The organism is Stenotrophomonas sp. Y6 (genome assembly GCF_022436665.1).
In the GTDB taxonomy this organism is placed as follows: Bacteria; Pseudomonadota; Gammaproteobacteria; order Xanthomonadales; family Xanthomonadaceae; genus Stenotrophomonas; species Stenotrophomonas acidaminiphila_A.
Map to the genome: position 1 here is coordinate 1 of NZ_JAKUKB010000002.1, position 55,519 is coordinate 55,519.

Annotated in this window: 51 protein-coding genes, 12 tRNA genes and 1 other RNA gene (1 of these 64 cut by a window edge); 20 read left to right on the plus strand and 44 right to left on the minus strand. The window is 70.1% G+C overall.

Annotation, left to right across the window (positions count from 1 at the left end; translation table 11 throughout):
• Positions 1–97: 97 nt before the first annotated feature.
• Both rpmF and MKP15_RS02715 read right to left on the minus strand, forming a co-directional pair.
• Positions 98–292, minus strand: a complete 195-nt coding sequence (gene rpmF / locus MKP15_RS02710; protein WP_054663666.1) for a 50S ribosomal protein L32 — start codon at positions 290–292, stop codon at positions 98–100.
• A gap of 106 nt (positions 293–398) precedes the next feature.
• Positions 399–908: a YceD family protein gene (locus tag MKP15_RS02715; protein ID WP_240211720.1), complete on the minus strand. Its 510-nt coding sequence runs from the start codon at positions 906–908 to the stop codon at positions 399–401.
• Between the two features lie 113 nt (positions 909–1,021).
• Between MKP15_RS02715 and MKP15_RS02720 the strand changes: the two genes are divergently transcribed.
• Positions 1,022–1,594, plus strand: coding sequence for a Maf family nucleotide pyrophosphatase (locus MKP15_RS02720; RefSeq protein WP_240211721.1), 573 nt, complete (start codon positions 1,022–1,024; stop codon positions 1,592–1,594).
• Between the two features lie 7 nt (positions 1,595–1,601).
• On the opposite strand, the gene MKP15_RS02725 is transcribed toward MKP15_RS02720, so the two are convergent.
• The 3 genes from MKP15_RS02725 to MKP15_RS02735 form a co-directional block, all read right to left on the minus strand.
• Positions 1,602–3,458: a hypothetical protein gene (locus tag MKP15_RS02725; RefSeq protein ID WP_240211722.1), complete on the minus strand. Its 1,857-nt coding sequence runs from the start codon at positions 3,456–3,458 to the stop codon at positions 1,602–1,604.
• Entirely contained in the window at positions 3,455–4,399 is a 945-nt protein-coding gene (locus MKP15_RS02730; protein WP_240211723.1) for a glycosyltransferase family 2 protein, read from the minus strand. Before MKP15_RS02730 ends, MKP15_RS02725 begins: the two co-directional genes overlap by 4 nt.
• 66 nt (positions 4,400–4,465) lie before the next feature.
• Positions 4,466–6,313 (minus strand): glycosyltransferase family 39 protein, encoded by a 1,848-nt coding sequence (locus MKP15_RS02735; protein ID WP_240211724.1) that lies wholly within the window; start codon positions 6,311–6,313, stop codon positions 4,466–4,468.
• Positions 6,314–6,377: 64 nt separating this feature from the next.
• Between MKP15_RS02735 and MKP15_RS02740 the strand changes: the two genes are divergently transcribed.
• The 4 genes from MKP15_RS02740 to MKP15_RS02755 all read left to right on the plus strand — a co-directional run bounded on the left by MKP15_RS02740 (position 6,378) and on the right by MKP15_RS02755 (position 10,830).
• Positions 6,378–7,304: an AAA family ATPase gene (locus MKP15_RS02740; RefSeq protein ID WP_240211725.1), complete on the plus strand. Its 927-nt coding sequence runs from the start codon at positions 6,378–6,380 to the stop codon at positions 7,302–7,304.
• 1 nt (position 7,305) lies between these two features.
• Positions 7,306–8,262, plus strand: coding sequence for a DUF58 domain-containing protein (locus tag MKP15_RS02745; RefSeq protein ID WP_240211726.1), 957 nt, complete (start codon positions 7,306–7,308; stop codon positions 8,260–8,262).
• Positions 8,263–8,329: 67 nt separating this feature from the next.
• The gene (locus MKP15_RS02750; RefSeq protein WP_240211727.1) at positions 8,330–10,306 is read left to right on the plus strand and encodes a DUF3488 and transglutaminase-like domain-containing protein; all 1,977 of its coding nucleotides are present in this window, start codon (positions 8,330–8,332) and stop codon (positions 10,304–10,306) included.
• Positions 10,303–10,830 (plus strand): Slp family lipoprotein, encoded by a 528-nt coding sequence (locus tag MKP15_RS02755; protein WP_240211728.1) that lies wholly within the window; start codon positions 10,303–10,305, stop codon positions 10,828–10,830. Before MKP15_RS02750 ends, MKP15_RS02755 begins: the two co-directional genes overlap by 4 nt.
• 66 nt (positions 10,831–10,896) lie before the next feature.
• Here the strand turns inward: MKP15_RS02755 and MKP15_RS02760 are convergent, their stop codons facing one another.
• The 5 genes from MKP15_RS02760 to dnaX all read right to left on the minus strand — a co-directional run bounded on the left by MKP15_RS02760 (position 10,897) and on the right by dnaX (position 15,569).
• Positions 10,897–12,195, minus strand: coding sequence for a hypothetical protein (locus MKP15_RS02760; RefSeq protein ID WP_240211729.1), 1,299 nt, complete (start codon positions 12,193–12,195; stop codon positions 10,897–10,899).
• Positions 12,196–12,227: 32 nt separating this feature from the next.
• Positions 12,228–12,578, minus strand: coding sequence for a histidine triad nucleotide-binding protein (locus MKP15_RS02765; protein WP_104938202.1), 351 nt, complete (start codon positions 12,576–12,578; stop codon positions 12,228–12,230).
• 51 nt (positions 12,579–12,629) lie between these two features.
• Entirely contained in the window at positions 12,630–13,229 is a 600-nt protein-coding gene (gene recR / locus MKP15_RS02770) for a recombination mediator RecR (RefSeq protein WP_104938201.1), read from the minus strand.
• A 93-nt stretch (positions 13,230–13,322) separates the two neighbouring features.
• Positions 13,323–13,643 (minus strand): YbaB/EbfC family nucleoid-associated protein, encoded by a 321-nt coding sequence (locus tag MKP15_RS02775; RefSeq protein ID WP_104938200.1) that lies wholly within the window; start codon positions 13,641–13,643, stop codon positions 13,323–13,325.
• Between the two features lie 6 nt (positions 13,644–13,649).
• Positions 13,650–15,569, minus strand: coding sequence for a DNA polymerase III subunit gamma/tau (gene dnaX, locus MKP15_RS02780; RefSeq protein ID WP_240211730.1), 1,920 nt, complete (start codon positions 15,567–15,569; stop codon positions 13,650–13,652).
• A 316-nt stretch (positions 15,570–15,885) separates the two neighbouring features.
• Between dnaX and MKP15_RS02785 the strand changes: the two genes are divergently transcribed.
• Together MKP15_RS02785 and ffs are read left to right on the plus strand one after the other, a co-directional pair.
• Positions 15,886–15,978 (plus strand) — tRNA-Ser (locus MKP15_RS02785).
• A 74-nt stretch (positions 15,979–16,052) separates the two neighbouring features.
• Positions 16,053–16,149, plus strand: an RNA gene (gene ffs / locus MKP15_RS02790) — signal recognition particle sRNA small type.
• Between the two features lie 127 nt (positions 16,150–16,276).
• On the opposite strand, the gene MKP15_RS02795 is transcribed toward ffs, so the two are convergent.
• Positions 16,277–17,041: an MBL fold metallo-hydrolase gene (locus MKP15_RS02795; protein ID WP_240211731.1), complete on the minus strand. Its 765-nt coding sequence runs from the start codon at positions 17,039–17,041 to the stop codon at positions 16,277–16,279.
• Positions 17,041–17,790 carry a 3-deoxy-D-manno-octulosonic acid kinase gene (locus MKP15_RS02800; protein ID WP_240211732.1) on the minus strand — a complete coding sequence of 250 codons (750 nt, stop codon included), beginning with the start codon at positions 17,788–17,790 and terminating at the stop codon, positions 17,041–17,043. The genes MKP15_RS02795 and MKP15_RS02800 overlap by 1 nt, the downstream gene beginning before the upstream one ends.
• A 22-nt stretch (positions 17,791–17,812) precedes the next feature.
• Between MKP15_RS02800 and MKP15_RS02805 the strand changes: the two genes are divergently transcribed.
• Positions 17,813–18,859: a glycosyltransferase family 9 protein gene (locus MKP15_RS02805; protein ID WP_240211733.1), complete on the plus strand. Its 1,047-nt coding sequence runs from the start codon at positions 17,813–17,815 to the stop codon at positions 18,857–18,859.
• 21 nt (positions 18,860–18,880) lie between these two features.
• Here the strand turns inward: MKP15_RS02805 and MKP15_RS02810 are convergent, their stop codons facing one another.
• A complete protein-coding gene (locus tag MKP15_RS02810) occupies positions 18,881–19,279 on the minus strand; it encodes a DUF6165 family protein (RefSeq protein WP_161614832.1) in 399 nt (132 codons plus the stop codon).
• A 111-nt stretch (positions 19,280–19,390) separates the two neighbouring features.
• A tRNA-Ser gene (locus MKP15_RS02815) sits at positions 19,391–19,481 on the minus strand.
• 212 nt (positions 19,482–19,693) lie between these two features.
• Between MKP15_RS02815 and MKP15_RS02820 the strand changes: the two genes are divergently transcribed.
• On the plus strand, positions 19,694–20,398 hold the full coding sequence (locus MKP15_RS02820; protein WP_104938195.1) for a protein phosphatase 2C domain-containing protein: 705 nt from the start codon (positions 19,694–19,696) through the stop codon (positions 20,396–20,398).
• 37 nt (positions 20,399–20,435) lie between these two features.
• Here MKP15_RS02820 and dnaQ read toward each other — a convergent pair whose 3' ends face one another.
• From dnaQ to MKP15_RS02835, 3 genes are read right to left on the minus strand one after another with little or no spacing between them, the layout of a single operon-like run.
• Complete coding sequence (gene dnaQ / locus MKP15_RS02825) at positions 20,436–21,161, minus strand: DNA polymerase III subunit epsilon (protein WP_240211734.1); 726 nt, start codon at positions 21,159–21,161, stop codon at positions 20,436–20,438.
• An 8-nt stretch (positions 21,162–21,169) separates the two neighbouring features.
• Positions 21,170–21,622 (minus strand): ribonuclease HI, encoded by a 453-nt coding sequence (gene rnhA, locus MKP15_RS02830; RefSeq protein WP_104938193.1) that lies wholly within the window; start codon positions 21,620–21,622, stop codon positions 21,170–21,172.
• Between the two features lie 21 nt (positions 21,623–21,643).
• Complete coding sequence (locus MKP15_RS02835; RefSeq protein ID WP_240211735.1) at positions 21,644–22,228, minus strand: class I SAM-dependent methyltransferase; 585 nt, start codon at positions 22,226–22,228, stop codon at positions 21,644–21,646.
• Between the two features lie 80 nt (positions 22,229–22,308).
• Here MKP15_RS02835 and gloB point away from each other — a divergent pair, with 80 nt between their 5' ends.
• Positions 22,309–23,073, plus strand: coding sequence for a hydroxyacylglutathione hydrolase (gene gloB, locus MKP15_RS02840; RefSeq protein ID WP_240211736.1), 765 nt, complete (start codon positions 22,309–22,311; stop codon positions 23,071–23,073).
• A complete protein-coding gene (locus tag MKP15_RS02845) occupies positions 23,070–24,281 on the plus strand; it encodes a lytic transglycosylase domain-containing protein (RefSeq protein ID WP_240211737.1) in 1,212 nt (403 codons plus the stop codon). Before gloB ends, MKP15_RS02845 begins: the two co-directional genes overlap by 4 nt.
• Positions 24,282–24,391: 110 nt before the next feature.
• Here MKP15_RS02845 and MKP15_RS02850 read toward each other — a convergent pair whose 3' ends face one another.
• The 16 genes from MKP15_RS02850 to MKP15_RS02925 form a co-directional block, all read right to left on the minus strand.
• Positions 24,392–26,362: a peptidyl-prolyl cis-trans isomerase gene (locus MKP15_RS02850; RefSeq protein WP_240211738.1), complete on the minus strand. Its 1,971-nt coding sequence runs from the start codon at positions 26,360–26,362 to the stop codon at positions 24,392–24,394.
• Positions 26,363–26,549: 187 nt separating this feature from the next.
• A tRNA-Asp gene (locus MKP15_RS02855) sits at positions 26,550–26,626 on the minus strand.
• A gap of 68 nt (positions 26,627–26,694) precedes the next feature.
• Positions 26,695–26,771 (minus strand) — tRNA-Asp (locus MKP15_RS02860).
• Positions 26,772–26,854: 83 nt separating this feature from the next.
• Positions 26,855–26,931, minus strand: a tRNA-Asp gene (locus tag MKP15_RS02865).
• A gap of 31 nt (positions 26,932–26,962) precedes the next feature.
• Positions 26,963–27,037 (minus strand) — tRNA-Val (locus MKP15_RS02870).
• Positions 27,038–27,049: 12 nt separating this feature from the next.
• The gene (locus MKP15_RS02875) at positions 27,050–27,322 is read right to left on the minus strand and encodes an HU family DNA-binding protein (protein WP_054663508.1); all 273 of its coding nucleotides are present in this window, start codon (positions 27,320–27,322) and stop codon (positions 27,050–27,052) included.
• Between the two features lie 205 nt (positions 27,323–27,527).
• Positions 27,528–29,984 carry an endopeptidase La gene (gene lon / locus MKP15_RS02880; protein ID WP_240211739.1) on the minus strand — a complete coding sequence of 819 codons (2,457 nt, stop codon included), beginning with the start codon at positions 29,982–29,984 and terminating at the stop codon, positions 27,528–27,530.
• A 145-nt stretch (positions 29,985–30,129) separates the two neighbouring features.
• On the minus strand, positions 30,130–31,410 hold the full coding sequence (gene clpX, locus MKP15_RS02885) for an ATP-dependent Clp protease ATP-binding subunit ClpX (protein WP_104938188.1): 1,281 nt from the start codon (positions 31,408–31,410) through the stop codon (positions 30,130–30,132).
• Between the two features lie 127 nt (positions 31,411–31,537).
• On the minus strand, positions 31,538–32,164 hold the full coding sequence (gene clpP / locus MKP15_RS02890; protein WP_054663499.1) for an ATP-dependent Clp endopeptidase proteolytic subunit ClpP: 627 nt from the start codon (positions 32,162–32,164) through the stop codon (positions 31,538–31,540).
• Between the two features lie 72 nt (positions 32,165–32,236).
• Entirely contained in the window at positions 32,237–33,532 is a 1,296-nt protein-coding gene (gene tig, locus MKP15_RS02895) for a trigger factor (RefSeq protein WP_240211740.1), read from the minus strand.
• A 168-nt stretch (positions 33,533–33,700) separates the two neighbouring features.
• Positions 33,701–33,785 (minus strand) — tRNA-Leu (locus MKP15_RS02900).
• Between the two features lie 184 nt (positions 33,786–33,969).
• A tRNA-Lys gene (locus MKP15_RS02905) sits at positions 33,970–34,045 on the minus strand.
• A gap of 111 nt (positions 34,046–34,156) precedes the next feature.
• Positions 34,157–34,232 (minus strand) — tRNA-Lys (locus MKP15_RS02910).
• Between the two features lie 81 nt (positions 34,233–34,313).
• Positions 34,314–34,390: transfer RNA gene (locus MKP15_RS02915), tRNA-His, on the minus strand.
• Between the two features lie 33 nt (positions 34,391–34,423).
• Positions 34,424–34,500 (minus strand) — tRNA-Arg (locus MKP15_RS02920).
• Between the two features lie 44 nt (positions 34,501–34,544).
• Positions 34,545–34,621 (minus strand) — tRNA-Pro (locus MKP15_RS02925).
• Positions 34,622–34,755: 134 nt separating this feature from the next.
• Here MKP15_RS02925 and MKP15_RS02930 point away from each other — a divergent pair.
• Positions 34,756–35,517, plus strand: coding sequence for a Bax inhibitor-1/YccA family protein (locus MKP15_RS02930; protein WP_240211741.1), 762 nt, complete (start codon positions 34,756–34,758; stop codon positions 35,515–35,517).
• Between the two features lie 149 nt (positions 35,518–35,666).
• Here MKP15_RS02930 and MKP15_RS02935 read toward each other — a convergent pair whose 3' ends face one another.
• From MKP15_RS02935 to grxC, 3 genes are all read right to left on the minus strand, one after another.
• Complete coding sequence (locus MKP15_RS02935; protein ID WP_161614824.1) at positions 35,667–36,671, minus strand: isocitrate dehydrogenase; 1,005 nt, start codon at positions 36,669–36,671, stop codon at positions 35,667–35,669.
• A gap of 130 nt (positions 36,672–36,801) precedes the next feature.
• Positions 36,802–37,191, minus strand: coding sequence for a carboxymuconolactone decarboxylase family protein (locus tag MKP15_RS02940; protein WP_104938183.1), 390 nt, complete (start codon positions 37,189–37,191; stop codon positions 36,802–36,804).
• Positions 37,188–37,463 (minus strand): glutaredoxin 3, encoded by a 276-nt coding sequence (gene grxC, locus MKP15_RS02945; RefSeq protein WP_104938182.1) that lies wholly within the window; start codon positions 37,461–37,463, stop codon positions 37,188–37,190. The genes MKP15_RS02940 and grxC overlap by 4 nt, the downstream gene beginning before the upstream one ends.
• Positions 37,464–37,614: 151 nt before the next feature.
• Between grxC and MKP15_RS02950 the strand changes: the two genes are divergently transcribed.
• The 8 genes from MKP15_RS02950 (at position 37,615) to lpxH (ending at position 47,905) form a co-directional block, all read left to right on the plus strand.
• Positions 37,615–39,264 (plus strand): M48 family metalloprotease, encoded by a 1,650-nt coding sequence (locus MKP15_RS02950; protein ID WP_104938181.1) that lies wholly within the window; start codon positions 37,615–37,617, stop codon positions 39,262–39,264.
• 87 nt (positions 39,265–39,351) lie between these two features.
• Positions 39,352–40,041 (plus strand): phosphate regulon transcriptional regulator PhoB, encoded by a 690-nt coding sequence (phoB, locus tag MKP15_RS02955; RefSeq protein ID WP_054663482.1) that lies wholly within the window; start codon positions 39,352–39,354, stop codon positions 40,039–40,041.
• An 84-nt stretch (positions 40,042–40,125) separates the two neighbouring features.
• Positions 40,126–41,466 (plus strand): phosphate regulon sensor histidine kinase PhoR, encoded by a 1,341-nt coding sequence (gene phoR, locus MKP15_RS02960; RefSeq protein ID WP_240211742.1) that lies wholly within the window; start codon positions 40,126–40,128, stop codon positions 41,464–41,466.
• Positions 41,463–43,550: a polyphosphate kinase 1 gene (ppk1, locus tag MKP15_RS02965; protein ID WP_104938179.1), complete on the plus strand. Its 2,088-nt coding sequence runs from the start codon at positions 41,463–41,465 to the stop codon at positions 43,548–43,550. Before phoR ends, ppk1 begins: the two co-directional genes overlap by 4 nt.
• A 157-nt stretch (positions 43,551–43,707) precedes the next feature.
• Positions 43,708–45,234, plus strand: a complete 1,527-nt coding sequence (gene ppx, locus MKP15_RS02970) for an exopolyphosphatase (protein ID WP_104938178.1) — start codon at positions 43,708–43,710, stop codon at positions 45,232–45,234.
• Positions 45,235–45,406: 172 nt separating this feature from the next.
• A complete protein-coding gene (locus tag MKP15_RS02975; RefSeq protein ID WP_240211743.1) occupies positions 45,407–46,543 on the plus strand; it encodes a glycosyltransferase family 1 protein in 1,137 nt (378 codons plus the stop codon).
• Complete coding sequence (locus MKP15_RS02980; RefSeq protein ID WP_240211744.1) at positions 46,524–47,063, plus strand: phosphatase PAP2 family protein; 540 nt, start codon at positions 46,524–46,526, stop codon at positions 47,061–47,063. Before MKP15_RS02975 ends, MKP15_RS02980 begins: the two co-directional genes overlap by 20 nt.
• Positions 47,064–47,161: 98 nt before the next feature.
• Positions 47,162–47,905 (plus strand): UDP-2,3-diacylglucosamine diphosphatase, encoded by a 744-nt coding sequence (gene lpxH, locus MKP15_RS02985; protein ID WP_240211745.1) that lies wholly within the window; start codon positions 47,162–47,164, stop codon positions 47,903–47,905.
• A gap of 104 nt (positions 47,906–48,009) precedes the next feature.
• Here the strand turns inward: lpxH and MKP15_RS02990 are convergent, their stop codons facing one another.
• From MKP15_RS02990 to MKP15_RS03025, 8 genes are all read right to left on the minus strand, one after another.
• Entirely contained in the window at positions 48,010–48,456 is a 447-nt protein-coding gene (locus MKP15_RS02990; protein ID WP_240211746.1) for a hypothetical protein, read from the minus strand.
• A 100-nt stretch (positions 48,457–48,556) separates the two neighbouring features.
• Entirely contained in the window at positions 48,557–49,360 is an 804-nt protein-coding gene (locus MKP15_RS02995; RefSeq protein ID WP_240211747.1) for a ferritin-like domain-containing protein, read from the minus strand.
• Between the two features lie 42 nt (positions 49,361–49,402).
• Positions 49,403–50,869 carry an amidophosphoribosyltransferase gene (gene purF / locus MKP15_RS03000; RefSeq protein ID WP_240211748.1) on the minus strand — a complete coding sequence of 489 codons (1,467 nt, stop codon included), beginning with the start codon at positions 50,867–50,869 and terminating at the stop codon, positions 49,403–49,405.
• A 31-nt stretch (positions 50,870–50,900) separates the two neighbouring features.
• A complete protein-coding gene (locus tag MKP15_RS03005; RefSeq protein WP_240211749.1) occupies positions 50,901–51,632 on the minus strand; it encodes a CvpA family protein in 732 nt (243 codons plus the stop codon).
• A gap of 36 nt (positions 51,633–51,668) precedes the next feature.
• On the minus strand, positions 51,669–52,691 hold the full coding sequence (locus MKP15_RS03010) for an SPOR domain-containing protein (RefSeq protein ID WP_240211750.1): 1,023 nt from the start codon (positions 52,689–52,691) through the stop codon (positions 51,669–51,671).
• A 128-nt stretch (positions 52,692–52,819) separates the two neighbouring features.
• The gene (folC, locus tag MKP15_RS03015; protein ID WP_240211751.1) at positions 52,820–54,106 is read right to left on the minus strand and encodes a bifunctional tetrahydrofolate synthase/dihydrofolate synthase; all 1,287 of its coding nucleotides are present in this window, start codon (positions 54,104–54,106) and stop codon (positions 52,820–52,822) included.
• A 95-nt stretch (positions 54,107–54,201) separates the two neighbouring features.
• On the minus strand, positions 54,202–54,975 hold the full coding sequence (locus MKP15_RS03020; protein ID WP_240211752.1) for a TonB family protein: 774 nt from the start codon (positions 54,973–54,975) through the stop codon (positions 54,202–54,204).
• On the minus strand, positions 54,975–55,519 hold the 3' portion of the coding sequence (locus MKP15_RS03025; protein WP_240211753.1) for a histidine phosphatase family protein. It continues 100 nt past the right edge of the window; only the last 545 of its 645 coding nucleotides appear in the window; its start codon lies beyond the right edge, outside the window — the gene reads right to left on this strand; its stop codon occupies positions 54,975–54,977. The genes MKP15_RS03020 and MKP15_RS03025 overlap by 1 nt, the downstream gene beginning before the upstream one ends.

A 55,519-nucleotide genomic window follows, 5' to 3' on the forward strand; every position in this document is an offset into this window, starting at 1 on the left:
ACTGCTGGGGGGGGGGGGGGGGGGGGGGGGGGGGGGGGGGCCCCCCCGCGGGGGGGGGGGGGGCCCCCCCCCCGGGGGGCCCCCCCCCCGACGCGGATCAATCTTCTTCGACGACCGAGGTCTTGGTCGTGATCACCTTCTTGCCACGGTAGAAACCGTCAGCGGTGATGTGGTGACGCAGGTGCACTTCGCCGGTGGTCGGGTCGGTGGACAGCTGCTTGGCGCTCAGCGAGTCGTGCGAACGGCGCTGGCCGCGGCGGGACGGGGTAACACGGGATTTCTGCACAGCCATGGGATTGCTCCAAACTCGGTTCGTTCGTTTCGTCGTTGCAGTGCGCGTGATGCGAGCATCCGGCACTGGTTTTGCTTTCGCCGCAGCCGCCGACGACAACCGGCTGCTATTGTTTCTTCAGCGCCGCCAACGCCGCGAACGGATTGGCCTTGCCCAGTTCCTCGGTGGTCGCGGAGAAGTCGCGCTCGACCGCTTCGCTTCCCGGCGCCACCGGCACCACCGGCACCGCCATCACCAGCTCGTCTTCCACCAGGTCCAGCGGCCGCAGGTTGCCGTCTTCCGGCACCAGCAGCGCTTCGTAATCCGGCGGAAGCGCCTGTTCCTCGTCCTCGTCGCGTACCAGGCCCAGCCGCTGTACCAGGTGCACCGGCAACAGGAAACGCTGCATGCTGCGCTGGCACACCAGCGGCAGCGCGGCATCGATGGTCAGCTCGACATAGGCGACCCGCAGGATCTCGTCGCGACCGAATTCCAGCGCATACCTGCACTCTCCCTCGGCATCGGCGACCAGCCCCTGCAGGCGTGCCAGTGCGGACAACGACACCCGGCCTTCGAAGCGCCTGCGCGCTGCGACCATCCGCCAAGCATCCAGCAATTCGGGCACGTTCGCGGACATAAGCTGCAGAATGTTAAGGACAGGCCTGCCGGCTGTCAAATCCATCGTGCCGGCATTGCCACCACGGCGGCCGCGCCGCAGACTCGGCGCCGCTTTCACCCCGGTATTGTCGCATGCCTGCCCTGATCCTCGCCTCCACTTCCCGCTACCGGGCCGACCTGCTGTCGCGGCTGCGGGTCCCGTTCAGCTGCGTGGCGCCGGCGGTGGACGAGACGCCGCTGCCGGCCGAACCGCCGCGGCAACTGGCCACCCGGCTCGCGCGGGCGAAAGCCGCCGCGGTGGCCGCCGCGCACCCCGGCGCGTGGGTCATCGGCTCGGACCAGGTCGCGGAACTGGACGGTGCGCCGCTCGGCAAGCCGGGCACCGGCGAAGCCGCCCGCGCGCAGCTGGCCGCGATGTCCGGCCGCCAGGTGCTGTTCCATACCGCGGTCTGCGTGAGTGATGGCGAGCGCCACCTGCAGGCGGTCGACCTGACCCGGGTCGGCTTCCGCCCCCTGCACGCGGACGAGATCGAACGCTATGTCGACGCGGAGCTGCCGCTGGACTGCGCCGGCAGCTTCAAGTGCGAGGGGCTGGGCATCACCCTGTTCGAGGCCATCCATTCGCAGGACCCGACCGCACTGGTCGGCCTGCCGCTGATCGGCCTGTCCAGGCTGCTGCGCGAAGCCGGCCTGGCGCTGCCCTGAACCCGTTTCAGCGCACCAGCCCGACCCGGCACCACTGGTACGGGTAACGGCCCTGGCCGATGCGGCTGTCCAGGGTCACGCACGATCCTTCATCCAGCAGCAGCCCGTAGCCGGCCAGTTGCTGGCGTGCCTGGCTACGTGCCTGTACCGAGGCATCCACCGGTTCCTGGCTGGCGCCGCGACGCGGCCCGAGGCGGCACTGCCCCGGGTCGGGCACCTCCACCTCCGCGCGCAATCCCCGCGCCTTGCCGGCCAGCCAGCGCAGGCGGTCGCAGCCACGCCCCGCGGTCAGGCCGAAAACCTGCGCCCAGCGGTTCAGGCGTGCCCAGCGCGCCCCATCCTGGCGCTGCGCGGCAGGCAGCATCGCGAAGCGCTGTTCCCGCGCCTCCACCATGGCGGCCAGTCGTGCGCGGTAGGCGGCAGACTCGGGGAAATTGGTCGCCACTCCCACATAGCGCGCCTGGCCGGGCAACCACGGCACGCGCCAGGCCTGCGGATCGCCGCCCACCAGCAGCACCACGCTGCGCTCCGGCGCCGGCATCGGCGGCGCCTCCACGCTGAAGCCCTGACGCGCCCAACGTTCGTGCCCCCACGTGTTCCAGCCCAGCAGCGAGGCCACCGCCACCACGCCGATGGCCCAGCCGCCCACCTGGGCCGCGCGTCCACCCGGCAGCAGGCGCTGGCACAGGAACCACAGCACCAGCGGCGCCAGCAGTTCCAGCACGACCAGGTAGCGGTGGATGCTGAACAGGCCCTGCCAGAGCACGTAGCCGATGCCGAAGAACACCAGCACGCCCCGCATCGCCGGTGCGAACGCCGGTGGCGCCAGGGCCCCGCGCGCGAAGCGGCGCAACAGCAGCGCCAGGGTCGCCAGGTACAGCAACGGCCAGACCAGCTGCAGCAGCCGGATCTCGCTCACCCGCAGCGGATCGACCGCGAACTGCAGCGGCCAGGTCAGGTGTTCCCAGGCGCCGCGCGGCAGCCAGCGCACATCGGCCACCGATATCGGCGCGGCCAGCGGCCCCTGGAACAGCGCGTTGAACTGCGGGAACAGCGGGTTGCCGAATGCCTGCCAGACCCGCAGGTACCACCCGCCGGCCAGTGCCGCGGCCACCACCAACGCAGCCAGGGTCAGCACGCCCGCGCCGGTCAGCCGGCGCGACCATGGGCCGCCCGCGCACACCGCCGCCACCCCCAGCGCCACGGCGTAGATGGCGTTGGTCAGCTTGAGCGCCACGGCGATGCCGAGCACCGCGCCCGCCACCGTCCAGGCCAGCAGCTCGGCGCGGCGCGCGCCGTCGGCCTGGCGTCGTTGCGCCAGCAGCACCATGTACAGCGCCGCGGTCACGAACAGCGCGGTGGTGTTGTCGGCCATGCTGCCGCCGAACTCGGACAGGAAGCCGCTGGTACACAGCCCCGCCACTGCCAGCAGCGGCGCCAGCCGGGCCCGTCGCGGCTGCCCGCGCAGCGCGAGCCAGGCGATACCGGCAACCGGCAGGAACACCAGGCCATGCAGCGCCCCCAGCGCGAACCCCGCCAGCGGTGCCGGCAACCGCGCCATCAGCAGGTAATGGAACACATCCAGCAACGGGCTGAAGTAGCTCTGCATCTGCGCGGGCGCCAGGTCCTGCAGCAGCCGGCCATGCAGCAACGCATAACCGTTGTAGAGGTGATAGTTGCGCAGGTCCCAGTTGGCGTCCTGCCCCAGCAGCAGCGAGACGATGCCGCCGGCCAGCATGATCGCCGCGGTGGCGCGGACCACGTTGCCGGGCGTATCGAAGGCGAACCAGCGTTCCAGCACGACGGCGAGGCGGCGCAGCGGCGCGCGGATCCGTCGCGCGCCAGACACGCGGACGGCGCTCATTGCCCGTCCCCGCCGGCCCGCGCCGGCGCCGGTACGGCCAGGTAGGCCATGTGCTTGGCTTCGATGCGGCCACGGGTCACCGTGTCCAGGATCAGCCCGCAGGCCAGCAGCAGGAAACCCATCAGCGCCAGCGCCGCGCACAGGACAGCGGTCGGGAAGCGCGGCACCAGCCCGGTCTCTAGGTACGTCACCAGCAGCGGCACCGCCAGTACCACCGAGAGCACCATGCTGGCGATGCCGCCGATGGAGAAGAACAACAGCGGCCGCTCGCTCTTGAACAGCTTGGCGATGGTGCGCAGGATCCGCCAGCCGTCGCGCCAGGTACTGAGCTTGCTCTCCGAGCCCTCCGGGCGCACGCCGTAGGCGGTATCCACCTCGGCCACCGGCATCCGCAACTGCAGCGCATGCACGGCCAGTTCCGTTTCGATCTCGAAGCCACGCGCATGGGCCGCGAACGAGCGCACGTAGCGCCGCGAGAACACCCGGTAACCGGACAGCATGTCGTCGAAACTGTTGCCGAACAGGATGCCCGCGCAGCGGGTCAGCAGCACGTTGCCGATGCGATGGCCCGGGCGATACGCCGCTTTTTCCTGGTCACGGCGCGCGCCCACCACCATGTCCAGGCCGTCGTCGAGCAGCCGCCGCACCAGCCGTGGCGCGGCCGCCGCTTCGTAGGTGTCGTCGCCATCGACGAGCACGTAGACATCGGCATCGATGTCCGCGAATCCACGCCGCACCACGTTGCCCTTGCCCTGCAGCGGCACCTCGATCACCCGCGCACCCGCCGCCCGCGCCACCCCGGCGGTGCCGTCGCGGGAATTGTTGTCCAGCACGATGATGTCCGCCCCGGGCAGGTGGCGGGCGAAATCGCCGACCACTCTGGCGACGGTGGCTGCCTCGTTGTAACAGGGCACGAGGACGGCGATGCGGGTTCTATCCATGACTATCGGTACCAGCGACAAGGAACAGGCAAACGGGGGGGCAGCGGAAGCGGCCGCGAGAACAGGTCAGCGCGCGACCTGGAAGGGCTGCTCCCACCAGTCCTCGACGCTGCCGTCGGTGCCGTGCAGGCGCAGGCCGAGCCAGTGGCGGCCGGGCGGCAGCGCGCGGACATCCAGGCGCGCGCGGAAACCGACGCGGGGATGATGGGGATCGGTGGAGATCTTCCAGAAGCCGGTCACGTCGTTCTCCAGCCCGTAATCGGCCCGCGCCGCGACCTCGCCGTCGACCAGTATCTCCACCGCCGCCAGGCCCACGCCGTCCTTGAAGGCCCAGCCGGCCACCTCCAGCGCGTCGCGCGCCTGCGCCCCGGGCAGCGGCGCATCGACCCAGGCCATCGCCGGGGTGACGCAGGGGCCGGACGGCTTCGTCGCGGGCAGCCGGAACAGCAGGAAGCGCTGGTAGCCATGATCGGTGGACACCACCCGCGGCGGCGGCAGCGGCCCCACCAGGGCGCACACCTGGTGGTAGCGCGCCAGCAGGTCACGGTAGCGCTGGTCACCGGGCGCCAGCACCAGCAGCCGCGGGCCGCTGCGGCGTTCTTCCCCGATCACCCCCCACAGCGCCAGCTGCGCGGTACGCCCGTGCTTGTCGTTGAGCGGATGCGGCAACACATGGATGGACGCGTCATCGCGGAGGAATCCCAGCTCGGCACCGACCTTGAAGCTGCCGGCCAGCACCCGGGTGCCTTCCGGCATGGCCGCCAGCTCCTCGCGCACCGCGTCGGCCAGCGGCTGCCAGCCGGCGAAATTGCGTGGGTAGAACTTGTTGCCGGCAAGCTGCGCGCGCAGTGCCGGCGAGGCCGCGGTCAGGTAGTAGCCGAACGCACAGGCCGCGCCCAGCAGCACCAGCGCCCAGGCGAGCCGGCGCCAGCCGCGGCGCCAGCGGCCCAGGACCAGCGGCACCACCACCAGCAGGGCGAAATAACCCGGCAGCGGCCAGTGGAAGCTGATGCGCTCGACGTCGGTGAAGAATCCCAGCAGGAAGATCGCGAGCGTGGAAACGCCGCCGACCAGCGCGAAATAGCGCCATTGCACGCGGTGCTGGTGGCCGGCGGGCTGCGGGCGGAGGCCGGAGACGCACGCCTGCCACAGTGCGATGCACAGCAGCGGCGTCACCAGCAGCGGCTGGATGACCAGGAACCACAGCCCACTGGCCTGGAAGGCCCACGGGTGGCGCTCGACCAGCTGGAACTTCAGGCCGGCATCCTGGTTGTCCATGTTCCAGGACAGCAGCGGCAGCCAGGCGACGATGCCGACCGTCAGCGCCATCCACACCCGCGCGTCGCGCAGCGTGCGCCGGCCCTCCGGCAACAGCAGCAGCGCGATGAAGCCGACCGCGATCACCCCGATGAAGCGATAGTGGCTCAACGCGCCCAGCACCAGGCCAGCGGCCAGCATCAGCGCACCGCCGGCATCGACGCTGCGCAGCAGGCGGGCACCGGCCGCCAGGCACAGCAGGGCCGCGAACGCCATGGGCACGTCCGGCACCGCGAGGATGCCGAGCGTCGCCGAAAGCGGCATCAACAGCGTCAGCGACCCGGCCTGCCAGCCCACCCGCGCACCGAACCAGCGCGTCGATACCCGCACCACCATCCACGGCAGCAGCGCCCCCATCAGCAGGAATGGCAGGCGGATGCCGAACGCATGGTGGCCGGCCAGTTCGCCGCCGAGCCGGGTCATCCAGGCCGTCAGCCCCGGCAGGTCCGAGTAGGCGGCCGCCAGATGCCGCCCCTCCTGCCAGTAGAACGCCTCGTCGACGAACAATGGCAGGCGCGCCGCCACGATCGCCTTCAGCACCGTGACCGTCACCCAAAGTACGACGAACGCATTGCGCGCACGCTGACCCACCTGCATTGGCGCTTAAACTCCCTTCGACCCCTGATCCGAGACGACCATGGCTCCGTTGCCGTCACCAAGAATGCTAACCGATGTCGCCTTCCAGGCCCTGCAGCAGGCGCAGCAGCAGGTCAACGCGCTGGTGCTGGGCAAGACCACCGAGGTCAGGCTGGCGTTCGTCGCGCTGCTGTCCGGCGGCCACCTGCTGATCGAGGACCTGCCCGGACTGGGCAAGACCACCCTCGCCCACGCCATGGCATCGACCCTGGGCCTGCAGTTCCAGCGCGTGCAGTTCACCTCCGACCTGCTGCCCGCCGACGTGCTGGGAGTGTCCATCTACGAGGCGGAGAGCCGCGGCTTCCGGTTCCATCCGGGGCCGGTGTTCAGCAACGTGCTGCTGGCCGACGAGATCAACCGCGCGCCGCCGCGCACGCAGAGCGCGCTGCTGGAGGCGATGGCCGAGCAGCAGGTGACCATCGACGGCACCACGCATGCGCTGCCCGATCCGTTCTTCGTGATCGCCACGCAGAACCCGGTGGACATGTCCGGCACGTTCCCGCTGCCGGACTCGCAGCTGGACCGCTTCCTGCTGCGGCTCACCCTCGGCTATCCCGATGCCGGGGCCGAGCGTGCCCTGCTGGCCGGCGCCAGCCGCCGCGACATGATCGCGCAGACGCTGCCCAGCCTTGCCGAACAGGACATCCGCGACCTGCGCCTGGCGGTCGAGCAGGTACATGCCAGCGATGCGCTGGTCGACTACGTGCAGCGCCTGCTGGCGCGCAGCCGGCAGCAGCCCGGGGTTCGTGTGGGACTGTCGCCGCGCGCCGGCATCGCCCTGCTGCGCGCGTCCAGGGCGCATGCGCTGCTGGCCGGCCGCGACCATGTGCTGCCCGATGACGTGCAGGCGCTGTTCGTCGCCGTGGCCGGGCACCGGCTGGTCGCCGAGGCGGAGGCGTCCTCCGGCACCGCGCTGGCCAGCACCATCCTGCACGGCGTGCAGGTCGACTGAGATGCAGGCCTGGTTGCACGCCCGCCTGCAGGCCCTGCAGCGGCTCGCGCGCCCGCGCCGGCCCGAGTCGCTGCCGGTCACGCTCGACCGCCACCGCATCTACGTGCTGCCGACCGGCTTCGGGCTGTTCCTGGCCGCGCTGCTGGCGGTGATGCTGCTGGGCGCGCTGAACTACAACAACAATCCGGCGCTGCTGCTGGCACTGCTGCTTGCGGCCACCGCGCTGGCCAGCGCGCTGCAGGCGCACCTGCAGTTGGCCGGGCTGCGCGTGGACGCGGTCTCGGCCGAGCCGGTGGCGGCCGGGCAGCCGCTGCGGCTGCGGCTGGCACTGGCCCGCGACGACCGCCGCCCGCGCCGCGGACTGCGGGCATCCAGCGGCGCGGCCTTCGCCTTCGCGGACCTTGCCGGCAGCGATCGCACGGAAGTCGACCTGTGGTTGCCCACCGCGCGCCGCGGCTGGCTGCAGTTGCAGCGGATCCAGCTCGCCACTACCCAGCCGCTGGGGCTGGTCCGTGCCTGGAGCTGGATCTGGCCGGCGCCACCAGTGCTGGTCTACCCCGCCCCGGAACACCCCGCGCCGCCGCTGCCCGACAGCGGCGACGCCTCCACCCGCACCCGCCCGCATCCGCTCGGCGACGAATTGCAGCAGCTGCGGCCTTATCGCCAGGGTGATGCGCGCCGTGCGATCGCCTGGAAACATTCCGCCCGCCGCGACACCCTGCTGGTGCGCGAGTACGAACGCCCGGCCGGCACCGAACTGCTGCTGGACTGGCAAGCGCTCGGCCCGCTGCCGTACGAACGCCGCATCGCGCGCCTGGCGCGCTGGGTGGACGATGCCGAACGCGAAGGCCGCCGCTACCGCCTGCTGTTGCCTGGCCAGCCCCCGCTGGGGCCGGCCACCGGCGACGCCCACCGCCACCAGTGCCTGCGTGCGCTGGCACTGATGCCCGACGCATGAACAAGCCGACGGACCGCCGCTTTCCACGACAACATGGCGCGCACGCCGGCGCGCGCGCAGGTGTGCCATGACCGGGCGCGCCCGTTTGCCCCCCTTGAACCCGACCGCGCGCAACGCGGCACTGCTGACCACCGCGCTGGCCCTGCTGCCGCTGTTGCTGCAGTTGCCGGGCGTGCTGGCCGCGGTGTTCGCCGGCACCGCGCTGCTGGTGGCGCTGCTGGCCTGGCGCCGCCCGCTGCCGCTGCCGCTGCGCCTGTTGCTGGTCGCCACCATGCTGCTCGCGATCTACTGGCAGATGGGCGCATCGCCGGGGCGCGACACCGGTTGCGCGCTGCTGGCGGCGATGCTGGCGATCAAGTCCAGCGAACTGCGCAGCCTGCGTGACGCACGCAGCCTGCTGGGCTTCGCGCTGTTCGCGCCGTTTGCCGCCTTCCTGCTCGACCAGGGCCCGACCACCCTGCTGCTGTCGCTGGCGGCGGTCGCCAGCGCCCTGCTCGGGCTGCAACACCTGGCCGACGCCGAGACCGGGGCGGCGGCACAGCCGACCATGCTGCAGTTGCGGACCGTCGGCCGGCTGCTGGCGGTCGCGCTGCCGCTGGCACTGGCCGGGTTCTGGCTGTTGCCGCGGCTGCCGACACCGCTGTGGGGCATCCCCGAACGGGCGGTGGCGCGCCCGGGGCTGTCGGACACCATGGCGCCCGGGCAATGGCTGGACCTGATGGCCGACGACAGCCCCGCACTGCGCGCGCAGTTCATTGGCGCCGCGCCCCCGCCCGAACAGCGGTACTGGCGGGGCCCGGTGCTCACCCGCTTCGACGGGCGCACCTGGACGCGGCTGGAAAGCCAGCGGCGGCGCCCGCCACCACCGGTTGCCGGCGCCGCCCCGCAGTGGGACTACCAGATCGAGTACGAAGCCACCGAACGGCGCGAACTGGTGGCGCTGGACCTGCCGCTGGCCGCACCCGAGGAAACCTGGCTGGACGCCGACTACACCCTGGTGAGCACCCGGCCGCTGGCCACGCTGACCCGCTGGCACCTGCGTTCGGCGGCGCCGGTGCGCTTCCAGCAGGCGCTGCCTCCGGAGCTGCGCGCGCAGGCGCTGCAACTGCCGCGCGGCTTCAATCCACGCACGCTGGCGCTGGCCCGGCAGTGGCGCCTGGAGGCCGGCAATGACGACGTCGCCATCGTCCGCCGCGCGATGCAGTGGATCCGCCGCGACTTCAGCTACACCCTGAGCACGCCGCTGCCCGGCCGCCACGGCGCCGACGAGTTCCTGTTCGACTGGAAGGCGGGCTTCTGCGAGCACTTCAGTTCCGCCTTCGTGGTGCTGATGCGTGGCGCCGGCATCCCCGCGCGGGTCGTCACCGGCTACGCCGGCGGCACCCGCAACCGCTACGGCGACTACTGGCTGGTACGCAGGATGGACGCGCACGCCTGGGCCGAGGTGTGGCTGCCACAGCGCGGCTGGACCCGCGTCGACCCGACCGCGGCAGTCGCCCCGGCGCGTATCCGCGACACCCTGGAGGACCGCCTGGCGCGCGGCGACTCCGCCGGCGGCGGACTGGACATGGGAACGCGCTGGCTGCAGCTCGCGCAGGCCGGCGATTGGCTGCGCCGCAGCTGGAACGGCCTGGTGCTGTCCTTCGACGCGCGCCGCCAGCAGCGGCTGCTCAGCCCGTTCGGCATCGAGCGGCTGGAACCGGCGCAGCTGGTCGGGCTGCTCGCCGCCTTCGCGCTTGTCGCCGTCGCCGCCATGGCCTGGCTGCTGGCGCGCGGCGAACGCGAGCGCGATCCGCTGCTGCGCGCCTGGCGCCGGCTGGACCGCCGCTACACCCGCCTCGGCCTGGGCCGGCAGGCGCACGAAACCGCCGGCGCCTGGGCCGCGCGCGTGGACGCCGTGCGGCCCGGCAGCGGGCTGGTACTGCTCAGCCAGCGTTTCAGCGATGCGCGCTACGCTGGCGCCTCGTCGGACCTGGCTTCATTATTGCGTGACCTGCACAGGCACCGCCCCCAACCCGGATTACCGACCGGAGCACGAACATGAAGACCCGCATCCTCATTGCCATCGCCGCCAGCCTGACCCTGGCCGCCTGTGCCACCGCGCCCAAGCCGCTGCAGGGACAGTTCAGCACGGTGTCCCCGCGTGACAGCGTCGCGCAGAAGCAGACCGGCACGCCGGTGCGCTGGGGTGGCCGCATCATCGAGACCATTCCCGGTCAGGGCGAAACCTGTTTCCAGATGATCGCCCGCCCGCTCAACGGCAATGGCCGCCCGAGCACCACCTCCGCCGACGCCAGCGATGGCCGCTTCCTCGCCTGCCGCGCCGGCTTCTACGACCCGGCGGTGTTCGAGCCCGGCCGCGACGTGACCTTCATCGGCCGTATCGACGGCTACCAGACCACCAAGATCGGCGAATACGACTACCCGCTGCCGAAGATCGCCGCCGACGTGGTGTATCTGTGGCCGGTGCAGCGCGAAGTCGAAGTAGTGCCGGCCTACCCGTACGGTCCGTGGGGACCGACCTGGGGCCCCGGCTGGGGCTGGGGTTGGCGCGGCGGCTGGTGGTAAGCCCGGCGTCCGCAGCACACTGCAAACGCCGCCTTCGGGCGGCGTTTCCCGTTGTAGCCGCAGGGCTCACTCCAGCCTGCGGAGCGTCCAGTCGCCGTGACGCGCGCCGGGCTGCAGCGCCCAGCCCGGCGCCAGCGTCAGCACCCAGCCCTCGCCTTCCCAGCCAGCCGCCGTCTGCCGCACCCCGGCGTGGGCCACCGACAGCCGCTTCCAGTCGGTGGACAACAGCCCATCGCCGCGCACCTCCAGCACGCCCCAGGCGGCCGCGGCGCGGATCACGCCATACACCGCGCCCTGCGGTGGCAACGGCGTCACCCGGTTCGGATCGAAACTGAAACTGGCACCGTTGACCGGCACGGCCAGCACCGGGCCGTCGACCAGGCGCGCGCGCAGGGCAGCCACCACGCCGGCCTGGTGCTGCGCGCGGGCCTGCTCGGCGGCCGCCACCTCGGCCAGGCCATGGCGCGCGCCCGCGCGCTGGAAGGCGGCATCGCCGGCATCGGCCTGCATGCCCAGCGCGGCCGCGAGCAGCCCTGGCAGGCCGTCCTGCCGGTTCCAGCGACTGCGCCAGCCCGGCGCGGCACCGTCCAGCAGGACACCGTAGGCCGGCCCGGTGTAGTAGGCGAAGGAGCGGGCATAGGCCGTCACCGCGTCGCCACGGCGCAGATGCGCGGCGAGCCGGGCCTGCAGCGCGTCGTCCTGCGCGAGGATGCGCCCGGTGTACTCGGCGATGCCCTCGTGGCGCTCCATCGCATCCTCGGCGGCAGCCGCCTGCGGGAACCGCGCGTGGCGCCAGGCGCGGAAGGTCATCGCGTCGGCAATGGTCTGCCGCCGCTGCTCCGCGCTGGTTGCCTCCAGCGCCGCCGCCAGCGCACGCAGCTCAAGCCGCAGCGCCGTGCGTCCCTGCTCGGTCTCCAGCTGGTCCTGGTCGGCGTGGGTCGCGGCCAGCCCGATTCCGGCCTGGATGCGGTGCCAGGCCTCGTGCATGAGCAGGATCGAGCGGGCCGCCGGGTCTTCGGGCAGCGGCAGCATCAACATGGTCCAGGTGCGCCCGTTCCAGCCCACGGCGGTATTGGCGACCGGGACGTTGTCGGGCAGGCGGCCACGGAACACCGGGCCGTCGCGCTCCAGTGCGGTATCGGCCCCGTCGATGCTGGCAACGAACTGGCGGCTGGCCGGATCGACCAGCAGCACCGGCCCGCACAGGCTCACCCCCCAGGCCTTGCCGTCATCGGCCGCGCACAACTGCTGCATGCGCTGGAAGACCGCGCCCGCCGCCGATGCGTCCGGCAGCGCCTGCGCGAACCCCACCGATGGCAGCGCCAGCAGCAACAGGCCGATGCACCGGCGGAGGCGACCGCGCACGGCCCGCATCGCCGGGTCCCGCGGATGCCGGCTCATGCCGCGCCGAAATGCCCCAGCGGCGCGCCGGCCAGCAGGTGCAGGTGGATATGGAACACCGTCTGCCCGGCATCCTCGCGGCAGTTCATGACGATGCGGTAGCCGTTCTGCGCGAAACCTTCCCGACGCGCGTACTCGGCGGCGGCCAGCGCCAGCTTGCCGACCAGGTGCGCCTGCGCCGGCTGCAGGTCGTCCAGGGTGGGGATGACCTCGTTCTTGGGAATGAACAGGACATGCACCGGCGCCTGCGGGGCGATGTCCTTGAAGCCCAGCACCTCGTCGTCTTCGTAGACGATGCTGGCGGGAATTTCGCGGCGGATGATCTTGCCGAAAATCGTATCGGTCATGCGGCGGCTCACTGGCGTTGAACGACCTACAGCTTACCGCCCCGCCGTGGCCTATTCGCCGATTTCGCTGCGGCTGCCAAAGGCGTGCGAGAGCGTGCCGCGGTCCACGTATTCCAGCTCGCCACCCAGCGGCAGGCCCTGCGCCAGCCGGCTCGGGCGCACCTTGTGGCGGCGCGCCAGCTGCGCCAGGTAGTGCGCGGTGGCTTCGCCCTCGACGGTGGAATTGGTGGCGATGATCAGTTCGACCACTTCGCCCTGCGCCAGCCGCGCCTCCAACTGGTCCAGGCCGAGCTCGCGCGGGCCGATGCCGTCCAGCGGCGACAGCCGCCCCTGCAGCACGTAATACAGGCCGCGGTAGCTGGTGGCGTGCTCGATGGCCAAGCGGTCGGCCGGCGACTCCACCACGCACAGCGTCTCCCGCTCGCGGCTGGCGCTGGCGCACAGCGGGCACACCTCGGCCTCGCTGAAATCGCGGCACTGCGCGCAGTGCCCGATGCGCTCGATCGCCTCGCCCAGCACCTGCGACAGCCGCAGGCCGCCATCGCGCGCGCGCTCGAGCACGTGGTAGGCCATGCGCTGCGCACTCTTCTGGCCGACGCCGGGCAGCACCCGGAAGGCCTCGATCAGTTGTTCCAGCAGCGGCAGGCTCATCGCATCGGGCTCATGGTCGAAACGAACGCGCGAAGCCCGGGGGCTTCGCGACGTGGGCAGTACGGGTGGCCGGGCGCGGCCGGCACAGCGTGATCAGAACGGGAGCTTCATCCCCGGCGGCAGCTTCATGCCGGCCGTGGCCGAGCCCATGCGCGCCTGCGACTCGGCATCGATCTTGTTGGAGGCGTCATTGAACGCCGCGGCGATCAGGTCCTCGACCATTTCCTGGTCGGACAGCACCGACGGATCGATGCGCACCTTGCGGCACTCCTTGCTGCCGGTCAGGGTCACGCTGACCATGCCGCCACCCGCACTGCCGGTGACCTCCAGCTTGGCCAGTTCTTCCTGGGCCTTCTGCAGGTTCTCCTGCATCTTCTGGGCCTGTTGCATCAGTTGGGCGATATTGCCGCGCATGGTTTCCTACTCTTCAAGGGGACGGATGGAATCGGGCACGACCCGGGCGCCCTGCGCGAGCAGGTGCTGCACCTGGGGGTCGGCCATGAAAACGGCCTCGGCCGCATTCTGTCGCTCGCCGCGCTGGCGGTCGGCGCGCTCGTGCAGGGTTTCGGCCGGCGCGTTGCCGGTCTCGATCACGATCTTCGGCGCGTTGCCCAGCGCCTGCGCCAGGGTCTGCGCCAGCGCGCCCAGCGAACGTTCGGACTGCAGGTATTCGAAGCCCGGCAGCAGCGCCAGCCGCAGCACGCCGTTGTGGTAACCGACGAACGCGGCGTTGGCGGCGAGCTCGCGCGAGGGCCCGGACAGGCCGCTGGTGGCGACCAGGTCCAGCCACTGTTCGGCGTTGTCCAGCGCGCGCGGTGGTTCGCCGGCCGCGGCCGTTGCCGGCGCCGCAGGGCGCGCGGCCGGCGCGATGGCGATGCCCTCGGCACGGAATGGCGACGGTGGCGCCTGGCGTGGCGCCGGCGGCATGGAGTCGGCCACCTCGTGGTGCGCCTGCGCCGCGGCGGTTTCCTCCATCCATGGCGGCAGGTCGTCGTCCGCGCGCGCCTGCACCGGGTTGGCGGCCGGCGCCGGGGAAAGCGACGACGCATCGGCCTGCGGCGCGCGCGCCGCCAGCGGCACGACGTCTTCGCGCTTCGGGGCCGCGTGGGCGGAAACGGGGGCGGAGACCGGCACAGCCGCCACCGGCTGCGCCGCCGGTGCAGCGACGGCAGCCGCGGTCACGGCAGGCGTGGAACCGCCAGCCGACGACGACACCGCCCCGGTCCCCGGACCTTCGCCTTCCGGCACCGCCGGCACCGCACCGGCCGGGCGGAACGCCAGCATGCGCAGCACGGTCATTTCGAAACCGGCGCGCGGGCTCGGCGCCAGGTGCAGGTCGCGGCGGCCGCCCAGTGCCATCTGGTACCACAGCTGCACCACCTCCGGGCGCAGCCGCGCGGCGAACGCCACCGCGTCGATGCCGTCACCGGGCACCGGCGCGCCCGGCACCAGCTGCTGTACCTGGATGCGATGCAGGGCTTCGGCCAGCGCGTCGAGCACGCCGCTCCAGTCCGGCGAGAAATCGGCCAGGGTCGCCACGACCTGCAGCAGGCGCGCGCCGTCGCCCGCCGCCAGCGCGTCGAGCATCGCCGCCACCTGGGTGCGGTCGACGGTACCGAGCATCGCCCGCACCACGTCGTCGCGCAGCGCGCCGCCGGCATAGGCGATGGCCTGGTCGAGCAGCGACAGGCCATCGCGCAGCGAACCGTCGGCGCCGCGCGCCAGCTGGGTGATCGCGCCATCCTCGAACTCGATCTGCTCGGCACCGAGGATGCGCGTCATCTGCCCGCGGATCTGCTCCTCGTCCAGCCGCTTGAGGTTGAACTGCAGGCAGCGCGACAGCACGGTGACCGGCAGCTTCTGCGGGTCGGTGGTGGCCAGCAGGAACTTCACGTGCTCCGGCGGTTCCTCCAGCGTCTTCAGCAGCGCGTTGAACGCCGCCTTGGACAGCATGTGCACTTCGTCGATCAGATAGACCTTGTACTTGCCGCGCGACGGCATGTACTGCGCGTTCTCGATCACCTCGCGCACGTCGTCCACGCCGGTGTTGGACGCGGCGTCGATCTCCAGCAGGTCGATGTAGCGGCCCGCGTCGATGTCCAGGCAGGCCGGGCACTGGCCGCACGGGTCGGCGCTGGTGCCATGCTCGCAGTTCAGCGATTTGGCGAAGATGCGCGCGATGGTGGTCTTGCCGACGCCGCGGGTGCCGGTGAACAGGAAGGCATGGTGGACGCGGCCGCTGTCCAGCGCATTGCTCAACGCGCGGACCACGTGTTCCTGGCCTACCAGCTCGGCGAAACGCTTCGGGCGCCACTTGCGGGCGAGGACGAGATAGGACATCAGGCAACCGTCTTCATCTGAACCCACATTGTGCCACGCCCCCGCTCCGCCGGCCCGCCCCGGACAGGGACGCGGCGGCGGCCGCTGAATGGATGGGCGGCGCCCGGCGCCGGGATCGCGCACAGGCCGCCAACGGCCGGGGAACAGCGCCGGTCGCCGGCGGCTCGCCCCGTGCCGGCATGATGGATCGGCCGCGGTGCGGCGGCACCGGTGCCACCCCCGCCCGGCGCGCGCCGCCGCACATTCGACTTGTGGCCGCAGCGCCGGCCCTATAGAATCTGCGCCCCTGCAGCGCCTTCGGGAAGCGGCAGGTCACGGAGAGGTGTCCGAGTGGTTGAAGGAGCACGCCTGGAAAGTGTGTAAGCGTCTAAACCGCGCTTCGGGGGTTCGAATCCCCCTCTCTCCGCCAGATTCATGCGTCCGGTCTTGATCCGGAACAGTGAACCCGGGCCGCGCGATGCGCGGCCCGCGTCTATGGTGGCCCCGTCGGCCCCTCGCGACGCTAGGTCGAAAATCCCGCCAGGGCCGGAAGGCAGCAACGGTATCGATCGACGCGGGCGCCGAGGTCAGCCGGCGGGGCCGCCACCTTTTCCGGGCCCATGCACCCACCACGCCTGGTCACGGCTTGGGCACGCGCCGCCCGCCGCGTACAGCCCTACGACGCCAGATGACCGCTGCTCCAGATGCGACCGGCGCCGCTGCCGCGATCAGCCCTGGAACGGCAGCGCCCGCGGCGCGGTGGGTTCGGCCAGTGCCAGGCATTCGCCGGGATCGGCCACGCGGTGGCCGCGCGCGCGCAGCGCCTGGCCATCGGCCGCGCTGGCGTAGTGGTACAGCACCATGCGCGCCTGCAGTTCCGCCGGGTACTCGCGCTCCAGGTCGTCCACGCCGGTATGCGACGGGTTGCCATGCAGGCCGCAGTCGTGGGCGACCAGTTCGCCGTCATCGGCATGGCGGGCCAGCATCTCCGGGATCGGCCGGGTATCGCCGGTCCAGACCAGCGCGCCCTGCAGGCGCAGGCCCCAGGCGGTCTCCGGCCAGTGATGGCGTACCGGGAACACCTCCAGGCGCATGCCGTAATGCCAGAACGCCTCGCCGACCACCACCAGCTGGAACGCATCCCAGAAATTGGCGCCGCCTTCGGCGAGCACGTTGGGGTAATCGCCGACGCGCCGGTGCAGCAGCGGCACCAGCGGCGCCGGCACGTACAGCCGCACCCGCCCGCGTCGCCCCGGATTGAAGTACGCATCGACGAACAGCCGCTCGAAGCCGGCGACGTGGTCCAGGTGCACATGGGTGACGAACAGCGCATCGGGCATCGCGCCATAGCGGGCCCGGTAGGCGGTCAGCCCTTCGCCGCCGCAGTCGATGGTCAACCACGGCCGGGCGTCGCGCTCGATCACCGCCATCGGCGAGCCGAGTTCCACCGCCGAGGCATTGCCGACCCCGAGGAAGCGCAGCGACCACTCCATCACACGCCCCGGTTCCAGGCCAGGTCGTAGGCGCGGCGCAGGCGCGCGAAGTCCTTTTCCACGTCCTCGCGGCTGCGCTCGCCGCGCAGCTTGAGCAGCGAGCGCAACAGGCGCTTGAGGTTGCGCTCGCGCCAGCGCGTGGCGGGAATGCGCAGCACGCCGCGGTCGAAATCGATCAGCCAGCCATGGCCGCCGGCATCGAACAGGATGTTGTGCGCGTTGAGGTCGGCGTGATCCAGCCCGGCGCGATGGAAGCGCGCGACCAGGCGCCCGGCCTCCTCCCAGGGCGCGCCACGCCCGGCCACCAGCGCGCGGTCGGCCAGCGAGCGCACGCCATCGAGCCGCTCCATCAGGATCGCCGCGCGATAGCTGGCGCCCTGGCGCATGTAGAACGCCGCCAGCGGCCGCGGCACCGGCAGTTTCAGCGCGATCAGCTTCCGCATCAGGCGGAATTCGGAAAAGCTGCGGGTACGGTCGGCGCCCTGCCACAGGTAACGATCGCGGCTGAGCCGGGCGGCGACGCCGCCGCGCAGGTAGTGGCGCAGCACGCAGTGGCCGAACGCGGCGTCCACGAACCATGCCCCACCCCGCCCGCCCTCGCCTACCGGGCGCGCCCGCCCACCCCAGTGCGCAGGCGAAAACAAGCTGGTTTCGGCTTGCCGCAGGTGTTGGCGGTCGAACAGAATGGCACCATAGCCGCGGCCTTCGCGGCAAGGCGTCAGCGCTTCAGTGGCGTCGAAAGCGACCATTCACCGCGAGTCTAACAACACCATGCCTCCAGCGTCCTCCCCCCTGTGTCTCCTGCGGCTGTCCGCGCTCGGGGACGTGACCCACGTGGTCCCGCTGGTAAGGACGCTGCAGCAGGCCCGGCCGGGGGTGGAACTGCACTGGGTGATCGACAAGGCCGGACACCGGTTGCTGGAGGGCCTGCGCGGCGTGGCGTTCCATGTCTACGACAAGAAATCCGGGCTGGCCGGCATGCGCGCGCTGCGGCGCGAGCTGCCCGCCACCGGTTTCGCCGCGCTGCTGCAGATGCAGGTCGCCTTCCGCGCCAACGTGCTGTCGGCCTTCATCCCCGCCCGGCGCCGCATCGGCTACGACCGCGCGCGCTCCAAGGACCTGCACGGGCTGTTCATCAACGAACGCATTCCCGACCGCCCCGGCATCCACGTGCTGGATGCGATCGGCAGCTTCTGCGAGCCGCTGGGGCTGAAGCAGACCGCGGTGAGCTGGGACCTGGCCACGCCCGCCGACGCCCACGACTGGGCGCGCGCGCAGTGGGATGACGACGGCCGCCCGGTGCTGATGATCTCGCCCTGCTCCAGCCATGTGCGACGCAACTGGCATGCCGACCGTTACGCGGCGCTTGCCGACCATGCCGCCGCGCGCGGCTGGCGGGTGGTGCTGTGCGGCGGCCGCAGCGAGCTGGAACGGCACACCGCCGACGCGATCCTGGCGGCGATGCGCGCGCCGGCGCTGGATCTGGTCGGCCGCGACACCCTCAAGCAGCTGCCGGCGCTGCTGGCCCGCGCCAGGCTGCTGGTGACGCCGGATTCGGGCCCCATGCACATCGCCAACGCGGTCGGCACCAAGGTGCTGGGCCTGCATGCGGCCAGCAACCCGGCGCGCAGCGGCCCGTACTCGGACCGGCGCTACTGCGTGGACCGCTACGACGATGCGGCGCGGCGCTTCCTGCGCAGGCCCGCCGCCGACCTGAAATGGGGCACGAAGATCGAGTTCGACGGGGTCATGGACCTGGTCACCGTGGACGATGCCATCGCCGCGTTCGAGCGCTACGTCGCCGACCACGCGGGCTGAGGCCCGCCGCGGCGCGCAGGCTCAGCGCGCGCGGTAGTCCGCGTAGGACTTCTCTTCCACGTACCCCGAACCCAGGGCCAGGTTGATCGCCTTCTTGATCCGCGCGCGCTCGTCGTTCTGGAAGTACACGCTGCGCGCCAGATCGACGAACCCCGCGTCGAACGCCTGCGCCTTGTCCTTGAGCCGGATGTCGTCCTCGATGTCCCACAGCCGCTCGTTGACCGCCTTCAGTTCGGCGCGCAGGCCCTCGATATCGCGGCTCGCCGCCGGGTGCGCGCTCCAGGTGCGCTCCAGCGCGGCCAGTTCGTTGCGCACGTTCGCCAGTTTGCCCGCATCGCTCATGCGCTCGGATTTGATCTGCAGGATCGAGATCTTGTCGAGCAGTTCGCCGAAGGAGACGGGCACCAGGATTTCGGACATGACGGATACCGGGGAAGCGGAGGAAGCAGTGTAGCGGCCGGCGCCGCCGCGCGTGGTGCCGCGCTGGCGGCCGGAAACGAAAACGGCCCCGTCGGGGGCCGTTTCCAGATCTGGCGGGAAGGGGGGGATTCGAACCCCCGATACGCTATTAACGTATGCCTGATTTCGAGTCAGGTACATTCAACCACTCTGCCACCTTCCCGGTGGTTCCCGGCGTACCGGGCTGCGAATGATACGAGGCCTTGGCAGCGCGGACAAGCTGTTTTTTCATCATGTGCGGGTGACGCTGCCCGCCGGGGCCCCGCCGCCGCGGTATCCACTGCCCGGCCGGCGCGCGGGCGGCTCTTGCCGTGTACCGGTGCGGACGCGATGATGAAAAGCCTCTCCGCTGGAAACGGCCCGCCGCGGGCGCCCATGATCGAATTCGGACACCTCAGCCACGTCGGCCTGCGCCGCCAGCTCAACGAGGACACCTATTACGGTGACGGCGAACTGGGGTTGTGGCTGGTCGCCGACGGCATGGGCGGCCATGCCTGCGGCGAAGTCGCCAGCGCGCTGGCGCGCGAGGCCATCGTGCGCGAGGTACGCGGCGGCACCCCGCTGCCGCAGGCGATCCGCATCGCCGACGAGGAGATCATCCGCGCCTCGCGCCGGCGCAACGACAGCCTGCCCATGGGCACCACCGTGGTCGCCGCGCGGGTGCAGGGCCACCGCTTCGAGGTCGCCTGGGTGGGCGACAGCCGCGCCTACCTGTGGCGGGACGGCAAGCTGGCCCAGCTGAGCCAGGACCACAGCTACGTGCAGGAACTGATCGCCCAGGGCTCGCTGACCGTCGAGCAGGCCCGCGCCCACCCGCACCGCAACGTGGTCACCCAGGCACTGGGCGTGACCGATCCGGCCCACCTCAACGTCGCCACCATGACCGGCGAACTGCGCCCGGGCATGCAACTGCTGCTGTGCAGTGACGGCCTGACCGAGGAAGTGGACGACCGCAGCCTGGCGCAGGCCCTGGCGCAGGCCGACTGCAGCGCCCAGGAATGCGTGGACACGCTGGTGGCCGCGGCGCTGGACGGCGGCGGTTCGGACAACATCACCGCACTGCTGGTCCGCTGCCACTGAGCAGCGCCCGCCGGCGCGCGGGCGTCGTCGCCCCGCGTTACGCGCCGGCCGCTTGCTCCGGCCTGGCGCCGTCCCACCAGGCATGCCCGGCCTTCTTGCGCAGGCGCTCCAGGCGCGCCTGGTGTGCCTGGAGCTCGGAGGCCGTGGCCACCACCACCGGACGCGGCAGCAGCGCCGTGGCATCGAAGGCCTGCAGCATGCCCGTCGCGCCGCGGACCTCGGACTCGGGCAGGCCGAAGCCGATCTCCTCCTGCCCCGAGGTCAATGCGATGTAGACGTCGGCCAGGATCTGCGCATCGAGCAGGCCGCCATGCAGGTGCCGGTGCGAATTGTCCACGCCCAGGCGCTTGCATAACGCGTCGAGCGAGTTGCGCTGGCCGGGGAAGCGCTCGCGCGCCATCGCCAGCGTATCGGTGACCGTCACCCGCTCGGCAAGCGGCCCCCTGCCCAGCAACGCCATCTCGTTCTCGAGGAAGCCCATGTCGAAGGCGGCGTTGTGGATGATCAGCTCGGCGCCGTCGACATAGGCCAGGAACTCGTCCACGACCTCCTCGAAGCGCGGCTTGTCGGCCAGGAACTCCAGGCTCAGGCCGGTGACTTCCTGGGCGCCGGCCTCGAACTCGCAGTCGGGCTTGAGGTAACGATGGAAATTGTTGCCGCTGGGCCGGCGCTCGAGCAGTTCCACGCAGCCGATCTCGACCACGCGGTTGCCCTTCTTCCACTCCAGTCCGGTGGTTTCGGTATCAAGGACGATCTGGCGCATGGCCCACCTCAGTTGCTTGCGGCGCCGTCGCGCACGCGGATTGCGGCATCGCGGGCCAGCTGGTCCACGCGTTCGTTGTCTGGATCGCCATTGTGGCCCTTCACCCAGCGCCATTCGATCTGGTGGCGCTGGGTGGCCGCGTGCAGGCGTTCCCACAGGTCGCGGTTCTTCACCGGGTCGCCGCCGGCGGTCTTCCAGTGCCGCCGCACCCAGCCCGGCATCCATTCGGTGATGCCCTGGCGCACGTACTGCGAATCGGTCTGCAGCATGATGGCGCACGGCTCGGTGAGCGCCTCCAGCCCGGCGATGGCGGCCATCAGCTCCATCCGGTTGTTGGTGGTATGGGCCTCGCCACCGGACAGCTCGCGCTCATGCGCCTTGTAACGCAGCAGCGCCGCCCAGCCACCCGGGCCCGGATTGCCGAGGCAGGCACCGTCGGTATGTATCTCGATTGATTTCATGTCTTTCCGTTGTATGAAGCGTCAGGTCGCCACCGGCCCGCCCCAGCCCACCGGGCGGGCGGCTTCGGGGCCGATGAAGGCCGCCACACGCTTCTCGAATTCCAGCACGCAGACCGCCCGCAACGCCGGCAACGCCTTGCCGGCGGCCGGCCCGGCCTCGTTCCACAGCGGCCCGAAATGGCGCACCGAGCGGATCCGCAGCCCCTCGCGCCGCAGCCGCGACTGGCAACGCGTGGCCGACGGCGGGCGGGCGCCCTGCCATTGCCAGCGGGCGCGGTAGGGGCTGTAGCGGTTGAGCAGGGTCATCCACAGCCGGCCGCCGGGCATCAGCACCCGCGCGCATTCGGCCAACAGCGGCTCCAGGTCCACCGCGGCCACATGCTGCAGGATGATCGCGTTGACCGCTTCGGAGGGCAGCGGCAACGGCAGGGCGCAGGACACATCGCCGCGCCAGCCGTGCCCATCGGCGGTCCGGTGCAGGCGCACCCCGCGCCCGATCGGCGCCTCCGCCGGCAGCCAGGTCGCACAGGGCGCCAGCCACAGCCACGGCTGCGCGGGAAACCCGCTGACCTGCTCGAGCAGGTGGCGCTGTTCGGCGGCCCGCATCGCCGCCGCTCCAGCCTTCTCAAACCAGGCCGAGACTGCAGCTTGACGGGGGAACGGGGCGGCAGGCATGGTCCAATTCTATGCGACTGACCGCCCTGCCTGCATTCCAGGACAACTACATCTGGGCGCTGCAGGCGCCTGACGGCAGCACGCTGGTCGTCGATCCGGGCCAGGCGCGGCCGGTCCTGGAGGCGGCCGACCGGGGCCTGCGGCCAGCCGCCGTGCTGCTTACCCACCACCATGACGACCATATCGGCGGCGTGGCGGAACTGCGGCAACACTGGCCGGACCTGCCGGTCTTCGCCCCCGAAGATGAACGCATCCCCCTGGAATGTGAACGCGTCGGCGATGGCGACCGGGTAGAATCTGCCGGTTTCGCGTTCTCGGTGCTGTCCGTACCCGGCCACACCCGGAGCCATATCGCCTTCCATGGCCACGGACACCTGTTCTGTGGCGACACGTTGTTCAGCCTCGGCTGTGGACGCATGTTCGAAGGTACGCCCGCCCAGATGCTGGCCTCGCTACGGCGGCTGGCGGCACTGCCGGCGCAGACGCGGGTCTGCTGCGGGCATGAGTACACGCTGGGCAATGCCGTGTTCGCGCGGCATGTCGATCCCACCAACGCGGCATTGCACCGCCGCCAACAGGAAGCCATGGACATGCGCAGCCGCTCCCGCCCCACCGTTCCCTCGCTGCTGGCCAGCGAACTGGAATGCAACCCCTTCCTGCGCACGCATGCCGAACCCGTGCGCCAGGCCATCGCCGCGCGGCTGGGCCGCGCGCCGCTGGACGAAGTGGAAGTGTTCGCCGAATTACGGCGCTGGAAAGACGGTTTCCGCGCGTGAGGCGGCACGGCCTGTCCCTGGCGCTGGGGCTGCTGCTCGGCGCGGGTGCCGGCGTCACCGCCGGCGCGCAGTCGCTGCCGGCCACCGCCGGCCTGACCCAGAACATCGCCTCGCTGGCGGCCTTGCCGGCCGACCCGGCCGCACTGCCGGCGCCGCTCACCCGCAATGGCCACCAGATATTCGCCAGCTTCCGCGAGGGCCTGGCGATGTCGCAATGCGACGCGGACGCCACCAGCCCGCGCTGGCGCAAGCAGTTCGCACACGCGCCATCGCGCCTGGGCAACGTCGAGGACGATGCCCTGCCCCTGTTCGGCTACGTGGTGGATGAGCTGCGCGCGGCCGGCCTGCCCACCGAGTTCGCGCTGATCCCCTTCGTGGAAAGCGGTTACCGGCCGGGCGCGCGCAACGCCAGCGGCCCCGCCGGCCTGTGGCAGTTCATCGCCACCACCGCGCGCAACCACCGGGTCCCCATGGAAAGCGGCTATGACGGCCGGCTGTCGGCGGTGGATTCGACCCGCGCCGCGGTGCGCTACCTGAAAACCCTCTACGGCATGTTCGGCGGCGACTGGCAGTTGGCCGTGATGGCGTACAACGCAGGCGAGTACCGCATCCTGCAGGCGCTGCGCCGCGGCGGCATGAACGCGCAGAACGCGCGGCCGGCCGAACTGCCGGGCCTGTCGCCGATCACCCACGCCTATGTCGAGAAGCTGCATGCCCTGGCCTGCGTGCTGGAGCAGGCGGAAAAGGAGCCGGAGCTGATGGCAGCCCTGGACCGTCCGGTACCGGTGCTGCGCGGGCACGCGCTGCCCGCCGGCACCAGCCTGGCCGACTGGTCGGCCCGCAATGCGCTGGACCCGGCGCGCGTGGCCCGGCTCAACCCGGCGGTCACCGGCAAGCGTGCCGGCACCCGGGTGCTGGCACCGGCGCTGCCGGACATGGTCCTGGGCAGCGAAAGCCAGCTCGCGGCAGCTCTCCTGCCACCGGCGGCGTTGCCGGCACCGGCCAGCGTCGATGTCGCCAGCACCGCCGTGGCCAGCGCGGGCACCGCCGCCGCGGGACGCCGGCACACGGTCCGCAGCGGTGAATCGGCCTGGACGATCGCGCGGCGGTACGGCATCCCGGTCAAGACCCTGCTTTCGCGCAACAACCTGGACGCCAATGCGATCCTCAAGCCCGGGATGGTGCTGCGCTTCGAGGAAACCCGCTGACACGCTGCCGTCCTCGCCAATGACAGAAACGAGAAAGCCCGGCGCTACGCCGGGCTTTCTGTTTCAGCGGATCCGCGGGGCGTTGTCAGCCGCGCCCCGCGCGCTCCGGGTCAGAGCTGGGATTCCTGCACCTGCACCTTGAAGCGCTTGCGCAGGCCATCGACGAACGCCTTGGCCGCCGCCGCGCCGTCGATCTGGCTCAGCTGCTGCTTCAGCATCGCCAGCTGCGGCTCCGGCACTTCCTTGAGGTCGCCCGGGGTGACCTTGGTCACCGCGAAGACCGCATAACGCCCGTCGTCCAGCTCCACCTTGCCGTAGCTGGGCTTGCCCTCGGACGGCGGCACCACGCTGAACACCGCCCGGTTGGCGGCAGCCGTCGGCATCGGCGCCGAGCGCGGCAGGCCAGGCATCGGCAGCAACTGCAGCTTCTCGCCCTCGGCCAGCGCCTGCAGCGTCTGCCCCGCCTGCAGCTTGGCCAGCAGCGCATCGGCCGCCTTCTTCGCCGCTTCCTCGGTACGGTGCGCGCGCACCGCGGCGATCACCTTCTCGCGCGCCTGCGCCAGCGGGATGGCCTGCTCGGGCGTATGTGCGGTCACGCGGATCATCACGTTGTGGTTCGGCCCCAGTTCGATCGGGTCGCTGACCGTGCCGTCCTCCTTCAGCGCGTCGGAGAAGGCCGCGCGCAGCACCGCCGGGTTGGCGGCGATGCCGCTGGCGGTGGCGCGGGTGAACGGGCCCAGGGTCTGCACCGGCAGGCCCACTTCCTTGGCTGCCGACTCAAGCACGGTCGGGTTCTTGTAGACCAGGTCCACCAGGCGCCCACCGAGTTCGTTGAACGCGCGCTCGGTATCGGCCTGCAGCTGTTCGGCCGCCAGCTGGTCGCGCACTTCCTCGAACGGACGTCCTTCGCCGCCCTTGACCTCGCGCAGCTTCAGCACGTGGTAACCAAACTCGGTCTTCACCGGGCCACTGATCTCACCCGGCTGCATCGCGAACAGCGCATCCTCGAACGGCTTGACCATCACGCCGTGTTCGACCCAGCCCAGGTCGCCGCCTTCGGCCTTGGAACCCGGATCGTCCGAGTTGGCCTTGGCCAGCGCGGCGAAGTCGGCGCCCGGCTGCTTGGCCTCGGCGGCCAGCTTGGCGGCCTTGGCTTCGGCGGCCTTCTGCGCGGCGGCGTCGCTGCCGGCGCTGATCAGGATGTGCGAGGCCAGGCGCTGCTCCGGCTTGACGAAGCGGGCCTTCTCTTCCTCATAGCGGCGGCGCAGGGCCGCCTCGTCCGCGGGCGTGGCGGCCGGCATGCGCGCGGCGTCCAGCTCGACGTACTCGATGGACACGCTCTCGGGCTGCATGAAGTCGCGGGTGTGGGTTTCGTACCACTGCTTGATCTGCGCGTCGTCCACCGCCGCGGTGTCGGCCTCCGGCGCGGGCAGCATGGCGAACTCCACGTCGCGCGTCTCGCCCAGCAGCTTCAGCAGGCGCTCGCTCTCGCCCTTGGTGGCGAAGCCCGACTGCGCCAGCGCGGTCGGGATGATCGACTGCTGCAGGCTGGTACGCACTACCTGGTCGAACATCGCCGGGGTGCGCGGCGGCTGGCTCTGCGCCAGCACCAGGCGGTACTGCTCGGGGTCGAACTTGCCGTCGCGCTGGAACTGCGGGATCGCGGCGATGTAATTGCGCACCGCCTCGTCGCCGATGACGATCCGCGCGTCTTCGGCGGCCAGCCGCACCACCTGCTCGTCGATCAGCTGGTCGAGCACGGCCAGCTTGTTCTCGGTGGTCTCGAACTCGCGCGGATCGAAGTTGTCACCCTGCTGCTGGCGGGCCTCCATGCGCGCCTGCTCGAAGCGCGTGCGGAAATCCTCGACGCTGATCTCATGGTGGTTCCACAGGAACGACATCGGCCACCACGACGGTGCCGAGCGCCACCACGACGGCGGTGCCGATACCTTGGCGACGTTCTGCGCACCGACACCGCCCAGATAGCTGTTGTCGATCACGAACAGGAACGGAATCATCAGCAGCCCCAGGATCACGGTCACGATCCAGCCCGAGGTCTTGTCGCGGAGTTTCTGCAGCATGGGAAAATCAAGGCCTGATTGGCGAGCCGGGCAGTGTAACCCGCTTCCCGCCTGACTCCCAACCGGCGCGCCGTGCGCTGCCGCGGCCCAAGCCCGCGGCACTGCGCGGCGTCGACGCCATGAGCGCGGCCCCGGCCTGGCAGGGCCAAAAAAAAGCCCCGGGCTTCTGCCCGGGGCTTCGAATCAATGGCGGAGCGGACGGGACTCGAACCCGCGACCTCCGGCGTGACAGGCCAGCATTCTAACCAGCTGAACTACCGCTCCGCATATTGCAACCTGCTACCGGCCGACATCGCGACCGGGGTGCCACTGCATGCAGTGGCGGGTGGAACTGGCGGAGCGGACGGGACTCGAACCCGCGACCTCCGGCGTGACAGGCCAGCATTCTAACCAGCTGAACTACCGCTCCGCACTTGATTGTTCGCCTCCAGCTCCCCCCCGGAAGGTGGAGAGAAAGCAAGGCCCCCGATCGCTCAGGGGCCTTCTTGAAACTGGCGGAGCGGACGGGACTCGAACCCGCGACCTCCGGCGTGACAGGCCAGCATTCTAACCAGCTGAACTACCGCTCCACTTTCAATACTGCTCGACGGTGCTTTTACGTGGTGGGTGCTGAGGGTTTCGAACCCCCGACCCTCTCCTTGTAAGGGAGACGCTCTACCACTGAGCTAAGCACCCCCGGTGAGCCGCTTAGTTTACAGCGTCCTTCAGGGCTTTACCAGCCTTGAAGGCAGGATTTTTCGAAGCGGCGATCTTGATGGTGTCGCCGGTCTTCGGGTTGCGACCGGTGCGCTCGGCGCGCTCGCGGACCTGGAAGGTACCGAAACCCACCAGCGTCACGGCATCGCCCTTCTTCAGCGCCTTGGTGATCTCGGCGACGACGGCATCGACCGCACGGCCGGCTTCGGCCTTGGAGAGGTCAGCAGCAGCGGCAACGCCGTCGATCAATTCGGTCTTGTTCATTATGTAATAACTCCCTATGCGGCAATCCGCGGAATAGATTGGATGGGTCGTCGCCATCGCAGTGGCGGCGGCCGTAAGATCCTGCAAACACGTCGCCCGCTCATCGAGCGGGCGCGTGAGTCGCACTTTTATACCAGCGCCCCCCTACCCACGCAAGCCGAAAAGCCAATAACGACGCGGGTTTCAAGGGATTTTGCGTTCATCATCAGTGCTTGACGCGCGCGGCCGGAGCTGCCTTCGCCCGCCCCCGCACCGCCACCCGCTGGCCGTTCTTGCGCGCCTTCTTTGGTGCCAGCGGCGCCTCCAGCGCGATGTCCAGCACCTCATCGATCCACTTCACCGGGATGATGTCCAGGTCGCGGGTGACGTTGGCCGGGATGTCGGCCAGGTCCTTGCGGTTCTCCTCCGGGATGATCACGGTGCGGATGCCGCCGCGCAGCGCGGCCAGCAGCTTCTCCTTCAGACCGCCGATGGCGGTGACGCGACCACGCAGGGTGATCTCGCCGGTCATGGCCACATCGGCCTTGACCGGTACCCGGGTCAGGGTCGACACCAGCGAGGTGACCATGGCGATGCCGGCACTGGGGCCATCCTTGGGGGTGGCGCCATCGGGCACGTGCAGGTGCACGTCGTGCTTCTGCAGGAAGTCCACGTCGATGCCCAGCGCCTGCGCGCGGGCGCGCACCACCGACAGCGCCGCCGTCGCCGATTCCTTCATCACGTTGCCCAGCTGGCCGGTCAACGTCACCGCGCCCTTGCCTGGGATCAGCGTCGATTCGATCTGCAGCAGGTCGCCGCCGACCTCGGTCCAAGCCAGGCCGGTCACCAGGCCCACTTCGTTCTCTTCCTCGGCACGGCCGAAGTCGAAGCGGCGCACGCCCAGATACCTGTCCAGGTTGGCGGCATCGACCACCACCAGCGCCTTGGGCTTCTTCGTGGCCTTCCTGGCCGCCTTCCTGGCCGGCTGCGGGCCGGCGAGCGCGATCTCCTTGACCACCTTGCGGCAGATCTTGGCGATTTCGCGCTCGAGGTTGCGCACGCCGGACTCGCGCGTGTAGTAGCGCACGATGTCGCGGATCGCGCCCTCCTCGATGGCCAGCTCCTCCGGCTGCAGGCCATTGGCCTTGAGCTGCTTGGGCACCAGGTAGCGGGTGGCGATGTTGAGCTTCTCGTCCTCGGTATAGCCCGGGATGCGGATCACTTCCATGCGGTCCAGCAGCGGGCCGGGGATGTTGAGCGAGTTGGAGGTCGCCACGAACATCACTTCGGACAGGTCCAGGTCCACTTCAAGGTAGTGGTCGTTGAACGCGTTGTTCTGCTCCGGGTCGAGCACTTCCAGCAGCGCCGAGGACGGGTCGCCGCGGAAGTCCATCGACATCTTGTCGATCTCGTCGAGCACGAACAGCGGATTCTTGCTGCCGACCTTGTTGAGGTTCTGCACGATGCGGCCCGGCATCGAGCCGACGTAGGTGCGGCGATGGCCGCGGATCTCGGCCTCGTCGCGCACGCCGCCCAGGCTCATGCGCACGAACTTGCGGTTGGTGGCCTTGGCGATGGACTGGCCCAGCGAGGTCTTGCCCACGCCCGGCGGCCCGACCAGGCACAGGATCGGGCCCTTCATCTGCTTCACCCGCGACTGCACCGCCAGGTATTCGAGGATGCGGTCCTTGACCTTGTCCAGGCCGTAATGATCGGCGTCGAGCGTGTCCTGGGCGACCTTGAGGTCCTTGCGCACCTTGGTGCGCTTCTTCCACGGCACGCCCAGCAGCCACTCCAGGTAGTTGCGCACGACCGCGGCCTCGGCCGACATCGGCGACATCTGCTTGAGCTTGTTGAGCTCGTTCTTCGCCTTGGCCTCGACCGCCTTGGGCATGCCGGCCTCGGCGATCTTGCGCGCCAGTTCGTCCAGTTCGCCCGGCGCGTCGTCCAGGTCGCCCAGCTCCTTCTGGATGGCCTTCATCTGCTCGTTGAGGTAGTACTCGCGCTGGCTCTTCTCCATCTGCGACTTGACCCGCCCGCGGATGCGCTTCTCCAGCTGCTGCACGTCGATCTCGCCGTCGACCAGGCCGACCAGCATTTCCAGCCGGTCGCCGACCTGCAGCGTCTCCAGCAGCTTCTGCTTGTCGGCCAGGCGCACGCCGATGTGGGCGGCGATGGTGTCGGCCAGGCGCGACGGCTCCTCGATGCCGTTCAGGGTCTGCAGCAGCTCCGGCGGCAGCTTGCGGTTGGTCTTGACGTACTGCTCGAACAGCGACATCAGCGAACGCGCGATGGCCTCGATCTCGCGCGGCTCGCGCGCTTCGTCCGATTCCAGTTCGGTGCCGGCGCCCTGCAGCGCGCCATCCTGCTCGCGGATCCTGTCCACGGCGACCCGCGCCAGGCCCTCGACCAGCACCTTGATGGTGCCATCGGGCAGCTTCAGCAGTTGCAGCACCTGCGCCAGGGTACCGACGGTGTACAGGTCGGCGCCGGTGGGGTCGTCGGTCTCGGCCGACTTCTGCGCGACCAGCAGGATGCGCTTGTCCGCTTCCATCGCCCGCTCCAGCGCCTGCATGGACTTGTCGCGCCCGACGAACAGCGGGATGACCATGTGCGGGAACACCACCACGTCGCGCAGCGGCAGGACCGGCAGGTCGAGGACTTCGGTTTGGGACTGGGCCATGGGGGGCTCCACTTGGATTCGGGGGTGGCCATGAAAAAAGCCGATGGCCCCGTTATGGGGCCATCGGCGGGGTGATGCAAGTGGCGTCGGGGAAGCACCTGAACCGGGCTTCATCCCGCCCGGACAGGAGGCCCGAACGGCCTATTCAGTCACCGGACGCGGCCTTGGCCGGCGGCGTCTGGTAGATCACGTACGGCTCGGACTTGTGCTCGATGACCGATTCGTCCACCACTACCTTGCTCACGTTCTCCTGCGACGGCAGGTCGTACATGGTGTCCAGCAGCACCGACTCGACGATGGTGCGCAGGCCGCGCGCGCCGGTCTTGCGCTTGAGCGCCTTCTTGGCGATGGCCGACAGCGCGTCCGGGCGGAACTCGAGCTCGACGTTCTCCATCTCGAACAGCTTCTTGAACTGCTTGGTGATGGCGTTCTTCGGTTCGGTCAGGATCCTGACCAGCGCCGCTTCGTCCAGCTCCTCCAGGGTCGCCACCACCGGCAGGCGGCCGACGAACTCGGGGATCAGGCCGAACTTGATCAGGTCCTCGGGCTCGACCTCGGCCAGCACCTTGCCCACTTCCTGCTTGCGCTCGCTGCTCTTGACCTTGGCACCGAAGCCGATGCCGCCGGCCTCGCTGGAGCGCTGCTGGATCACCTTGTCCAGCCCGGCGAACGCGCCGCCGCAGATGAACAGGATGTTCTTGGTGTCCACCTGCAGGAATTCCTGCTGCGGGTGCTTGCGCCCGCCCTGCGGCGGCACGCTGGCCACGGTGCCTTCGATCAGCTTCAGCAGGGCCTGCTGCACGCCTTCGCCGGACACGTCGCGGGTGATCGACGGGTTCTCGCTCTTGCGCGAGATCTTGTCGATCTCGTCGATGTAGACGATGCCCTGCTGCGCCTTCTCGACGTCGTAGTCGCACTTCTGCAGCAGCTTCTGGATGATGTTCTCCACGTCCTCGCCGACATAGCCGGCTTCGGTGAGCGTGGTCGCATCGGCCATGGTGAACGGCACGTTGAGCAGCCGCGCCAGCGTCTCGGCCAGCAGGGTCTTGCCCGAGCCGGTCGGGCCGACCAGCAGGATGTTGGACTTGGACAGCTCGACGTCGTCGCTCTTCTGACGGCTCTCGATGCGCTTGTAATGGTTGTACACGGCCACCGCCAGCGTGCGCTTGGCGCGGTTCTGGCCGATTACGTACTGGTCCAGGACCTCGAGGATCTCGCGCGGCTTGGGCAGCGAACTGCGCGCCGACTGCGCCTTTTCCTCAAGTTCCTCGCGGATGATGTCGTTGCACAGCTCCACGCATTCATCGCAGATGAACACGCTCGGACCCGCGATCAGCTTGCGTACTTCATGCTGACTCTTGCCGCAGAACGAGCAGTAAAGGATCTTGCCGCTGTCTCCGGAACGACCTTGCCGGTCTTCGCTCATGCTTCGCTTACCCAGTTGCTCCCCCCGTGAACAGGGGGTTCGATTTCGAGAATAGCACAGGGCCGGATGGACGCCAGTCCACTTCCGACCCTGCAGAAAACGCCGTGTTTTCGGCTACTTGCGCCGGTCACGCCGGCTGGATCGACTCGTCGGGACGCCGCTCCAGGACCTGGTCCACCAGGCCATAGGCCTGGGCATCGGCGGCGCTCTTGAAGTTGTCGCGCTCGGTGTCGCGCGCGATGGTCTCCAGCGACTGCCCGGTGTGCTTGGCCAGCACCTCGTTCAGGCGCGCGCGCAGGGTCAGGATCTCGCGGGCGTGGATGTCGATGTCGGTGGCCTGGCCCTGGAAGCCGCCCAGCGGCTGGTGGATCATCACCCGCGAGTTGGGCAGCGCGAAGCGCTTGCCGGCCGCGCCCGCCGCCAGCAGCAGCGCGCCCATCGAGGCGGCCTGGCCGACGCAGATGGTGCTCACGTCCGGCTTGATGTACTGCATGGTGTCGTAGATCGCCATGCCGGCGGTGACCACGCCACCGGGCGAGTTGATGTAGATGCTGATGTCCTTTTCCGGGTTCTCCGCTTCCAGGAACAGCAGCTGCGCCACCACCAGGTTCGCCATGTGGTCGTCGATCGGGCCGACCAGGAAGATCAGGCGCTCCTTCAGCAGGCGCGAATAGATGTCATAGGCGCGCTCGCCACGGCTGGTCTGTTCGACCACCATGGGAACCAGGTTCAGGGCTTTGGCTCGGTTGTCCATTACGTGGGGCACCTAATCTTGACGGGGAAACATCACCCCGCGCCGGGGCGCGGGGCGGGTGGAGCGACCGCCTTACGGGCGGATCGCTTCCTGGAACGTCAGCACCTGCTCAGTGTGCTGGGCACGCTCGGCGATCCAGTCGATGACCTGCTCTTCCATCACGCGGTTCTGCAGGCCACTCATCAGCTGGGGGTCGTTGCGGTACATCTCAATGACCTGCTCGGGCTCTTCGTAGGTCGAGGCGATCAGGCGCATGGTTTCATTCAGGCGCTTCGGGTCCAGGCGCAGGTCGTTGCGGCGTGCGACTTCGCCGACCAGCAGGCCGACCAGCACGCGCTTGGAGGCGGCGTCCTTGAAGCCCTCGTGGGCGTCGGCCGGCACCTGGCCCGGGTTGCCGCCCTGGCGGCGGATGGCGTCGATCTGCTGGGCCAGCATGGCGCGGGCTTCGTTCTCGACCAGGCGCGGCGGCAGCTCGACCGAGGCGTAGGCGGCGATCAGCTGCTCGCCCACTTCGCGGCGCAGGCGGTTCATCAGCGCGCCCTTGAGCTCGCGCTCCAGGTTGGCGCGGATGTCGGCGCGGAACTGCGCCAGCTCACCGTTCTTCACACCGAAGCTCTTGATGAAGGCCGCATCGACCTCCGGCACCACCGGCTCGGACACCTCGGTGGCCTTGACCGTGACCTTGACGTTCTTGCCGGCCAGCGCCGGAACGCGCCAGTCGGCCGGGAACGCGACGTCCAGGGTCTTTTCCTCGCCCTTGGCCAGGCCGACCAGGCCCTGCTCGATCTGCTCGAACATCATGCCCTGGCCGATGATGATGGTGCCCTGCTCGGCACCTTCGGCCGGCAGGCGTTCGTCACCGGCCTGCGACCAGGTCTCCAGCGCGACCAGGTCGCCTTCCTGCGCGCCACGCGCGACCGCCTTCCAGGTGCGGCGCTGCTGGCGCAGGTTCTCGACCATCTGGTCGATGTCGGCGTCGGTGACTTCGGCGCTGTGGCGCACCACGGTCAGCTTGGTCACGTCGACATCGCCGAAGTCCGGCACCAGTTCGACGGTGGCGACGAAATCGAACTCGCCCTCGCCGGCCTTGTCGATGCGCGGGGTGCCGGCAATGCGCAGCTCATGCTCGCGCAGCGCGGCGTCGAAGGTCTCGCGCAGCAGGCCGTCCATCGCTTCTGCGCGCACCTGCTGGCCAAAACGCTGCTCGACCACCTTGGCCGGCACCTTGCCCGGACGGAAGCCCTTGATGCGCACGGTGCGCGCGATCTCGCCGAGCCGGCCACTGATATGGCTCTGCAGGCGCTCCTCCGGCAGGGAGAAGGTCAGGCGGCGTTCCAGGTTGCCGGTGGATTCGATCGAAGCTTGCATGTGGACTCCTGCCACCGGTGGCGCCCTGGCCCCCGGTACGATGTGGAAGATGAACGGTTTCCGACGGACATGATTCCGCCGCAGCCCTGTAGTTTCGCCGATTCCGGCTGGCGCTTCCAGCCTGCCCCCGGACAGGCGCGCCCGGGGAACATCCGGCCGACACACGGATGGTGCGAAAGGGGGGACTCGAACCCCCACGCCTTGCGGCACTGGAACCTAAATCCAGGGCGTCTACCAATTCCGCCACTTTCGCGTCCGGCCGGCATTGTTGCAGACCTGCGGGCAAAAAGAACGCCGGAGGCGCGCCTTCCGCAGCATGCGATCGCGCCGATGCCACCGGCATCCGCGGCATCGGCCAGCCGGGGACACCGGCACGCTGCGGCCATGCCTGCCACCAGGCAGAGAAAAGGGCACCCGCCGGAGCGGGTGCCCTTGTCTGGTGGGCTGTCAAGGATTCGAACCTTGGACCTATTGATTAAGAGTCAACTGCTCTACCAACTGAGCTAACAGCCCTGAAACATGGGTGTGCGCAGTCGCCTGCGACACCGGATTCCTGCGGCGAAGCGCAGGCCCCCCACTCTGGAGGAAAACAGCCACCAGGCTATGCCAGGTGGCTGTCTGTGTTGGTGGGCCGTCAAGGATTCGAACCTTGGACCAATTGATTAAGAGTCAACTGCTCTACCAACTGAGCTAACGGCCCTGAAAATCAGGGGGCAAATGATACCTGCACCCTTCAGTTCCTTCAACCCCGGAACGCATGTTCCGGCGTCTTTCTGTTCAATGGGGTGGCTGAGGGGATTCGAACCCCCGACCACTGGAATCACAATCCAGTACTCTAACCAACTGAGCTACAGCCACCACTGAAAACTACAACCCACCGCTTGCGCCGATTGGCGCGCCCGACAGGAATCGAACCTGTAACCGCCGGCTTAGAAGGCCGGTGCTCTATCCAGTTGAGCTACGGGCGCTCTGACCGGATCGTCGCACTCCAACACGCGCTGGTCGCGTCGGATGGTCGGGGTAGAGGGATTCGAACCCCCGACATCCTGCTCCCAAAGCAGGCGCGCTACCAGACTGCGCTATACCCCGGCGGTGAATCTCCCGAGGTTCCCCCCGAAAGGTCGGCTATTGTCGGGAGTGCGGAGCGGTCTGTCAACGGCGGATTTCATCGCGGCGGCAGTTGGTTATGCTGCCGGCATCCATACACGCCCCAGGAGCCCCACGTGCGCAGCGGCAACCCAGCCCTCTCCGATTCCACCTTCCTCGACCCCGGCAGCGGCGCGGTGGTCTCGCGCGGCGCCGGGGCAATGACCCTCAACGGCACCGTCAACAAGACCGGCCTGCTGTTGCTGCTGGCGGTGATCACCGCGGCCTTCGCCTGGAACCAGGCGCTGACCGATACCGGCGAGCTCGCCAGCGGCGCGCGCCTGTACCTGTGGGGCGGCCTGATCGGCGGCTTCGTGCTGGCCATGGTCACCATCTTCAAGAAGCAGTGGGCGCCGGTCAGCGCGCCGCTCTATGCGCTGGCGGAGGGCCTGTTCCTGGGCACCATTTCGGCACTCTACGAGGCACGCTTCCAGGGCATCGTGTTCCAGGCGGTCCTGCTGACCTTCGGCACCCTGTTCGCGCTGCTGTTCGCCTACCGCAGCGGGCTGATCAAGGCCACCGAGAACTTCAAGCTCGGCGTGGTCGCGGCCACCGGCGGCATCGCCCTGGTGTACCTGGCCACGATCGTACTGGGCTTGTTCAACATCCAGATCCCCTACATCCACCAGTCCGGCCTGATCGGCATCGGCTTCAGCCTGTTCGTGGTGGTGATCGCCGCCCTGAACCTGGTGCTGGATTTCGACTTCATCGAGAGCGGTGTGGAAGCCGGCGCACCGAAGTACATGGAGTGGTACGGCGCGTTCGGGCTGATGGTGACGCTGGTGTGGCTGTACATCGAGTTCCTGCGCCTGCTGTCCAAGCTGCAGTCGCGCAACTGACCGCACCGCCACCGCGCGCGGCCGGCAGCAACGCCGCTGCCGGCCGATCAACCGGCCGCCAAGCCAGCGCGCTCGCGACGGGCATGGCAGCCGATGAAAAAAGAAGGGCGCCAGCGGCGCCCTTCTTTCCATCCACAACCGCGCGCGCCTTACAGCCGGCTGGCGATGGCCCGGGCGAAGTCCATGGTGCCGCCGGTGCCGCCGAGGTCGCCGGTCAGCGAATCCTTGGCTTCCATGGTGGCGACGATGGCCTTGCGCAGGCGCTCGGCGTTCTGCGGCTGGCCGACGTGGTCCAGCATCTGCGCGGCGCCCAGCAGCAGCGCGCACGGGTTGGCGATGCCCTTGCCGGCGATATCCGGCGCGGTACCGTGGACGGCTTCGAAAATGGCCGCGCTCTCGCCGATGTTGGCGCCCGGGGCCAGGCCCAGGCCGCCGACCAGACCGGCGCACAGGTCGGAGATGATGTCGCCGAACAGGTTGGTGGTGACGATCACGTCGAACTGCTCGGGACGCATCACCAGCTGCATGCAGGCGTTGTCCACGATCATTTCCTGGAACTCGATTTCCGGGTACTTCGCGGCCACTTCGCGGGCGACGTTCAGGAACAGGCCCGAGGTCGACTTGATGATGTTGGCCTTGTGCACGGCGGTGACCTTCTTGCGGCCGGTGCTGCGGGCCAGCTCGAAGGCGTAGCGCACGATGCGCTCGGAACCCTTGCGGGTGATGCGGGTGCCGGAGAACGCGGTCTCACCGTCAGCCGAGACTTCCTGGCCTTCGGACAGGTAGGCGCCTTCGGTGTTCTCGCGCACGGTGATCAGGTCGACGTTCTCGTAGCGCGACTTGGTGTTCGGGAACGAGATCGCCGGGCGCACGTTCGCGTACAGGTCGAACTGGCGGCGCAGGGCCACGTTGATCGAGCTGAAGCCACCGCCGACCGGGGTGGTCAGCGGGCTCTTCAGCGCGACCTTGTTCTTCTTGATCGATTCCAGCGTGCTGGCCGGGATCAGCTCACCGTGCTTTTCCAGCGCGGCCAGGCCGGCATCGGCGAACTCGTAGGACAGCCCCGCGCCGAGCTTGTCGAGCACGAACAGGGTGGCGTCCATGATTTCCGGGCCGATGCCATCGCCGCGGATGACGGTGATTGTCTGCGTCATGATTTGGGTTCCGAACTGGGAGGGGGAGCGTGCGCCGGCCGGCAGCCCGGGATCAGGCGCATCCAAAAGTTTCAACTGTCAATTATGCCTGATCCGCCCGCCCCGCCCCAACTGGACCAAGGTCGCAGGTTCAGCCGTGGTCGTGGCCGGCCGGCGCCTCCGCGGCCCCGGACTCGAGCTGGTCCAGGAAGTCCACCGCGCGCCGCAGGTGCGGGATCACGATCGAACCACCGACCACCAGGCCCACCGAGAAGGTCTCGAAGAACTCCTCGCGGCTGACCCCGGCGTCCTTGCACTGGGCCACGTGGTAGCTGATGCAGTCGTCGCAGCGCAGCACCAGCGAGGCCACCAGACCCAGCAGCTCCTTGGTCTTCACGTCCAGCGCGCCGGCCTGGTAGGTCTGCGTGTCCAGCGCGAAGAAGCGCCGCACCACCTGGTTGGGCTCGGCCAGGATGCGCTGGTTCATGCGCTGGCGGAACGCGGTGAATTCGGCCACGCGGTCCTTGTCCGCGCCGCTCATGCGCCCTCCCCCGCCAGCAGCGGCTCGAGCCGGCCGGCACGGTGCAGCGCCATCATGTCGTCATAGCCACCCACATGGACCTCGCCGACGAAGATCTGCGGCACGCTGGTACGGCGGGTCAATGCCATCATCTTCTCGCGCTCGGCCGGGTCCAGGTCGATGCGCACCTCGTTCCAGGTGCGGCCCTTGCTCTTGAGGAAATTCTTGGCGGCCACGCAGTACGGGCACACGGCGGTGGAGTAGATGGTGATCTCGGGGGTCTGGCTGCTCACGGGAAACTCCGCGCGGTAAATGTTGTCCCTATATGGTAGCGGCGCGCCGGATCACACCGTCCAACGCTGGAACACTGCGGGTTAACCTGTGCTTCACACCCGTGCCCCGCTTCCCCGTCATTCTCGGCCCAGTCGCCCCGGAGCCCCACGCTTGCGAACCCTGCTGCTCGCCACCGCCGTCACCCTGGCCCTGGCCACGCCCCTGTCCCGGGCCCAGGACAGCAAGCTGCCGGACATCGGCTCGTCCGCCGGCGAACTGCTCACCCCGGCGCGGCAGGCCGAATACGGCGGCATGATGCTGCGCGAACTGCGCAATTACGGTTACCTGGTGGATGACCCGCTGGTCGACGACTGGCTGCAGGCCATGGGCACCCGGCTCGGCTCCAACAGCGCCCAGCCGCAGCAGAAATTCACCTTCTTCATGCTCAAGGACCGGCAGATCAACGCCTTTGCCACCCTCGGCGGCTACATCGGCATGAATGCCGGCCTGGTGCTGACCGCCGAGCGCGAGGATGAAGTGGCCGCGGTGCTGTCGCACGAGATCTCGCACGTCACCCAGCAGCACGTGCTGCGCAGCGTCGAAAAGGCGCAGCGCGACCAGATCCCGATCCTGCTGGGCATGCTCGCGGCGGTGATCGCGGCGCAGCAGGCCGGCGGCAACTCCTCCGGCGACGCCACCATGGCCGCGATCAGCTCGGGCATGGGCCTGATGCAGCAGCTGCAGATCAACTTCACCCGCTCCAACGAATCGGAGGCCGACCGGCTCGGCATCCGCACGCTGGCGCGCAGCGGCTACGACGTCGATGCGATGGCCGGCTTCTTCGAGCGGATGTCCGCGGCGATGCGCGGCAACGAGGGCGGCTACTCGACGCCCGACTTCCTGCGCACCCACCCGGTGACCATCACCCGCATCAGCGAAGCCAAGGCCCGCGCCGAGCAGATGAAGAAGGACACGGTGCTGCTGACCACCTCCACCCCCGACGGGGTGCGCCAGGAACGGGTGAACCCGGCCGACCCGGTCCCGGACCCCGCCAAGGCCAGCGGCAACCCGCTGCTGCCGGGGTCGATACAGCTGTCGCTGCCGTCGATCGGACTGCCGCGCGGCGCCAGCGGCCAGTTCGACTGGGCCCGCGAACGCCTGCGCGTGCTCAGCGCCCCGACCCCATCCGAGCTGGTGCGCGAGTACCAGGACCTGCGCCGCAGCCAGAAGGACGGGCTGAGCGACGCGCAGCGCTATGGCGTGGCCATCGCCCAGCTGCGCGATGGCACCGGCGCGCTGCAGCAGGCCCTGCAGGAGCTGCAGCAACTGCAGTCCGAGCACCCCGACAACCTGTGGGTGAACCTGGCGCTGGGCGAGGCCGAGTCGCGCAACGGCCGCCACGCCGATGCCAACCGCCGCTTCGAGGCCTTGCTGCAGAAGCTGCCGCAGAGCCGGCCGGTGGCGCTGACCTACGCCCAGGTGCTCAACGAGCAGGGCGGCATGGAGGCCGGCAAGCGCGCCCAGGCCATGCTGCGCCCGCTGCTGGCCCGCGCCGGCGACGACCCGGTGTTCCAGCGCACGTTCGCCCGCGCCTGCGAGCTGGCCGGCGACAATGCCCGCGCCAGCGAAGCCTATGCCGAGGCCGCTTACCTGAACGGGCGCCCGGAACAAGCCCTGCTGCAGTTCCAGGCGCTGCTCAAGCAACCCGGCCTGGACTACGTCAGCCGCGCCCGGGTGGACGCGCGGATCGAGGCGATCATGCCCACCGTGCTGGAAATGCGCCGGCTGGGCATGCGCGACCCGGACATGCAGCGCCGCTGACGCCCCGGCCGGCGTTGTCACAAACCGGTCATCAAACCGTAGTCTACTGGGCACATCCGGTCCGATGGGCTTCATGGTAGGCAAGACGTGCAGAAACGCATCCTTATCGTCGATGACGAACCGGCGATCCGCGACATGGTCGCGTTCGCGCTGCGCAAGGGGGAATACGAGCCGGTGCATGCCGGGGACGCGCTGGAGGCGCAGACCGCCATCGCCGACCGCGTGCCCGACATGATCCTGCTGGACTGGATGCTGCCCGGCACCAGTGGCCTGGAGCTGGCCCGCCGCTGGCGCAAGGAGGCACTGACCCGCGACGTGCCGATCATCATGCTTACCGCGCGTGGCGAGGAAAACGACCGTGTCGGCGGGCTGGAGGCCGGTGTGGACGATTACGTGGTCAAGCCGTTCTCGGCGCGCGAGCTGCTGGCGCGCATCCGCGCGGTGATGCGCCGCACCCGCGACGACGACGAGGACGGCAGCGTGGCGATCGGCCCGATCCGCATCGACGGCGCCGCGCACCGGGTGTTCGCCGGCGACGCGCCGGTCTCGATCGGCCCCACCGAGTACCGCCTGCTGCATTTCTTCATGACCCATCCCGAGCGCGTCTACACCCGCTCGCAGCTGCTGGACCACGTGTGGGGCGGCAGCGTCTACGTGGAAGAGCGCACCATCGACGTGCACATCCGCCGCCTGCGCAAGACCCTGGAACCGTTCGGCGCCGAGAACATGGTGCAGACCGTGCGCGGTGCCGGCTACCGCTTCTCCGCCTCGGTCTGAGCGCGGCGCCGCGGCCGGCGCCCGCGCTTCCTGCTATAACCGGTCGCAGTGCCCAAGGTTCCACCCGCATCACCCGAGAGCGCAATGCCCCGCCAATTCCGATCCGCCTGGTTGAAGACGCTGGCCACCCTGGCCGCGCTGCTGTTGTCGGCCCTGCTGATCGGCGCCCTGCTCGGGCATCCCGCGTGGGTGCTGGCGCTGGCCGCGCTCGGGATCCTCGCCTGGCATTACTGGCGGTTGCGCCAGGTGCTGCTGCGCCTGACCGCGCGCCAGCGCTGGGAAACCGCCCGCGGCACCGGCGTATGGAACGAGCTTGACCGCCTGCTGTACCGCAACCAGCAGGAAATGCGCGTGCGCAAGCGGCGCCTGATCGACATGCTGCGCAGCTACCGCGCCGCCGCCGCGGCGCTGCCCGACGCGGTGGTGGTGGTGGACCGCAACACCCAGCGCGTGCAGTGGTTCAACGAGGCGGCCACCGCGCTGCTGGGCCTGCAGCATCCGGCCGACATGGACGCGCCGCTGGTGGAGCGCCTGCAGCCGCTGCCGCTGGCGCACTGGCTGGCCGGCGGGCGCAACGCCGAACCCATCCTGGACGCCAATTCGCCGGTCGATCCGGGCATCCGCCTGCACCTGCGGCTGATTCCGTATTCGGACCACCACTGGCTGCTGGTGGCGCGCGACGTGACCAAGCTGCTGCACCTGGAACAGGTGCGCCGCGACTTCGTCGCCAACGTCTCGCACGAGCTGCGCACGCCGCTGACGGTGGTGCACGGTTACCTGGACATGATGGACCCGGAGGATTTCCCCGACACCGGGCCGATGCTGGCGGAGATGCGCAAGCAGTCCCAGCGCATGGCGCAGCTGGTGGAAGACCTGCTCACCCTGTCGCGGCTGGAATCGCAGCAGCAGGCCGAGCTGGAAACCGTGGCGATGACCTCGATGCTTGCCTCGCTGCGGCGCGAAGCCGAGGCCCACAGCCAGGGCCGCCACACGATCACCATCGAGGACAGCGCCGGGCTCGACCTGGCCGGCTCCAACAAGGAGCTGCACAGCGCGTTCTCCAACCTCGTCACCAACGCGGTGCGCTACACCCCGGCCGGCGGCCGCATCACCCTGACCTTCGCCCGCGAGGGCGACGGCGCGGTGCTGGCGGTGACCGACACCGGCTACGGCATCCCGGCCAACCACCTGCCGCGCCTGACCGAACGCTTCTACCGCGTGTCCAGCAGCCGTTCGCGCGAGAGCGGCGGCACCGGCCTGGGCCTGTCCATCGTCAAGCACATCCTCGGCCTGCACCAGGCGCGCCTGGAGATCCGCAGCGAAGTCGGCCAGGGCAGTACCTTCGCCTGCCATTTCGACGCCGGACACGTCCGCCCGCGCACCACCCTCCCCTCGCCACCGTCCACGGAAGACTCCCCGGCATGAACGCTCCCGTCCCGTCCCCCGTTGCCGCGGCCCCGGGCAATGACCCGCTGCGCGACCCGGCGCTGTACATCAACCGCGAGCTGTCGCAGCTGGACTTCAACTTCCGGGTGCTGGCCCAGGCCATGGACGAACAGGTGCCATTGCTGGAGCGGCTGCGCTTCCTGTGCATTTCCTGCACCAACCTGGACGAGTTCTTCGAGATCCGTGCCGCGGCGGTGCGCCACGCGCAGGAGTTCGGCCTGCCGCCGGCGCCGGACGGGATGAGCCCGCAGGAAATCCTGAGCGCCATCCACGACCGCGCCGCCGAACTGGTGGAACAGCAGTACCGCTGCTGGAACGAGGTGCTGCGCCCGGCGCTGCAGGACGCGGGTATCGGCATCCTCTCGCCGTCGACCTGGACCGCGCGCCAGCGCCGCTGGCTGCGTGCCTACTTCCGCAACGAGATCATGCCGGTGCTCTCGCCGTTGGGGCTGGATCCGTCGCATCCGTTCCCGAAAATCCTCAACAAGTCGCTGAACATCGTCGTCGTGCTCAAGGGCACCGACGCCTTCGGCCGCGCCGGCCACCTGGCGCTGGTGCGCGCGCCGCGCTCGCTGCCACGCATCATCCAGCTGCCCAAGTCGCTGGGCGGCAACCAGAACTTCGTGCTGCTCTCGGCGGTGCTGTCCACCTTCGTCAACGAACTGTTCCCGGGCATGGACGTGCGCGGCGCCTACCAGTTCCGGGTCACCCGCAACTCCGAGCTGGTGGTGGACGAGGAGGAAGTGGAGAACCTGGCGCTGGCGCTGCGCGACGAGCTGGTCGACCGCGGCTACCGGCCGGCGGTGCGGCTGGAGATCGCCCACGATTGCCCGCGGCCGATCGTGCAGACCCTGCTGCAGAACTTCGGCCTGTCCGAGAACGCCGCCTACCGCATCGACGGCTCGGTCAACCTCAACCGCGTCATCCAGGTCTACGACCTGGTGCAGCGGCCGGAGCTGAAGTACCCGCCGATGACGCCGCGCGTGCTCAAGACGTCCGAGGGCATCTTCGAGGCGGTGGCGCGCGAGGACGTGCTGCTGCACCACCCGTTCGACTCGTTCAGCACCGTGCTGGAGCTGATCCGCGAAGCCGCGGTGGACCCCAACGTGCTGGCGATCAAGCAGACCCTGTACCGCACCGGCAAGGATTCGGGGATCGTCGAGGCGCTGATCCAGGCCGCGCGCAACGGCAAGGACGTGACCGTGGTGGTCGAGCTGCGCGCGCGTTTCGACGAAGAGGCCAACCTCGGCCTGGCCGATCGCCTGCAGGACGCCGGCGTGCAGGTGGTCTACGGCGTGGTCGGCTACAAGACCCACGCCAAGATGCTGCTGATCGTGCGCCGCGAAGGGCGCAAGCTGCGCCGCTACGTGCACCTGGGCACCGGCAACTACCACAGCGGCACCGCACGCGCCTACACCGACCTGAGCCTGATCACCGCCGATCCGGACATCGGCAACGACGTGCACCAGCTGTTCCAGCAGCTGTCCGGGCTGGCCTCGAAGATGAAGCTGGAATGCCTGCTGCAGTCGCCGTTCACCCTGCACGCTGGCCTGCTGCAGCGGATCGAGCGCGAGACCCGGCTGGCGCTGGACGGCAAGCCGGGGCGGATCATCGCCAAGATGAACGCGCTCAACGAGCCGCAGGTGATCCGCGCCCTGTACGCGGCGTCGCAGGCCGGCGTGCAGATCGACCTGATCGTGCGCGGTGCCTGCACCCTGCGCCCCGGCGTGGAGGGCGTCTCCGACAACATCCGGGTGCGCTCGATCGTCGGCCGCTTCCTGGAGCACAGCCGCGTCTACTGGTTCGGCAACAACGGCGCGCCCGAGCTGTACTGCGCCAGCGCCGACTGGCTGGAGCGCAACCTGCTGCGGCGCGTGGAGACCTGCTTCCCGATCCTGGACAGCGACCTGGCCCGGCGGATCTACCGCGAGGTGCTGCAGAACTACCTGGACGACAACCTCAACGCCTGGGAACTGCAGGCCGACGGCCGCTACCGCAAGTGCGTGCCGCAGCCCGGACAGCCGCCGCACTCGGCGCAGCAGGCATTGCTGGAAGCGCTGTAACGCTGCCGCCGCGACCGCGCATGGCCGCCCGCGTGGGCCCGGCCGTGCGCCGGGCAGCCCGCCGTGCGCGGCGGGCCTGCCGGTGCGGCCGTGGCGCCGGTTCACGGTTTCGCGCACGGGGTGACACGCGCCCCCGGCCATCCACTACCATTCCGCCATGCCCCAGTCCTCCCCGACCTTTCCCCCGCTGCAGGACGGCGACCTGCTGGCCGCCATCGACCTGGGCTCCAACAGCTTCCACATGGTCATCGCCCGCTACCTGCTCGGCCAGCTGCGGGTGGTCGACCGCCTGCGCGAGACCGTGCGCATGGCCGACGGCCTCGACGGCAAGGGGGGATTGTCGGCCGAGGCGCGGCAACGCGCGCTCGAATGCCTGGCCCGTTTCGGCCAGCGCATCCGCAACATCCCGCCGTACCGGGTGCGCGCGCTGGCCACCAACACCGTGCGCCAGCTGCGCTCGCCGCTGTCGTTCCTGATGCCGGCCGAGACCGCGCTGGGCCACGCCATCGAAGTGGTCAACGGCCGCGAGGAGGCGCGCCTGATCTACCTGGGCGTGGCCCATGCGCAGCCGCCCAAGCCGGGCCAGCGGCGGCTGGTGATCGACATCGGTGGCGGCTCCACCGAATTCATCATCGGCAGCGGCATGCAGCCGCTGGAACGCGAAAGCCTGCAGGCCGGCTGCATCGCCAGCACCCGGCGCTTCTTCCCCGGCGGCAAGCTGAGCAAGAAGCGCTGGAAGGACGCACTGACCGAGATCAGCGCCGAGTTCCAGCCGTTCGCCGCCAAGTACCGGGCGCTGGGCTGGGACGAGGCACTGGGTTCGTCCGGCACCCACAAGGCGATCAGCGAGATCTGCGCGGCGATGAAGCTGAGCAAGGGCGCGATCACCGCCCAGGCCCTGCCGCAGCTGCGCGACGAGCTGCTGCGCGCGCGGCACATCGACGACATCAACCTGCCCACCCTGTCCAGCGAGCGGCGGCCGATCATCGCCGGCGGCGTGCTGGTGCTCGAGGCCGCCTTCCAGTCGCTGGGCCTGCAGAAGCTGCTGGTCAGCAAGGCGGCGATGCGCGAGGGCATCCTCTACGACATCATGGGCCGCGCCAGCGACAACGACCCGCGCGACGAATCGGTGGCGGCGCTGACCCGCCGCTACGACATCGATGCCGCCCAGGCGCTGCGCGTGGAAGCGACCGCCCAGCGCCTGTTCGAACAGGTCGCCGAAAGCTGGAAGCTGGACTCGGACGACGCCCGCATGCTGGGCTGGGCCGCGCGCCTGCACGAACTGGGGCTGATGATCGCCCACAGCGGCTACCACACCCACGGCAGCTACGTGATCGAGCACTCGGACATCGCCGGCTTCTCGCGCCAGGAGCAGCAGATGCTGGCGGCGCTGATCCGCACCCACCGCCGCGGCGTGCCCAAGACCGCTTTCGACGCCCTGCCCGACCGCCTGCTGCTGCCGGCCCGCCGCACCGCCGCGCTGCTGCGGCTGGCGGTGCTGCTGCACCGCTCGCACGAGGACGATCCGATTCCGACGCTCGACCTGAGCGTGGACGGCAACACCCTGTCGCTGGTGCTGGACAAGGCCTTCATCGACGCCCGCCCGCTGCTGCGCGCCGACCTGGTCGGCGAGGCCGAAGGGATGGCCGGGCTGGGCATCTCGTTCCGGCCGTTCGTCGCCTGAATCCCCTGGTGCATGCCGGGCCCGCCCCGCATGGGGCTTTGCCGGCGATCGCGCACGGGGCATGCAGGGGCGCGGCACGGCGCCGCTGCCCCGGGCGCTGTCATGCCAGCGACGCACGCCGGTCATATCGCTGCCACCCCTTCTCCCCATGCTGCGGCAAACGGGAGGAGCCATGCGCTACGCCATCGTCACCGAGACCTATCCGCCGGAGGTCAACGGCGTCGCCCTGACCGTACAGGGCCTGGAGCGCGGCCTGCGCGCCCGCGGCAACGACGTCGACGTCGTGCGTCCGCGCCAGTCGCAGGACCTGGCGCAGGCGCATGAGCTGCTGGTGCGTGGCATGGCGCTGCCGCGCTACCCCGGCCTGCGCTTCGGGCTGCCGGTGCCGCGCCTGCTGGCCCGGCACTGGCTCCAGCAGCGGCCGGACGCGGTCTACATCGCCACCGAGGGCCCGCTGGGCTGGTCGGCGCTGCGCGCCGCGCGGCGGCTCGGCATCCCGGTCGCCACCGGCCTGCATACCCGCTTCGACACGTATCTGCCCGACTACGGCGCGGCCTGGCTGCAGCCCGTTGCCCTGGGCTGGATGCGCCGCTTCCACAACCAGGGCGATGCCACCCTGGTCCCCACCCGCGAACTGCAGGACTTCCTGCAGGGCCACGGCTTCCATCACCCACGGCTGCTGGCGCGTGCGGTGGACGCATCGCAGTTCTCGCCGCAGCAGCGCGACACCGCGCTGCGCCAGGCCTGGGGGCTGGATGCGCGCGGGCTGGCGGTGATCCACGTCGGCCGCATCGCCGCGGAGAAGAACCTCGGCCTGGCGATCCAGGCGTTCCGCCGGATCCAGCGGCTGCGCCCGGATGCGCGCTTCGTCTGGGTGGGCGACGGGCCACTGCGCGAGCGCATCGCCCAGGAGAACCCCGACTTCATCTTCTGCGGGATCCAGCGCGGCCAGGCGCTTGCCCGCTACTTCGCCAGCGGCGACCTGTTCCTGTTCCCGAGCCGCAGCGAGACCTTCGGCAACGTGACCCTGGAGGCCATGGCCAGCGGCGTGGCCACGGTCGCCTTCGACTATGGCGCCGCGCGCGAACATCTGCAGAGCGGGTACAGCGGCGTGGCCGTGGACAACGACGACAGCTTCATCAACGCCGCAATTAACCTGGCCGGCGACCCGGCCCTTCGCGCGTCGCTCGGTGGCAACGCCAGCCGGGCGATGCAGCGGCTGCATCCGGACCACGTGGTCGCCGAATTCGAGGCATTGCTGCACGAACTGTCGCAACGGAGACGTGCCCATGCCCTTGCTGCCGCCTGACGGCCTGCTCGCCCGCGAAACCCGCTGGTGCCGGCGCGCCAACCACTACTGCCGCCATCGCCGCATCCGCACCCTGTTCGCGATCATCAGCCGCCTCGGCGATGGCGTGTTCTGGTACGTGCTGATGGGCGCACTGGTACTGGCCGACGGCATGGACGGCCTGCGCGCATCCGCGCACATGGCCGCCACCGGCGTGGTCGCGCTGACCCTGTACAAGGCGCTCAAACGCTGGACCCGCCGCCCGCGCCCGTTCGCGGCCGACCTGCGCATCCGCGCCTGGGTGGCGCCGCTGGACGAGTACAGTTTTCCCTCCGGGCATACCCTGCACGCGGTGTCGTTCAGCGTGGTCGCGCTGGCCTACTACCCGTGGCTGGCGCCGTTGCTGCTGCCGTTCACCGCCGGGGTGGCGCTGTCGCGGGTCGTGCTCGGCCTGCATTACCCCAGCGACGTGCTGGCCGCCACCGGCATCGCCCTGCTGCTGGGCGGCGCGTCGCTGCAGCTGATGCCGCTGCCGTTCTGAGCGGCGGCCGCCGGCCAGCCGCCGTGCCCGCGCAGCGGCGCCCACCGGCCGCCGTGGAGCCATCGGGAGCGCGCCGGCGTTGCCCTACAATGGCGGGCATGACCACGCTGTTCATTTCCGATCTGCACCTGGACCCCAGCCGTCCGGCGATCACCGCATTGTTCCTGGAGTTCCTGCGCGACCAGGCGCGGCAGGCCGAGGCGCTGTACATCCTCGGTGACCTGTTCGAGGCCTGGATCGGCGACGACACCCCTTCCGCTGCCGCCGATGCGGTCGCCACCGCGCTGCGCGAACTGGCCGACGCCGGGGTGCCGGTGTTCTTCATCCGTGGCAACCGTGATTTCCTGGTCGGCGCGGACTATGCCCACCGCGCCGGCATGCGCATTCTGCCCGACCCGTGCGTGGTTACGCTGTACGGCCGGCCGGTGCTGCTGCAGCACGGCGATCTGCTGTGTACCGACGACACCGCCTACCAGGCGTTCCGCGCGCAGACCCGCGACCCGGCGTTCATCGCCCAGTTCCTGGCGCAACCGCTGGAAGCACGCCTCGCCTTCGCGCAGAAGGCGCGCGCCGCCAGCCAGGCGCGCCAGTCGGAAATGAAGCAGGGCGACCGCGCGCAGTTCGAGACCGTCACCGACGTGGCACCGGGCGAAGTCGCCGCCACGTTCCGCCGTTACGGCGTGGACACGATGATCCATGGCCACACCCATCGTCCGGCCGTGCACAGCGTGCAGGTGGACGATGCCACCTGTACCCGCATCGTGCTCGGCGACTGGTACGAGCAGGGCTCGGTGCTGCAGGTGGATGCCAGCGGCTACCGGCTGCAGGCACTGACCCCGTAGCTCAATACCGGGTCTGGCCACTGGAAAGTACTACCGTCGGCGGACCCTGCGGATCAGAAGAGGCGCGTGGTGGCAACGGAGCTGGCCCCGAAACGGCAGCACGCTTACCGGGGCGCGGGCGGCGACGCGGGGTCGAACGCACAGCCTTGCTGCGTCTTGCCATCCAACCGCCACGACACGCTGAAGGGATAGCGGACGTCGGACATGCCGTCCGAACAGGGCGCGCGGCGCACGTCCAGCCGGAACGGCACGCCACCGTCCTCGCCGGCCAGGTGCAGGCCACCGGCATCGATGCGACGCGTGGCCTGCAGCCGGCGCGGCGCGTCCATCGTTTCCGGCGTGGTGTAGGTCAACGCTTCGCCCTCCACCTTCACGCTCCAGAACGGCTCGACGCCGGCCGCCTGCAGGCTGGCCGGGAACGCCGCCGCATCCGGCTCACCCCGCGTGGCGGCCGCTTCGTGCGCGGGCGCACCGGCGTCGGGGACGGCGGGGCTGCAGGCCGACAACAGGGTCATCGGCAACGCCAGCAACAGGGGGCGGAATACAGGCATGCGCGGCTCCATGGGGTGCGACAAGTGAGCGGTATCGTCGCATGCATCAGGTAAACGCAATGCGATCCACGCGGCTGCGGAAACCGGCCGCGCGATTGCGTCACCCGGCCTGTTCGACCAGGTCCGCAAGCTCGTCGGCATCGAAGCCGGCCAGCAGCCGGGCTTCGAGATTGAATGGGCCGTGCAGGTAACCGCCGGCGTATTCGTGCAGCAGCTGCTTGAACCGCGCGCGCGGTTCCACCCCGGCACGCGCGCAGTACCAGCGGTACCAGCGCGAACCGGCGGCGACATGCGCTACTTCCTCGCGCAGGATCACTTCCAGCACGTCGGCGGTGGCGTCGTCGCCGAGCGCGCGCAGCCGGGTGATCATCGCCGGGGTCACGTCCAGCCCGCGCGCTTCCAGTACGCGCGGCACCAGCGCCATGCGCGCCAGTCCGTCATGCGCGGTTTTCTCGCACATTTCCCACAGGCCGTTGTGCGCGGGGAAGTCGGCGTAGTCGTGGCCATGCGCCAGCAGTCGCTCGCGCAGCAGCAGGAAGTGGCGCGCTTCGTCGTCGGCGCAGCTCACCCAATCGGCGTGGAAACTGCCCGGCAGGCCACGGAAGCGGTACACCGCATCCCACGCCAGGTCGATGGCATTGAGTTCGATATGGGCGATGGCATGGATGAAGGCCGCACGCCCCTCCACGCTGCCGAAGCCGCGACGCGGCAGATCGCGCGGGTGCACCAGCACCAGGCGCGCGGGGCGGCCGGGCATGCGGATCGGCGCCGGCCCGGGCGCGTCCGCCGGCAGCTTCAGCGCACCGGCGCGGAACAAGCTGGCGCAGTGCCGGGTCAGCGCCACCTTGCGCAGCGGATCTGCCTCGGCCAGGCACAGCTGCGCGGCGTGCAGCAGGTCATCCACCGCCGGCATGCCGCCGGCTTGCGCGGCCGCCGCCTGCATGGCTCAGGCGCGGCGCTTGTTCTTGGCTTCGTCCGAGCGCAGCTGCTGGATGCGCTCGAAGTAACCCGGCTCGATGCCGGTGACGTAGTGGCCGTTGAAGCAGGACGAATCGAACGCCTTCAGCTCCGGATTGCCCTCGCGCACCGCCGCTTCCAGGTCCTCGAGGTCCTGGTAGACCAGCCAGTCGCAGCCCAGGTGCTTCTCGATGTCCTCCACGCTGCGCTCGTGCGCCACCAGTTCCTCGGCGGCCGGCATGTCGATGCCGTAGATGTTGGGGTGGCGCACCGGCGGCGCGGCGCTGGCCAAGTACACCTTGCGCGCGCCGGCGTCGCGCGCCATCTGCACGATCTGCTGGCTGGTGGTGCCGCGCACGATCGAGTCGTCCACCAGCAGCACCACGCGGTTGCGGAACTCCAGGTGGATCGGGTTGAGCTTGCGGCGCACCGACTTCACCCGCTCGCCCTGCCCCGGCATGATGAAGGTGCGGCCGACGTAGCGGTTCTTGACGAAGCCCTCGCGGTACTTCACGCCAAGCACGTTGGAGATTTCCAGCGCCGCGTCGCGCGAGGTGTCCGGGATCGGGATGATGGTGTCGATGTCGTGGTCCGGGCGCAGGCGCAGGATCTTCTCGCCCAGCTTCTGGCCCATGCGCATGCGCGCCTTGTGCACCGAGACGTTGTCGATCATCGAGTCCGGGCGCGCGAAGTACACGTACTCGAAGATGCAGGGCGTCTGCTGGGTGGTGGTGGCGCAGACCTCGGTGAACAGTTCGCCGCGCTCGGTGATCACCACCGCCTCGCCCGGGGCGACGTCGCGCACGCGCTCGAAGCCGAGCACGTCCAGCGCCACCGATTCGGAGGCCACGATGTACTCCTCGCCCTCGGCATGGCTGCGCCTGCCCAGCACCAGCGGGCGGATGCCGTGCGGGTCGCGGAACGCCACCAGGCCCAGGCCCAGCACCACGCTGACCACCGCATAGCCGCCCTTGCAGCGGCGGTGCACGCCGGCCACGGCGCGGATCGCCGCCTCCGGGGTGAGCATGCGCTGCGCGTCCAGCTCGTAGGCGAACACGTTCAACAGCACTTCGCTGTCCGAGTCGGTGTTGATGTTGCGGCGGTCGGCCTCGAACACCTGCTGGCGCAGCGCCTCGGTGTTGATCAGGTTGCCGTTGTGCGCCAGGGCGATGCCGTACGGCGAGTTGACGTAGAACGGCTGCGCCTCGTCGGTGCCTTCCGAACCGGCGGTCGGGTAGCGCACGTGGGCGATGCCGATGCGGCCCTGCAGCAGCGCCATGCGCCGCTCGTCGAACACGTCGCGCACCAGCCCGTTGCCCTTTTCCACCCGCAGCCGGGTGCCGTGCGCGGTGGCGATGCCGGCCGCATCCTGGCCGCGGTGCTGGAGGACGGTCAGGCCGTCATAGAGCTGCCCGGCGACGTTCTGGTTGCCGACGATTCCGACGATGCCACACATGTTGCGCGATCTCCGCTGGGCCGTGGCCCGGTTAACGTGAAGGGGGCCGTGCCTGGCCCGATGGCCCGGCCCGCGCCGGACCGGGGTGATCCGGGCGCACCTGCGCCGGATCGATGTTGGAAGGCCACGCCTTCGCCGGGTCCTGGCGGCTGCCTCCGGTCGCGGCCGGCCGGGCGTCATCCGCCCGTTCCGGCATCGCTTGCGGCAGTCCGCTGCCCGCTTCATGTTCGCTGAGTCCGGCATTATCGCCTGCCAGCACCGCCTTGCCCAAGTCCAGCAGCGGATGCTCCGGCACGGCCGGCAGTTCCGGCAGCCGCGCGCGCAGCCAGTCGGCCGGCGGGTGCAGCCACGACGCCAGCTGCGAACGCCGCCAGGGCTCGCCGTCGGCCACGGGGGTGAAGCCCAGCACCAGCACCGCCAGCACCGCCAGCAGCACCCCGCGCACCAGCCCCAGGCCGAAACCGAACAGGCGGTCCGGGGCCTTCAGCAGCACGGTGGAATCGACCACCCCGCGCAGCAGCAGGCCGATGGCCGAAACGGCCAGCAGTACGCCGAAGAAGGCAATGGCGTAGCCGGCGGCATATTGGCCCGGGGTCGGCGTCGCGCCGCCGTTGAGCAGCACGCTGGCGTCATGGCCGAAACGGAACGCGGCCCAGCCGGCCAGCAGCCAGCCGAGCACGCCGAACACGGTGGCCAGCAGGCCGCGCATCAGCCCGAACAGGGCCGATACCACGATCAACCCCAGCAGCAGCAGGTCGATCACCGGTTGCCCCGACCGGGCATCAGGCCGCTCGCCGCATCAGGGGTGCGGGCGGACCATGCCGGCGATGCCGACCTTGGCCGCGACCTGCGCCTTGAGCTGTTCGGCCTCGGCCCGGTTGGCCACCGGGCCGACGCGGACGCGGTTGAGCACGCCGTTGTCGGTGTGCACCTGTTCGACGAAGGCGCTGAAGCCGGCGGCGCGCACCTTGTCGCGCAACGCATTGGCGTCGGCCGGCTTGCCGAACGCACCCAGCTGCACGGCGAAGCCGACGCTGCTCGCGGCCGGCGCGGTGGGAGTGGCAGTGGCAGCCGGCTTCGGCGCGGCGGGCTTGGGCGCTTCAGGCTTGAGCGCTTCAGGCTTGGGCGCAGCGGGCTTGGGTTCGTTGCGGGGATCGAGCCGCGGCGCGGCGGCCACCGGCCTGGCGGGCTCGGCAGGCAGGGCCTCGGACCGCACCGCCGGGGCGGCCGCAGCCGCGGCCGGAGCCGCAGCCGGGGTAGCCGGGGCGGCGGCTGGCGCCGCGGGCTCCTTGTCGGCGTCGAGCACCACCACCTGCGCGTTCACGTCGCCGCGGACCTTGCCCGCCTCCAGCCGGACCAGCTCGGCCTGCGCGCGGTCGGCATACGGGCCGATGCGCACCCGCCAGGCCGGGCGCCCGTTGATGGTGTCCTGCTGGCGGAAGCCCGGCAGGTTGGATTTTTTCAGGTGGGCGATCACCGCATCGGCATCGGCCTCGGTGGCGTAGGCACCGAAATTCACCGCGTAATTGCCGGCCGCCGCGCTCGGCGGCAGCACGCCGCTGGCGGGGTCCGCCGCCGGGGACGCGGCCTCGGCGACCGGTTGCGCGGCGGGCATGCCGGTGGCGCCAGCGGCGCTCGGCGCGACCAGCGGCAGCTCGCGGGTTTCGAACTGGCCGTCGGCCGGCGCATCGGGGGCGCGCAGCGGTACGTCCTGCACGCCGCTGTCCGGTGCCGGGCCCTTGACCAGCATGGGCAGGAAGATCACGGCCAGGGCCACCAGCACGATGGCGCCAATCAATCGCTGTTTCAGGGGAGTATCCACGGCAAGGCGTATGGGCGGCAGGGCGGAATGTCCGGCGATTATATGCGCGGCCGGCGACGGCCACGGCCGCGCCAGCTGAACGGAGCGCAGTGTGCGTCAGCGCACGGGCAGCGGCTGGACGGTGGATGTCACGGCGCGCGCGCGACGCCCGCCTGCAGCCGTGGCAACGCTTCTGCAACGGTGTGGAACGACCCGAACACCAGCACCCGGTCGCCACGGCGGGCCTGTTCCAGCGCCGCGGCCAGCGCTTGGCCGACGTCCGCGAAGGTGGCGGCGCCGGCCGCGGCGGTGCCGGCCAGGCGCTCGCGCAGTTGCGCGGCACCCTGGCCGCGGGTGCCCTCCAGTCCGGCCAGGTACCAGCGGTCGATGCGCGCCTGCAGCGCGGCGACCACGCCCGCGGCGTCCTTGTCGGCCAGCGCCGCGTATACCGCCAGGGTGCGTCCGCTGGCCGGGCGTGCCTGCAGCGCGGTGCCGAGGGCGGCGGCGGCCTGCGGGTTGTGGCCGACATCGACCAGCACTTCCACGCCATCGCACTCGAAGCGCTGCAGGCGCCCGGCGACCTGCGCCGCGGCCACGCCGCGCGCCCAGGCGGCGCGCGGCACCGGGCGATCCAGCGCGCGCAGCGCGGCGATGGCGGCGGCCGCATTGGCCCGCTGCACCGGCGCCCACAACGCCGGCTGCGGCAGTTCGATGCGGAAGGAGACATCGCGCCAGCGCCAGGTGTCGGCGTCCACCGCCTCGGCGAAGAAGTCGCTGCCGAAGCGGATCGCGTTGGCGCCCAGCACGTAGGCGCGACGCAGCACGCTGGACGGCGGATCGATCTCGCCCAGGATCAGCGGCTTCCAGCCGCGGATGATGCCGGCCTTCTCGGCGCCGATGGCCTCGCGGTCGCTGCCCAGCCAGTCGGCATGGTCGATGTCCACGGTGGTGATCACCGCCACGTCGGCATCGACGATGTTGACCGCGTCCAGGCGCCCGCCCAGCCCCACTTCCAGCACCGCCAGGTCCAGCCCGGCGCGCGCGAACGCCCACAACGCGCACAGCGTGCCGTACTCGAAGTAGGTCAGCGCGGTGTCGCCACGCGCATCCTCCACGGCGTTGAAGCCGGCCACCAGGGTGGCGTCGTCGACATCGGCGCCGTCGATGCGCACGCGCTCGTTGTAGGCCAGCAGGTGCGGCGAGGTGTAGGCACCCACCGTCCAGCCAGCGGCGCGGGCGATGGCCTCGATGAAGGCCACCGTCGAGCCCTTGCCGTTGGTGCCGCCGACCACGATGCAGCGCTGCGCCGGCCGCTGCAGGCCCATGCGCGCGGCCACCTCGCGCACCCGTTCCAGCCCCATCGCGATGGGCTGCGGGTGCTGTCGGTCGATATGGGCGAGCCACTGTTCGAGCGTGGCGGGACGTGCGGAGGACATGCGGGATTCTCGGTGGCACGCGCCGGCGCACGGTGCGGCGGCGCGGATGGGGCGCACATGATACAGCCGCGCCACGGCGCGCCCGGCCGTCGCGCCTAGGGCGTGGCCACTGCGACCGCCTGTGGCCGCTGCCGGCCACGGCTGGCGCGCAGCGTGGCCAGCGACTGGCGGCAGGCATCCAGGTCGCTGCCACACAGCACGCTGGTGACCACGAACCGGTGGCGGCCATCGCTGACCAGGCGGTTGCGCACCATCATCGCGCCTTCCAGCTGGAACAGGCTCAGGCCTTCTTCGTCGTGCAGCCAGAAGTTGGCCTGCCCTCCATAGCGGCGGAACAGCGCCAGCGGGCCGATCGTGGCGACCGCCTCGGGAATCGCCAGGAAACCGATCGGGTACGGATCGGCGATGTAGCCCGGCAGCGCGCCGTCGGCATCCAGTGCAGGCATCGGCACGCGGCCGCTGCGGCGCTCGTCGAAGAACGGGTCGCGCAGGCGCCTGCCAGCCTGCGCCGGGATTTCCTCGGGCAGCGGTTCGAACGCGAACGGCAGACGGTAGCGCGGCTGGCCCCGGTATTCCGGCGGCACGGTCCAGGCACGGGCCGCCGCCAGCGCCGCCGCGTCCAGTACCGCCACGCCGGAGCCCTGTTCGACCCGTGCGGCGTCTACCCGCCCGCAGGCATCGGTATCGATGATCACGTTGATCACGTAGCCGAGCAGGCGCCACAGTTCCGGCGGCGGGTAGTGCGGCGCGCGGTTGGCCGCCGCTGTAAACGGCGGGCAGCCCTCGGCCGGTTGCGCCAGTGCCGGCAACGACGACAACGCCAGCAGGGCCGCGGCCAGCCAGCAGGGCGGTACCCGCAGGCGCGCCATCACAACGCCCGGTGCTTGGCCTCGCCGAAGAACGGGGTGTGGTGCGCGCAATCGTTCAGGCGCACCACTTCCAGGTGCTCCACGTCCGGCCCTTCCAGCAGATTCAGCGTGGTCGGTGCCTGGCGGAAGGTCCACAGCTTGCCGATCGGCAGGCCCAGCACCTTGCACAGGATCACGCGGTTGACCGCGTCGTGCGCGACCACCAGCAGGGTGTCATCCGCGCCCAGGCCCTCGGCGGCGCGCGCCAGGCCACGCCAACTGCGGTCCAGCACCTGGCGCAGCGATTCGCCACCGGGCATCAGCACGGTATCGGGTTCCTCGCGCCAGGCGCGCAGGCGCGCCGGGTCCTTGTCGTTGATCTCACTGGCCAGCAGGCCCTCCCACTCGCCGTGGGCGATTTCCTGCAGGTCCGCATCGGTCTGCAGCATCGAGGCGCGGGCGCTGCCCAGCGCGGCCCGCGCGGTGCTCTGCGCGCGCGACAGCGGCGACGCCACCGCGCGGGTGATCTCGATCAACTGCAGGCGCTCGCCCAGTGCCCTGGCCT

Excerpts from the sequence above, each read along its gene's own strand:
- rpmF (WP_054663666.1), bottom strand. The coding sequence starts at position 292 with ATGGCTGTGCAGAAATCCCGTGTTACCCCGTCCCGCCGCGGCCAGCGC.
- MKP15_RS02715 (WP_240211720.1), bottom strand. The coding sequence starts at position 908 with ATGTCCGCGAACGTGCCCGAATTGCTGGATGCTTGGCGGATGGTCGCA.
- MKP15_RS02720 (WP_240211721.1), top strand. The coding sequence starts at position 1,022 with ATGCCTGCCCTGATCCTCGCCTCCACTTCCCGCTACCGGGCCGACCTG.
- MKP15_RS02725 (WP_240211722.1), bottom strand. The coding sequence starts at position 3,458 with ATGAGCGCCGTCCGCGTGTCTGGCGCGCGACGGATCCGCGCGCCGCTG.
- MKP15_RS02730 (WP_240211723.1), bottom strand. The coding sequence starts at position 4,399 with ATGGATAGAACCCGCATCGCCGTCCTCGTGCCCTGTTACAACGAGGCA.
- MKP15_RS02735 (WP_240211724.1), bottom strand. The coding sequence starts at position 6,313 with ATGCAGGTGGGTCAGCGTGCGCGCAATGCGTTCGTCGTACTTTGGGTG.
- MKP15_RS02740 (WP_240211725.1), top strand. The coding sequence starts at position 6,378 with ATGCTAACCGATGTCGCCTTCCAGGCCCTGCAGCAGGCGCAGCAGCAG.
- MKP15_RS02745 (WP_240211726.1), top strand. The coding sequence starts at position 7,306 with ATGCAGGCCTGGTTGCACGCCCGCCTGCAGGCCCTGCAGCGGCTCGCG.
- MKP15_RS02750 (WP_240211727.1), top strand. The coding sequence starts at position 8,330 with ATGACCGGGCGCGCCCGTTTGCCCCCCTTGAACCCGACCGCGCGCAAC.
- MKP15_RS02755 (WP_240211728.1), top strand. The coding sequence starts at position 10,303 with ATGAAGACCCGCATCCTCATTGCCATCGCCGCCAGCCTGACCCTGGCC.
- MKP15_RS02765 (WP_104938202.1), bottom strand. The coding sequence starts at position 12,578 with ATGACCGATACGATTTTCGGCAAGATCATCCGCCGCGAAATTCCCGCC.
- recR (WP_104938201.1), bottom strand. The coding sequence starts at position 13,229 with ATGAGCCTGCCGCTGCTGGAACAACTGATCGAGGCCTTCCGGGTGCTG.
- MKP15_RS02775 (WP_104938200.1), bottom strand. The coding sequence starts at position 13,643 with ATGCGCGGCAATATCGCCCAACTGATGCAACAGGCCCAGAAGATGCAG.
- dnaX (WP_240211730.1), bottom strand. The coding sequence starts at position 15,569 with ATGTCCTATCTCGTCCTCGCCCGCAAGTGGCGCCCGAAGCGTTTCGCC.
- MKP15_RS02795 (WP_240211731.1), bottom strand. The coding sequence starts at position 17,041 with ATGGAGTGGTCGCTGCGCTTCCTCGGGGTCGGCAATGCCTCGGCGGTG.
- MKP15_RS02800 (WP_240211732.1), bottom strand. The coding sequence starts at position 17,790 with ATGGTCGCTTTCGACGCCACTGAAGCGCTGACGCCTTGCCGCGAAGGC.
- MKP15_RS02805 (WP_240211733.1), top strand. The coding sequence starts at position 17,813 with ATGCCTCCAGCGTCCTCCCCCCTGTGTCTCCTGCGGCTGTCCGCGCTC.
- MKP15_RS02810 (WP_161614832.1), bottom strand. The coding sequence starts at position 19,279 with ATGTCCGAAATCCTGGTGCCCGTCTCCTTCGGCGAACTGCTCGACAAG.
- MKP15_RS02820 (WP_104938195.1), top strand. The coding sequence starts at position 19,694 with ATGATCGAATTCGGACACCTCAGCCACGTCGGCCTGCGCCGCCAGCTC.
- dnaQ (WP_240211734.1), bottom strand. The coding sequence starts at position 21,161 with ATGCGCCAGATCGTCCTTGATACCGAAACCACCGGACTGGAGTGGAAG.
- rnhA (WP_104938193.1), bottom strand. The coding sequence starts at position 21,622 with ATGAAATCAATCGAGATACATACCGACGGTGCCTGCCTCGGCAATCCG.
- MKP15_RS02835 (WP_240211735.1), bottom strand. The coding sequence starts at position 22,228 with ATGCGGGCCGCCGAACAGCGCCACCTGCTCGAGCAGGTCAGCGGGTTT.
- gloB (WP_240211736.1), top strand. The coding sequence starts at position 22,309 with ATGCGACTGACCGCCCTGCCTGCATTCCAGGACAACTACATCTGGGCG.
- MKP15_RS02850 (WP_240211738.1), bottom strand. The coding sequence starts at position 26,362 with ATGCTGCAGAAACTCCGCGACAAGACCTCGGGCTGGATCGTGACCGTG.
- MKP15_RS02875 (WP_054663508.1), bottom strand. The coding sequence starts at position 27,322 with ATGAACAAGACCGAATTGATCGACGGCGTTGCCGCTGCTGCTGACCTC.
- lon (WP_240211739.1), bottom strand. The coding sequence starts at position 29,984 with ATGGCCCAGTCCCAAACCGAAGTCCTCGACCTGCCGGTCCTGCCGCTG.
- clpX (WP_104938188.1), bottom strand. The coding sequence starts at position 31,410 with ATGAGCGAAGACCGGCAAGGTCGTTCCGGAGACAGCGGCAAGATCCTT.
- clpP (WP_054663499.1), bottom strand. The coding sequence starts at position 32,164 with ATGGACAACCGAGCCAAAGCCCTGAACCTGGTTCCCATGGTGGTCGAA.
- tig (WP_240211740.1), bottom strand. The coding sequence starts at position 33,532 with ATGCAAGCTTCGATCGAATCCACCGGCAACCTGGAACGCCGCCTGACC.
- MKP15_RS02935 (WP_161614824.1), bottom strand. The coding sequence starts at position 36,671 with ATGACGCAGACAATCACCGTCATCCGCGGCGATGGCATCGGCCCGGAA.
- MKP15_RS02940 (WP_104938183.1), bottom strand. The coding sequence starts at position 37,191 with ATGAGCGGCGCGGACAAGGACCGCGTGGCCGAATTCACCGCGTTCCGC.
- phoR (WP_240211742.1), top strand. The coding sequence starts at position 40,126 with ATGCCCCGCCAATTCCGATCCGCCTGGTTGAAGACGCTGGCCACCCTG.
- ppk1 (WP_104938179.1), top strand. The coding sequence starts at position 41,463 with ATGAACGCTCCCGTCCCGTCCCCCGTTGCCGCGGCCCCGGGCAATGAC.
- ppx (WP_104938178.1), top strand. The coding sequence starts at position 43,708 with ATGCCCCAGTCCTCCCCGACCTTTCCCCCGCTGCAGGACGGCGACCTG.
- MKP15_RS02975 (WP_240211743.1), top strand. The coding sequence starts at position 45,407 with ATGCGCTACGCCATCGTCACCGAGACCTATCCGCCGGAGGTCAACGGC.
- MKP15_RS02980 (WP_240211744.1), top strand. The coding sequence starts at position 46,524 with ATGCCCTTGCTGCCGCCTGACGGCCTGCTCGCCCGCGAAACCCGCTGG.
- lpxH (WP_240211745.1), top strand. The coding sequence starts at position 47,162 with ATGACCACGCTGTTCATTTCCGATCTGCACCTGGACCCCAGCCGTCCG.
- MKP15_RS02990 (WP_240211746.1), bottom strand. The coding sequence starts at position 48,456 with ATGCCTGTATTCCGCCCCCTGTTGCTGGCGTTGCCGATGACCCTGTTG.
- purF (WP_240211748.1), bottom strand. The coding sequence starts at position 50,869 with ATGTGTGGCATCGTCGGAATCGTCGGCAACCAGAACGTCGCCGGGCAG.
- folC (WP_240211751.1), bottom strand. The coding sequence starts at position 54,106 with ATGTCCTCCGCACGTCCCGCCACGCTCGAACAGTGGCTCGCCCATATC.
- MKP15_RS03020 (WP_240211752.1), bottom strand. The coding sequence starts at position 54,975 with ATGGCGCGCCTGCGGGTACCGCCCTGCTGGCTGGCCGCGGCCCTGCTG.